Consider the following 48,356-nt stretch of genomic DNA (forward strand, 5'->3'; position numbering starts at 1 on the left):
AGGACAAACTCCCTAATAGCATGAGCCACACCGTGCTCATCGTTCTCAAGTGTAGTGAAATGACAGATTTCCTTAATTTCAGACAGTGCGTTACCCATGGCAATTGCCGTACCCGATACTTTCATCATTGGCCAATCGTTCATATTGTCACCGATGGCAACTGTGTTCTCGGGTTGAACGCCGAAATGTTCAGCCATACCCATTATACCGTTGCCTTTGTTGGCTTTTTCATCGTTGATTTCAAGGTTATGTCCGGCAGAACTCGTAACTGACAATCCTTCAAACTGTTCAGCAAAAAGGGAAACCTCTTCCAGCTTTTTCTCAGAGTAGGAAAACGGAAGGATCTTATTCACGATAAGGTCTTCCGTCCATATGGACTGGTACGAATCAATGGAAATCTGGCCGAATTGCTTTAAATATCCTTGAGCCGCATCCCACAGTTCTCCCGCATTTAACTCCGGATTTGCTGACTTCGCCATATCAATCTCCACCTGAATCCCTTCCTGACCAAATTCAGGGGTATGGATCCCTTTATTAGTGTGAAGATGGTAAAAAACCTGAAGCTCCTCAAGCTTTGATAAAATCGAGGCGGCAGATTCCTTTTCTAGCGGGTGGTGATTCACAACCTCTCCATCGGCATAAAGGACAGCTCCGTTTGCGCCAATGACCGGGCACTCGACACCGGCTTCCTGAAGAAGATTCAGCACATCTTCCACTGCACGGCCCGTACAAATAGAAACGACATGCCCCAAATCCTGCGCTTCCTTAATAGCCTCTGCATTTTCCCTGCTGATTGAGCCCTTTTTATTCAACAATGTTCCATCCAAATCAATTGCAATTAACTTCATAACTTCCTCCTTTTAAAGTGCGATGGTTTCGATTTCATACTGATCGAGCTGCTTTTTAAGTTTTGGCTCGATTTCCTGATCGGTTACAAGGATATCAATTTTGTTCAACCCGCATACTTTTTGAAAATAGGTTCGGTTGAACTTTGAGTAATCTGCAAGCAATATAACCTGATCGGAGCGGTTGATCATTTCCTTCAGCAAAAATCCTTCCTCTTCAAAAGGAATAGTCAGGCCATCGGAAGAAATGCCGCAGGCTCCAAGAAACAATTTATTCACTTTAAAATCTGCTAAATGCTGTATGGTTCTCGATCCATAAATGGAGCGATGACTGTTATTGAGCAGCCCTCCAAGCAAATGAATGAATGTATCTTCTTTTTTGGATAAAATCCCTGCTATATCTATTGAATTCGTGACAACCACGTTGTCTTTTGTATGAATATATTCCGCCAAAAACTGAACGGTGGTAGAAGCATCCAATAATAGATGATCACCATCCTGGATCAGTCCTGCTGCATATTTCCCTATGCGCTTCTTTTCCTCCGAAGCTTTCTGCAAGCGCTGATCATAATCGGACACATCATGGAAAAGGGTCGGTGACTTTGCGCCGCCCCGCAAGCGGACAATCTTCCCGTCTTCCTCCAGTTTCACCAGATCACGCCGTGCTGTATCCCGTGAGACTTGGTTCATCTTGCAGATGGTTTCCATGTCCACTCTGTCATGCTCTTTTAAATAGTGCAGAATCGCTTCCATGCGCTCATCCTGATACATGCCTCTTTCACTCCCTTACTTAAGTGATTATAAGTAATATTAAGCAGTCATGCAATGAAATATGCAATTCTTTACAAAAAATAAGCAAAAGTAAGGATAGTCCTCACTTTTGCTTATTTAAAAACTTTTCGTTCCACTGTCTGGCTTCGGCAAGTGCTCTTTCATCTTTTAAGATGTCGCTGGGTGCATTCGCTGTTCCGATAATGTATCCGGCAAAGGAAACTCCCATAAAATCAAATATATATTGAAATTGCAGAATTAAAGGCAATGCCTTTATCCTCGGCTGATCCCCTCCACAAGTAATGACATAGGCCGTCTTTTGGCTCATTTCTTTTTTAAATTCAAAACGGTCATCCCGTAAGCTCTGGGACCACCGATCCACAAAATTTTTCATCAGTCCCGACATTCCGTACCAGTATACAGGTGTGGCAAAAATCAGTATATCATGCTCGAGCACAGTATCAATTACTGTCTCATAATCATCTGATACCGGGTGAAAGCCTCCTGCTGCATGCCTTAAGTCATCAATGGGTACGACCTGTTTTTCTTTTAAGATGATGGGTGTATAATCTATTCCTTTAAGCGCCAGCTCGGTTAACTGCTGTGTGTTTCCGTCCGCTCTTGAACTTCCGATAATTGCTGCGATCTTCATCATTTACCCCCTGTTATCTTTCTAAATGATCATAGCGCATTCTCTTTCTTTTTCCCACCAGCCTGTCTTTCGGCTAGCGAAAATGTTCCTTTTTTCTAAGCTTTTCTTTAAAGGCATGCCACGAATTTTTTGATCCGGAGTAGCTTCCAATCGCCGCATATCCGTAAAAAAAGCCCATAAACACCCCTGCAATAAAATGATGGCGGTGGCTGTACAAGATGGAAAGAAGAAGGCCGAGCAAAAGTGCAACCGAAGGTATTAATGCCTTTGGCACCGGCGCTGCCCATTTGATGAGCTGCGTCAGCACGAGAACCAGCGGTACAGCAAGCACTCCATCCCAAAAATTTGTATGTATAACTGGAAAAACTTCCATATGTATTCCTCTCTTTTAGCTGAGTTACTCACAGTATCGCCAAACCCGTGAACTTTTATAGATAAAAAAGAGGCAAAAACCCGCTGTTCCTTTTCGGAAACACATGGTTTTTGCCTCAATTCATTAAACGTTGAGCAAGCTGTCCACTTTTTGGATTAAATCCTTTAATTCTTCCTGAAAGGATTTCATCTTCTCCATCTTTTGCTGCAGCATCTTCTCCTGCTCTTTCAAACCAACCGCGATCTCTTCCAATTCCGACTGCTGAATGGTTGTGTCCTTTGTTGACTCGTATTGATCTTTATGTTCGAGCACCCGCTCTTTAATGCTTAAAAAATGCTGCAGCTCCTGAAGTGAAAAACCGAGCACTTCCTTTGCATCGACGACTCGTTTTAATTGTTTAACATCTTCATCTGTATACAGGCGAACTTGCCCGTCACTTCTCTCCGGAGGATGGATCAGCCCAATCTCCTCGTAATACCGGATGGCACGCTTTGTAATCCCTGTAATTTTTGCTGCTTCGTCAATTTTAATCCAATTCACCCCACTCACTCCCTTATAAAAATTATACCTTTACTATGACGCGAACGTCAAAGGTCCCGGTTAAAGAAGTGACACTCATGAAAAAACACAAAAAACCGCCACAGAAGCGGCGGCCGTTCACGTTTTAATGATTTCGTTTGGTCCATTGGCTGTCTGTCACTTGTTTTGCAATACCTTTACCTGCGGCATCCTTTGCTTTCACATCTTTTACATACCAGCCCCGGCCGTTAACACTGGCATCCGTTGTATACAAAAAGCGGACAAACTTTGTGCCGGCTGGCAAGGCTGTGGTTTCCTTCTTCCAGCCGCTGCTTTTTCCCGTAAAGGAAGAAGCTGTTTTCTGCCAGGTGACGCCGTCTGCTGATGCTTCTACCGTCCCATTGTCGCTTCCCTTTTCAATTTCAAACCATGTTTCAAAGCTTACAGTGGCGGCCGGTTTCTTCAATTCATAAACGAGCAGCCGGGAGAGTTTATCGCCATAGCCCGCGAACCAGGCTTTTTCATGATTAGGCAGAGAAACAGGGATCGCATCTGCCGCAGCACGCGCCACATCTCTTCGAACCGGATTAATCGATGGCATCGTTCGTGTTGGGTGTACACGGTTGGTCAATGTTAAGACAATGGTCTGGTTTTTAGGACTGATGACCATCGTTGTTCCTGTAAACCCGGTATGGCCAAGTGTGGTTGCGTCAGACAGCGCATCCATGTACCATCCCTGGTCCAATTCCCAGCCAAGCCCGTGAGAATCCGAAGGGAATTGAGGAAGCTGATTCTCTTCCAGTAATCTGACGGTTGAAGGCTTCAGAATCCTTGTGGAGCCATACTTTCCGTTTTGCAGGAACATGTGGGCAAAGGTGGCCAGATCATGTGCCGAGGAAAAGACGCCTGCATGCCCGGCCACTCCATCAAGTGACCATGCATTTTCATCGTGGACTTCTCCCCACACCATGCCCCTGTTGATATAAGGTTCATATTCTGTGGCAGCAATTCTTGGCTTTAAAAAAGCGGGTGGGTTATACATCGTGTCCTTCATCTTCAAAGGACCCGTTATCACTTCTTTCACATATTCATCAAGACGTTTGCCCGAAAGCCGTTCGACCAGCACCCCAAGGGTAATCATGTTCAAATCGCTGTATGTATAAGTGGTGCCTGGCGCGTTTTTCAGCGGGTAAGTCAGGATGATATGCAAGCGGTCTTCCCTGTTTGTCCCCATCTTATAGACCGGAATAAACGGCTCAAAACCCGAGGTATGTGTAAGGAGCTGGCGGATCGTCACCTTTTCTTTTCCGTTTTCATTAAATTCTGGGATATACTTGCCGACAGGATCATCGAGCTGAAATTCCCCTTGCTCGTACAGCTTCATAGCAGCCGTGGTGGTAAAAATCTTGCTGATGGATGCCAAATCGAATATCGTATCTTTTCTCATAGGAACCGGATGTTCCAGCTCTGTATACTTATCGTCCGTATACCGGGAAGCATAGCCATATGCATCCCATTTGGCGATGGATCCTTTTCTTGCGACCAAAACCACCCCGCCGGGGAACATCTTCGTCGCCATGGCATTATTCATAGTCGTGTCAATTGTGTTCAGTGCTTCAGGATAAAGACCCGCACTTCTTGGTGTTCCATTGTGGATTACAGGTGATGAGGAGCCAGGATAATTCCAGTCACCCGGCTTAAAATAGTTGACCGGGCTGCTTTGCACTTGTTTTCCCTGAGCGAAAGCCGGTGCACCTGCTGATAAAATCATACTCAGACCGACGATTGCCGCTGCCGGCTGTTTCCATTTTTTCATCATTTTCCCTCCATTTTCAGAAAATTCAATCCCTTAGTAAAGAGTAGCAACGATATACTGAAAAAGCCATGGAACCAATGTCCCATTCTTGTGCCGGCCCTTTCCTATCTTTTGGAAACTTCTTGTCAAAAAATCTAGTAAACTGTAATCATTACCAAACTTTTTTCCCCCTCATAAATTACCAAAGCATGACTATTGACCCTGTTTTTTTTTAGCTTTCCATACTATAATCTGAGAGTTATTATTTTCTGAATATAGTATAGGAGAAATGGAGGGTAGCTATGATCAGCTGGCTTAAACGAAGAAAAATGAATATCAAGACCCATTCATCACCTGACCTTGCTTCCCGCTCTTCAGTTGCAGCTCATCTGCAATCTGCATCCATTTCACCTGATAAGGAAATTGAACATTACAAAAGCAGACTTTTGCAATTTGGCATCAAAATTTGCGAGATGCCAAAGTTAACCCCCCATTCGAAGAAAACCAGACTCGATGCCTACGCCATTGCCTCTTACATAGCAAACAATACAGAACTTAAATCTCTTTTTCTTACAAAAAAAGGTCTGCCTGCATCCCAGCTATCAGAAGAATTTCCTGACAAGAGCTTTAAACGTTACACACCTTACATTATTGCTATCGCTCTCATTATTGTTGAAGACTATCATTATCTTAAAGGCTATTTGCCGGAATAGGAGGCCCTTACGATGACAAAAGGAATTGTGGTAGAAGTTAAACGGCACCACATCATCGTTCTATCTGAGGGCGGTGTTTTTCGCAAGGTAAAAAACAATGGACAGCCTTATGCGGTAGGAAGTGATATCCTCCTGCCCAATGAACCACAATCAAGGCCTTTGTTCAGTCTTCCGGTGTTCAACTGGAAATCAGCTACCGTGTTTACCTTTGCCATCCTCTTATTATTTTTTCAGCTCGCCCCCAACACTGGACAAGGGGTATATGCCTATGTGGGCATGGAGATGAATCCAAGCATCGAATTATCCATTGATGATGACATGCTCGTGCAACACATTACTGCCTATAATTCAGACGGTAAAAAACTGGTTGCTCTTCTTGAAGATTATCATGGACAGCCGCTTGAAAAAGTGACCGGGAAAATTTTCAAAATCTGCAGGGCCAAAGGGTTCATTAAGCCAGATCAGGAAGTTATTGTTACTACCACTCTGACGAAGGACGTCAGTAAAGAAACACAGCAAAAAATTGAGCAGAAAATCAATTCTCTGATGGAACAAAAAGCGTTGGAAAACAAAATTGACATGACTTCATTGATTATTTCCAACAAAGAAAGAAAACGGGCAAAGAAAAGCGGTCTTACCCCTGCTAAATATGCGATTTTCATGGCGGCAAAAGAAGCAGGAATCCCTATTACACAAACCGATATCAAGAAAAAAAGCATTCAGGAGCTGTCAGATACGGTTGGGCCGATCAGCGACCTGCTATCGACTACCCCTCTAGGAGAATATAAACATGTCTCTGTTTTTGTTCATAACGAACCTTCTCGGGATGGCATCGCGGAAACCTCACACCCGGTTTATGAGGATGATCCTGTCCTCATTCTGAGAGAGAATTCGGGCATAAAAAGCGACAAACCAACGGAAATGGCAGTTGACCAATCCGCGGCAAAGAAGGATGCAGAATGCAGCATGAGTAAACCAATTCCTGCTGCACCCGCTGCTCCAGCACAGCCCGGTCCCCCGGTACCTGCGAATAAAAGCAGCAATGAACGAAATTCAAAAAATCAGCCGGTCACCCTTCCCGTAATTGATGCAGTAAAAGCACCTGCTGCTGAGCCAGCAAAAACAAGTGCTCCTGCTGCTGAGCCGGTAAAGCAAAGTGCTCCTGTCGCGACGCCAGCACCGGTCCAAGAAAAGAAAACGGACAAACCAGCAGCACCTGCCAGTCAAGAATCAAAAGGATCTGGTACTGCAGTTATCTCAATTCCCAGGGAAACGGATAAAGAAGTAAAGACTTCTCTTCCACCTGTTTCAGTTCCAAAAGAAGAAAAGGCAAGCACCCCTTCTTCTTCCGTTTCAAAAGAAGAAACAAAACCCGCAAGCGCACCAGAACGTGAGGAAAGTAAGAATACAGATAGACCTAAAGCTCCGTCCGTGGAGATTGAAATAAAATTACCAGAAAAAGTTGAAGCTTCCGTACCGTCCCAAAACTCAAAAGAAACAGCTGTTGAGATGAATGAACCGCAGAAAGAAAGGACAGTTCCAGTCAGTGAAAAGCAAAAAGACACCTCTCTTTCAGAGGCATCTGAACCGGACTGTGGCGGTGTTAATCAAAATCAACAAGAAGCAGCGGAGGCTGAACCCGCTCCTGTACAGGAAGATACCCGTTCAGCCGTGGGACAGATAAATGAAGAACTTACTGCATCTTCAGCAAGCATTGACGATGCAGCATAAAAAAATCCTGTCTGAACACCTGTTCAGCAGGATTTTTTATTGAAGGCGGTGCAGCCGTTTCTTTAGATATTTATTTCTTTTCTTGATGAATGTATAAATGTATTCCGGCTCCTGATCGAATTTTGAAAGAGAGTAGTGCTTATAAGGATCCTTAACGATATGCGGTCTTATTGAAGAATAAAGCCGTTCAATTTTCCCCTCCATGGCTTCCAATGTGAAAGCTTCCTCGAGCAGCTGCTCCATGACCCGTTTGTACTGTTTCCGATAATTACTATGAAGCAGCAGGCGTGCCGTCAGCGTATTGTACCCATCAATGGGAACATACTTGTTCTCCATCACATCTCCATGAATATCCCTGCCCCATGTGGCATCGTAATCCCAGGGCATGATTTCAAACTGTCCGGTCTCCCCATGCTTGTAAAGAGAATAGTTATGGATAAAACCATCAAAATTCTGCGTGCAGACCGCTCCGCCAAGCCATCGAAAATAAGTTTCCAGATTCAGCAATGGTTCAATTTTTGCAGGAAACTCCTTATCCGAAGATGTTAGCACGCAATTCAGCAGCTTTCTCAAGTGCTGAAATGAATGATTGGGATCATACTTAATTTCATATCCTGAGGTAACGGACCGCTTCTGTTTGCCGGTTGTAGGATTGTACTTTGAGAAATTGGCATTTTCTGAAACAGCATAGTAGATACTGCCGTCAGGAAGCCCTCTTTTTTTAAAAAACAGCTGGTCGACCGACTCCAATTGGAGATAAACACCTTGATATAAGCTGTTGATGTACAATGTGACATGGCTTGCTTCCGGGGACAGTACTCCAATATCGCGAAAGAAATCAAGGGACAGCTTATTCCTCATTAGAGAAGGATCATTGTATTCAGCATTCATATGAATCCTTTTGGCCCCGGTAAACAGCCGCGAGGATGGAAAAACAAAATCATAGGACTTTTTTGGGAATTTGCGAATATGCGCCCCTCTGTATTTCACGGTTGTTTCATAGGACCCGTTTTCGGTTTTTAATCTCCCTTTAACCGGCTGGTTGGCCCATCTTCCCTTTTCTATTGACTTGGCCCCTTTAATTGGAACAGAGAGACGATACTCCGGCAATATACCTTTAGACATGATTCTTCAATCTCTCCTTAGGTTGATACTTATCTCTATGTTGAGAAGAAGGTAAGCGCCACAAATCAATGCTAAAAAGGGCCTCCTTTCTGTGACGTCTGTCCAAGCAGAAAGTGAAAACTCACGTACATTATATTTGAAAAGAAAGTATACTCCGTTCTTTTCATATTTTAGAGTATTGGAGGTCTACTCATGAGCGTATGGCATAATGATCCATCTGAAGAAAGCTCAAGCTCAAGTTCAAGTTCAAGCTCAAGTTCAAGTTCCAGCTCGAGCTCAAGTTCTAGCTCAAGTTCGAGAAGAAGCAGACGTTCCGGCAAAAGATCAGGAAAGCGTTCTGGAAAACGTTCTGGCCGTTCTGGCCGTTCTGGTCGTTCCGGCCGTTCTGGAAGAAGATCAAGACGATCAAGAAGAACCAGAAGATCCAGCAGTTCAAGCTCGAGCAGTTCAAGAAGAAGCGCTAAGCGTTCCGGTCGTTCCGGTCGTTCTGGTCGTTCTGGTCGTTCTGGTCGACGAAGAACAAGAAGAACACGCCGCACTCGAAGATCCAGCTAAGCAGGTAACCGAGTATTTTTTACAGATAGAGCCCAGGCTCTATCTGTTTTCATTTCATTTAGGCAAGCGTTGCTTTTCATGGAAAAAGGCGCTTGTACCAGCGCCGAATGATGGTTGTCTACATATATTTTTACTATGCAACAACAAAATCGAATCTACGGTTCTGAAAGGAGAACATGAATGTCTGATTTTAACATCAACTCAATGATTGGCAGAAGGATCAATGTCAATAAAGGAGGTCCCGAAGCCAAAGCTGGCCAATTGCTTCATTCAGGCTATAACTACATGGTTGTCGGAACAAACGAGGGAGTCGTCTATTATGCGGCGCGGCATTTAAGAAGTGTCGGAGAAGCTCTGCAAAACGACAACGGAGAGGCCAGTGAAACAGAGGGAGTATTCTGGGATTACCATACACCTAGCTGCTTTTCTGCCATTATGGACAACTTGATTGGACAAAATGTACAAATTAACCGCGGTGGCCCTGAATCCAGACAGGGAACCCTTATGTTAAGCACATATGATTATGTTGCACTTGATACCGAAAAGGAAGGCATTGTTTACTTCAATACCGACCATATAAAAAGTGTAAGCGTGGTTCAGGAGCAGGAAGAGGCAGCGGGTGATGAGGGAGATGCTGGTGGAAGCCGAACCGGCCGCGGTACTGGAAGAGGTACCGGGCGTGGTACAGGCAAAGGTGAAAGCCCTGTTACCGGACGCGGCACTGGAAGAGGTACCGGGCGTGGCACTGGCCGCGGTACGGGCAGAGGTGAAAGTCCTGTTACCGGACGCGGCACTGGAAGAGGTACCGGGCGTGGCACTGGCCGCGGTACGGGCAGAGGTGAAAGCCCTGTTACTACCGGACGCGGAACTGGAAGAGGTACTGGTCGCGGTACGGGGAGAGGCACCGGGCGTGCGACAGGTGGCACTGGAGGTTTCACAACTGGAAGACGCCAGGCTGGCGCTGCAATGGAACTGCCGCTGTACAGGGAATATGGGTTTAACCACCTGTTTGACCGCCTGACAAACAGAAGAGTGAAAATCAACCGCGGAGGTCCGGACGCCATTGAGGGTGTTTTAACCCAATATGCAGATGGCCATATTGTTGTCCTTGCCGACAATGTGCTTCACCGCATTATGCCAGATCACATTAAAAGCATTAGTGCTATGTAGTTTTACAGTTTACAAAAAAAGAAGCCGCTCTTGCCAGAGCAGCTTCTTTTGTTTGTTTTACTTCGTAAAATACCGGGCATAATGGTAATAAATTACCCAAGGATGTGCCTTATGAAATTTGAGGAGTTTATTTTTTCATATCTTCGTCTGCCGATGCTCATTCGGCTTTTCAGCATCATCGGATCCCTAATGATCTTGTTTGGCATCCTTATTCATTACATCGAGCCAGGCAGTTTCCCCACAGTATTTGAAGGAATTTACTGGGCGGTAATGACTGGTGCGACCGTTGGTTTTGGAGATTTTGTTCCCAAGACTTTTTACGGCCGTTTTGTGGCCATTATTCTGGTCTTTATTGGTGGTTCTTTTATCGCCTTTTTCACCGTTAATGCAGCCTCGGCTGTAATCAATGTTCAGAATAAGTTCAGAGAGGGAAAATTGATGTTTAAAGGAAGCGGACACCTCATTATTGTAGGTTGGAACGAACGTGCCAAACAAACCATTCTCACGCTGCAAAAGGAACAGAACGGCCAAAAAATTGTGCTTGTAGATGCTTCTCTTAATAAGAACCCCTTAAATGATGAGGGTGTGCTTTTCATAAAAGGCGATCCTTCTGCAGATGACACCTGGAAAAAAGCCCATCTTGCCAAAGCAAAAACCGTCCTCTTGACAGCAGACCAAAACTTGAAAGAATCTGAAGCGGACATGCATACCATTTTGTCCATCATTACAATAAAGGGAATAGATCCATCCATTCCGGTCATCGCTGAAATTTTAACTTCCGAACAGCTTAATAACAGTTTACGGGCAGGAGCAGATGAACTGATCAAAACCACTTCTCTGGCAGGAGAAACAATGGCCCAACTCTGTCACCGTTCATTAAAAAAAGAGTAAAGGCTTCCCTCTACTCCTGCAGTAACCTGCCTTCTACTTTTTCCACAAGTGTTTTTCCGATGTCAATCCATTTATCATCAATAGAAGCATCTGGATCCTGCGGTTCGGCAAACTGATTGAAACTCCCTCCTACAGCTCCTACATTGGCATGATCGTCGAGCCCGATCTGGTATTTATGCCCAAGCAAAAAAGGCTCTCCAAGCGTCACTAACGAACCTTGCTGATCAATCTCCTTTTCGTAGGCTGTAAAAGGAACTCTGACAAACGTATATCCCACCTCATCATCCAGCTTATAATCGAAATACCCATGATCATAATCCCAGTTACCACCGATCGTAAAGCCCATTTCTTTCAGCTTATCCTCGAGCTCATTGAAGGCAAATACTTCATTTTCCAGCTTGCTTTTCAATGGAATCATGGTTTCACTCCTTTTCTTTCAGTTCAGTTTATGTTTATCATCCCCAAAAGAAAGAAAATAAGCCCTGACAGAAATGAAAAAAGATGACCCCACTAGAGGTCATCTCATCATATTATAAGCGTTTTTCAAGTTCTTCTTTTTCTTTCTCAAAGCCAGGCTTGCCAAGCAGCGCAAACATATTCTTCTTGTATGCTTCCACTCCAGGCTGGTCGAAAGGATTTACTCCAAGAAGATATCCGCTGACCGCGCAGGCCTTTTCAAAGAAATACACCAGATAGCCAAAATGATATGGTGTTAATTCTGGAATAGTAACCACCAGGTTAGGCACGCCGCCATCGGTATGGGCAAGAAGCGTTCCCTGGAAGGCTTTATTATTTACAAAATCCATGGTTTCTCCTGCCAGGAAATTCAGCTTGTCGAGATTTTGATCGTCCTCTTCAATGGTAATTTCCTCACGTGGTGTCTCTACATTCAGCACAGTTTCGAAAAGATCGCGCCGTCCTTCCTGAACGTATTGGCCCATGGAGTGAAGATCAGTTGAAAAGTCAACGGACGCAGGATAAATACCTTTATTGTCCTTGCCTTCACTTTCGCCGTACAACTGTTTCCACCACTCAGATACATAGTGAAGACTTGGTTCGTAGTTCACCATAAGCTCAATGGTTTTCCCTTTGTTGTACAAAGCATTTCGGGCTGCTGCATATTGATACGCTTCATTTTCAGCAAGTTCAGGAGAAGAGTATGCCTTGCTGGCATCGGCAGCACCACTCATCATTTCTTCAATATTCACGCCGCTGACCGCAATTGGCAGAAGTCCAACAGCTGTCAGTACGGAATAACGTCCTCCAACATCGTCAGGAATCACAAAGCTTTCATAGCCTTCTTCGTCCGCCAATGTTTTCAAAGCGCCTTTTGCACGGTCTGTCGTTGCATAAATGCGTTTACGTGCTTCTTCTTTTCCATATTTCTCTTCTAACAATTTGCGGAAAATACGGAACGCAATCGCCGGTTCCGTTGTTGTTCCGGATTTTGAAATGACGTTTACGGATACATCCTTGCCTTCAATCAATTGAAGCAAGTCCTTCATATAAGTAGAAGAAATATTTTGTCCCGCAAAAATAACCTGTGGTGTTTTGCGATCTTCTTTTGAAAGCATGTTGTAGAATGAATGGTTCAGCATTTCAATCGCTGCCCTTGCTCCCAGGTACGAACCGCCAATTCCTATCACGATCAATACATCGGAATCATTTTTAATTTTCTCTGCGCTTTTTTGGATACGGGCAAATTCTTCTTTATCATACTCATTTGGAAGATCCACCCATCCTAAAAAGTCACTGCCTGCGCCTGTTTTATTATGGATTTGTTCGTGTGCCGCTTTAACCAATGCTGACAAATTCGTTACTTCATGGTCACCTAAAAAAGGTAAAGCTTTGCTGTAATCAAAACGTAGTTTGCTGGCCAATGTACACGCCTCCGTTTTTTTGTATTAGTCTTCTCTACTTTACAGAACTAAAAAGGACAAATCAAGAAAACCGTTAGAAAACGGCTCTCCTGATTTGCGTTTAAACGTAAAGAAGTTCAACTGTTACTTTCCCTATCCTTTACAGGGACATGCGTAAAATTTCAAGCACATCCTCTTTATTTAACTTTTTAAAGTTGCCAAACTCGCCATTTGCCATTGCTTTGTCAGCGATCAGGTCGAGCTTTGAGTCATCAATGTCATAATCCGCAAGACGGTTTGGGGCACCGATAGAAGTCCAGAACGAAGACAGCTTATCAATTCCTTCAAGGGCAACGTCACGGTCTGATTTTCCTTCAGCATCCACATTGAACACGCGGACAGCCAGTTGCTTCAAGCGGGCAGGATTTTCCTCCAAAACATGGCGAAGCAGATTCGGGAACAGGATAGCCAATCCGCCGGCATGAGGAATATCATAAACAGCAGATACTGCATGTTCCAGGTTATGGGTAGCCCAGTCACCTCGGACGCCCATTGCAATTGTTCCGTTCAGTGCCATTGTTCCGTTATAAAGAATGGTTTCGCGAAGATCATAGTTCTCAAGATCCTCCACCATTTTAGGAGCTGTTTCAATTACCGTTCTAAGAATGGATTCTGCAAACCGGTCCTGAAGAAGCGCGTTCTCTGTATGGTTGAGATACGTTTCAAGCACATGGGACATCATATCCACCATTCCATAAATGGTATGATCTTTCGGAACGGTGAATGTGTTTACAGGATCCAGGATTGAAAATTTAGGGAACACGAGTGGGCTTCCCCAGCCATATTTTTCATTGGTTTCCCAATTCGTAATAACTGATCCGGAGTTCATTTCAGAACCTGTTGCTGCAAGGGTAAGCACGGTGCCAAACGGAACTGCTTCCTTCGGCGTGCTTTTTTTTGTAACAAAATCCCAAACATCGCCATCATATTTTGCACCTGCAGCAATCGCTTTGGTGCAATCAATTACACTGCCGCCGCCTACTGCAAGAATGAAATCAACATTATTTTCTTTACAGATTTCTACACCTTTTTTCACAGTCGTTAATCGCGGGTTAGGCTCGACTCCTGAAAGTTCATGAACCTCAGCGCCCATTTTTTCCAGTTCGCTTGTTACCTGCTCATAAAGGCCGCTGCGCTTAATGCTTCCACCGCCATACACAAGCAAAACGTTCTTGCCATAAGGTTCCATTTCAGTGGAAAGCTGGCTGAGCTGTCCTTTTCCAAACACTAATCGTGTGGGGTTATAGTACGTAAATGAATTCATTTTTTTACCTCCCAGTATCCAATACTTCGTTAGTATTATCCATCATCGCGATTTTAAAAGTAAAGAAATCGGCTTGCGGGATAAATAATGTGAACAAACATTGAACAAGCTATTTAACAAAAGTTGCATAAAATACAAAAAAAGGTTTAGGGTTCTTGTTCAAGTGGAAATGTATAAATGTAACAGAAAGAAGTCATCCTATTTACTGCAATCTATTTCATTCCTAAGGAGGTAATACCATGAATGGATTACAACGTACAGCATTAGCGCTGGTCATCATTGGTGCAATCAACTGGGGTCTCGTCGGCTTCTTCCAATTCGATCTCGTGGCAGCCATTTTCGGCGGCCAGGATGCAGCTCTTGCCCGAATCGTTTATGGATTGGTTGGATTATCCGGTTTATATTGCCTGACTCTTCTTTTCAAACCATCTCATGAAGTTGAACGTGAAGACCGCGTTGAAACAAACCGCGTATAATTTGGAGCAATAAAAAAAGCTCTTCCCCTGAGGGAAGAGCTTTTTTTATTTATTTCTTAAGGCGTTTGTTAAGCTGAGCTTGACGGTCTGTAGACTCTTTCAACCATTCTTTAAGCTTTGCTTCTAGTGTGTTAAAGCCTTTGGAAGAATCTTGAGCCGCTTGCTTCTTTGGTGCCGGACGACGCTCTTTTTTAGGAGCTTGAGCTGGAGCTTCCTGAGTTTGACGGATGGAAAGAGAAATCTTTTTTGAATCCGCGTCAACAGAAAGAACTTTTACCTGTACGATATCCCCCACTTTTAATACGTCGTTAATGTCTTTAACAAAGCTATGAGAAACCTCAGAGATATGAACCAATCCCTGAACTTCGTCGTTTAAAGCGACGAAAGCACCAAACGGTTTAATTCCAGTTACTTTACCTTCAACGATGCTACCTACTTCAAAATTCATGAAAACACTCCTAACTATTTTTTAACCTATTAAGTATAACACACACGGGTAATAAAAGAAAACGAATGTAACAGGATAAAACCTACTGCCCATGCCCTAATTCAAGCAAATAGGGCATAAGTTTGAGTTTCACCTCATTCTCATACCCATATTTGGCGTTATTGGAAACTTTTTTCTTTATTAAACCAACCGTTCCGGATTCAGCAATGTTTCGGCCTCTTCTTTTGTAACATATCCTTTTTCAACGGCAATTTCCTTGACCGTCTTACCTGAGCTGAAGCTTTCCTTCGCCACTTCAGCAGCTTTTTCATAGCCTGTCTTCGGATTCAATGCGGTTGCAATGGCGAGACTCTGCTCCATCAATTCTTTAATCCGGTCTTCATTGGCTTCCAGGCCGCTTAAGCAGCGTTCAGTGAAGGTCCGCATCCCTGAAGAAAGAATCGTAATGGAATGAAGGAGGTTGAGTCCGATCACCGGCATCATAACGTTGATTTCCAGCTGGCTCCCGATTCCCGCAGTTGTCACACACGTATCATTGCCAATCACTTGGGCACAAATCATATATAAATTTTCCAGGATGACCGGATTTACCTTCCCTGGCATGATCGACGAACCCGGCTGGACAGCTGGCAGCTGGATTTCCGCAATACCGGTTCTCGGCCCCGAACTCAGCAATCGCAAGTCCGAAGAGATTTTGATGAGATGGATGGCCAATTCCTTTAAATGACTGCTGATCTGAATCGCTGCGCCGTTGTTCTGCATGAAACGGAAGCGGTCAGTTGGCTGGGCAAATGGAAGGCCCGTACGCTTCGCCACCTCGTTTATTGCCTTATCACTATATTCAGGATGCGCGTTTATTCCTGTACCGACGGCATTTCCTCCAAGGCCGATTTCAAACAGGAAGGGTTCGCTTTGCTTAAGCGCATCATGGACTTTTTGAAGACTTTCCGCATACCCTCCAAACGACTGGCCAAGCCTCATGGGCACAGCATCCTGCAGATGAGTACGGCCGGACCGGATGATGTTATGAAATTCTTCCTGTTTTTTTCTAAGAGCTGTGATGGTTTCTTCAAGGGCCGGATACAGTTTCACATAAAGTTCCTGTGCGGTGCTGATATTGATGGCTACATGAATCGTATCATTTGTGGATTGAGCCATGTTGACGTGGTCATTGGGATGGACTTTGCTCCAATCCCCTTTTTCGCCGCCTAGAAGCTCTGATGCACGGCTGGCGATGACCTCATTCGCATTCATGTTCTGTGAGGTACCCGCTCCCGCCTGATAAGCATCAACCACAAACTGATCGGTAAGCTTCCCGTCCATCACTTCCTCCGCTGCCTGAATAATGGCGTTTGCTTTTATTTTATCCAATTCCCCGCAGTCACGGTTTGCCGCTGCAGCACTCGCCTTAATAACTGCTTGTGCCTTTACAAAAGCAAAAGGAAGCCGCTGCCCGCTGATCGGGAAGTTTTCCACTGCCCGCTGGGTTTGAGCCCCATAATATGCCTCTTTTGGTACCTGAACTTCACCAAGAGTATCTTTCGCTGTTCTGTATTCCGTCATAATGCATCTCCTTTCTCACTTTACGGTTAAACCGCTTATCCTCATTTTCCTTTATTCCCTCTTTTTTCACATTTTATGGTTTATCTTTTTAACAGCTGTCCATACTGATAAGGCAGCATTCTATATCCCCTTTTTCTTTGCAGGCATGCCACCACATGCCTGCTTTTTTTTGTAAAAAACCTGGCTCGTCTGCTTCTTGTTGAAAAAAAAGAAGCCTCTATACATAGAGACTGCTTTCTAGCTTGATTCAATGGGTGCCAGCTTATCGCTTTCCTTATGTAAAGCGATGACCACAGCAGGTGATTTTTTTATTTTCCGGTGTTCTGTCCGGTATCCGGCCTTTTTCTGTTTCATGAAGGTCGCTTTTGAAATGGGACGGGGGCGGGACCACGAAATAGACTCCGGCTTTCGCCAGGAATCATGGGTAATCAGCTCGGTTTTGTAATAATAACAATTGCCGCTTAAGTATTCTTCACATATATATAATACGGTATGTTTGCTATGCATTCGCCGATCGCTCCATTTTTTTGATACATTATCCCCTTTTTCGCCAGCTTTATTCATGGAAAGAGCCTGAAGCTTGAGACTTCAAGCCCTTCACATTCCTTATCTGAAGAACCACCATAAACCTCCAAAGATAAGGAGAAGTATAAATATGATGATTAACACAGCCCAAACCCAGCCATAACCAAATCCATATCCGCCACCGCCGGCTACGCCATAGCCATAGCCGTAGCCATAGGCCGGAAAACCAGCACCATAAGGATATGCCATATTACAAACCTCCTTCATCTGTTACGTCTTCACACTAATAAAATATGTCAGACCAGGGTAAAGAGGAAGGGAGGCAAGTGCGGATTTTGTGCATGTTCGAGGAAATTATTTCTTTGGTAAAGAATTAAGGATGGGGTAAAGTAAATATGACGAATAGATGATGGAGGAATGCAATGGAAACGAAAAAAACACCGCTGCTTACTCCGGCATTTCGGAAAAAGCTAGGCGATGTCACCATACATTATGAAGATTTTCCCCCGCCGAATGCTGATGCGAAAATTTTAATCCTGATTCATGGATTTTTGTCTTCCACAATCAGCTTTCGCCAGTTGATTCCCTATTTGACCGATGAATACCACGTGGTGGCCATCGACCTGCCGGGATTTGGAAAAAGCGAAAAATCCAAGCACTATACGTATTCACTGGCCAATTACGGAAAGCTGGTATTATCGTTCATCAAGGAAATGGGCTGGTCCAAAGTAATGCTCGTCGGCCACTCGATGGGCGGACAGGTTGCTCTGCATGCCTCTCGCCAGGACGGAACACTCATCGACAAGCTGGTCCTTCTTGGCTGCTCCGGGTATATTAAACGGGCGGGAACACCCATCATATGCTGTTCCTATCTGCCTTTCTTTTCCTGGGGGTTAAAGCGGTGGGTATTAAAAAAGGATATAAGAAATGATCTGAGCGGCGTCCTTCATAATATGAACCTGGTCACTGATGAATTGATCAGAGATTACAGGGAGCAGTTTTTGGAAGAAGGGTTCTTCGACAGTTTGATCCGGCTGCTCAGGCACCGTGAAGGGGATTTAAAGCCGTTTGAACTCAATTCCATTCAACATCCTATACTGCTTATTCATGGTGATGATGACCGGGTGATTCCGCTCTCGACAGGGAAACGGCTAAACAGTGATTTGAAAAATTCCAGGCTGATCGTTTACAAAGATACGGGACACTTGATCATGGAAGAGAAACCGAAAGAGCTGGCACGGGATATAAAAAACTTCATTGCACAGCCACAAAAAAAAGAAGCGATCCAGACTCCGGTCTAGGATCGCTTCTTTGATCATTTATTGATTTTCTCTGCTTCTCATCATCTGCTGCCACACAGAACCGGCCGCTTCTTCTCCGCTTTGAATTCGCTCGAGCGCGATTTTTGCCTGGAGCCGAACCTCAAATTCGGGATCGTCCTCCGCTGATTTTAAAGCGGGAACTGCGGTTTCATCTCCTGCTTCAAAAAGGAAGCGGGCCGCCCGCCAGCGAACGAGTTTATTTTTATCCTCCAAAGCTTCACACATGGCAGGAATCGCTTTTGGGTTGCCCAAATCTGACAGACAGTCTCCTGCTGTTCGTCTTACCGCAACGTTCTTGTCCTTTAACCCGGCATATAACAGGGGAAGAACCGCTTCGTCTTCAATCATGCCAAGATATACGACTGCCAATCTTCGTATGGAAGGCTTTGGATCCTTCAGCGCCTGTTTCAGCACCATAATATCATCCACGGTAGGATTCATGCGTTCAAGAGCAGCATACCGTGTCTGCCAGTCTTCATCCCGCATCTTTTCAGCTACCTCAGTGGAAGTAACGGTTTCCTCTGCAGCTTTTTTTCCTTCTTCACTGTGAAACGCCTGCTCTACAAGCTTTTGTACACGCTCTTCGTCATAAGCAGCCGATATTTCATCCACTACTTCCTGGCCGATTTGCTCAAAGGTACCGTATCGCACCCCTTGTTCTTCCCACTTTCGCTCCATAACAAGGTTATCTGACGCTTTCTGAGCTTCAAGTGCAGCCTTCATAAATCGCTCAGGCAAGCCGGCACGGCGTTCTTCCTTCTCTGTTTTCAGTTTCACCTGCATCGGCAATCCCCGGAACATTTGAATCAGCACAGTAATTTCGAGATACTCTTCGTCCTTTTTCTCACCCGTATTATCCTGTTCAGTGGTGGCTTCAGAATCTCCAAATACTTCGCGCACGCCTGCAAGTACGTCCTCCCAATCCGCGCGCGGATGGCGGTCGAGCGCGATAAAGTCTGCCACATGATATACGCTTTTGACCCCTTCCACACCGAAGATTTCTTTAATGTAATCCGGTGCGCCCTCCAGGTTATCCTTTGTATAGTTGTACCTTTCGTTTCCCGGCAGGCTTTCATCCATATTTATTTTCATGGAGTTCGGACTCGGCGTTGGTTCTATGCCTTTGATTTTCATGCTTTCACTCCTTCAGATCAATTTCTGTTGTGTAATAAAATTCAGCATTTTCTTTTTTTCGTTATCTGTGAACTTATAGTCACTGTCTACCCCTTCATCATGCACAATAAAATCCTGTACCTCGCCGTCCAGATCAAACACAACCAGGGCGCTCGGGTCGATCAGATCAGCCGGCAGAATAGTGTCTTTTGAGAATTCGAAGTTAAGATACACATTGATCCAGTGTCCGCTTGTCATGACTTCGGGATAAAATGCGGTAAAATCCGCTTCGAAGTAATTTTGAAATCCATACTTGTACATAACGTTCCCCCGTATGACATATTGCTCCCTACTATTATAAACAAACCCTGTACAGGAAACAAAGGTGGCGGGTTCCATTGGAGTGGTTGTTTTCTAATATCCATTTAAAGAGAAAAAGACACCAGCGCATAATGCACGAGTGTCCGGAAAGGGTCTACCGACTTAATACCGCACGCACGGGACTGCCATCAGCTTCTTTTAAAGGAAGAGGCAGTGCCATAAGATGGTATTTTCCCGGTTCGATATCGTCGAGCACAAGCCCTTCGAGAATATGAATTCCTTTGCTGTGCAGCGCATGGTGAGCTGACAGCTCTTTGCTGTCAAGGGGATCCACTGAAGGAACATCTACTCCAATCAATCGGACTCCATTTTCGAATAAATAAGCAGCAAGAGACTCATGAAGACAAGTGATGATTGACGGAAACACACTCCGATCCTTCCATGAACCGGTTTTAAGCAGCACCCTCTGGATTCCCTCAAGACTTACATCTTTCAGATCATCCGGTCTTATACATTCTCTCCCGCTGACATCGACAACAAGCGCCGTTCCGGCATACAAATCAAGGTCTAACTCCAATACTCTCTCCCCATTACTGTCAAAATGGAAAGGGGCATCTATGTGAGTGCCTGTATGGGTGCTCATGGTAACTTGACCAACATTTACAGAGCCTGATTCTTCTTTCGTCCATGTCAGTTCATATGCAAATAATGTATCACCGGGCCATATGGGAATGGTTGAACTTAGTGGCATGGAAACATCAATCAGCTTTCCCATTATGCAATCACCTCCCGGACATTTGGGTATTTCTCATATTGCTTTTCACCCATGATTTTCTTCAAACGAGCGACAGTGTCATGCACATCCTGGAATGAAACGTAAAGAGGAACGGGAGCCAGCCGGATGACGTTCGGCGCCCGGAAATCCGGTACAACTTGATTTTCTTTTAATGCTTTGCAAATTCTTGCTGCTTCAGGATGTTCAAGGCATACATGTCCCCCGCGGCGATTATCTTCCCTCGGATTGCCTATGTGAAAACCAAAGGAAGACAGCTCCGATTCAATCAATTCCATCAAATAACGGGTAAGCTGAAGCGACTTTTCCCTCAACCGCGCCATTCCTGCTTCCGCAAAAAGGTCAAGTGACCCAATCAATGGGGCTGTGCTCAATACATGGGGCGTTCCCATCTGGTAAGCGCCCGATGTATCCGCGGGCACAAATTCATGGGACATATCAAACTGCTTTTCTTTGTTTGAACCAAACCATCCGGTAAGACCCGGAACGGTTTTGAAATGCTTACGGTTCACATAGAGTCCGGCAACACTGCCCGGACCTCCGTTTAAATACTTGTAGTTGCACCAAAAAGCGAAGTCCACCTCCCAATCCGAAAGTTGATGGGGCACGGCACCGATGGAATGACATAAATCAAACCCGATCAAAATCCCTCTCTTGTGCGCCTCTGCCGTCAGCCGCTGCATATCCAGCAGTTGTCCGCTCCGGTAAAGTACAGAAGGAAGCACAATGAGAGCTACCTCCTCTGTCATGGCGGAGATAACGTCCTCTTCTTCTATCAGTCTGCCATCCCGGCTTTTTACAGATAATAAATGGGCAGCAGGATTTAAGCCTTTTAACTGGAGCTGGCTTTTCAACGCATATATGTCCGATGGAAATGTCAATTCATCCGCCAAGATTTTCGTTTTGGTGCCAGCGGGTTTAAAAAAGGTAGAGACGAGCTGATGAAGATTTCCTGTTGTCGAGCCAGTAACGATCACTTCATCTGAATGAGCACCAATTAACGGTGCCATCTTCCCTCCGAGTTGCTCACTTAGCGTAAACCAGGGATGCTGCCCTGCCGTCCAGCCATCAATACCGAAATTTTTCCAATCATTTAATACTTCCGTTAGTGTTTTCTCTGCATTTTTTGACAAAATTCCTAAAGAGTTACCGTCCATATACAGGAGATCTTTTTTCACATAAAAATTCTCTTTAAAGTGCTTAAGTTCGTCTTTTCCATCCATTTCAGACCAATATTCTTGTGTCATTGGTTATACGCCCCCTTTTTCTTTTCTTCTTCTATCTTAAACAATTAACTTCCTCTACTCAATGCAACCGCTTTCTTTTCAAATATTACAATTTCGTGACAGTCAAATTACGACATAATTCCTAAGATACACGAATTATAATAGTTACTATGAAAAACGAACTACTTTTTGGAGAATATTGTAGAAAAAGTAAAGCTTGTTGACCAATTAAAATAACCTTCTTTTAACTACCTGATTAACAGCGATTTATGAAAAAAATCCAGTATGGGAGGAATTGATGATGAATAGGAAAGAACACTTGGACCAAGAGTGGGTTAATTTAATTCTGCAAGCTAAAAAAATGGGAATAAGTATTGAAGAAGTCCGTACATACCTGCATAAGGGCTATGCCATGCCTCCTATAAATCCCCGAATAAAAGCGACATCCTTGTGATGCCGCTTTCGTTCTATTTACATGATACAGACCTTAATTGTATAATATAATCAAATTAGTAGTAAAAAAGAGGGATAATAGTGATTGGTGAACTTGTAAAAAAGTATCGAAAAGAAAAAGGCCTCTCTTTATCGGCGTTAGCGGAACGAGCAGGTATCGCCAAGTCCTATCTCAGCTCTCTGGAACGAAACATCCAAACCAACCCATCTGTGCAATTGTTGGAAAAATTATCAGCTGTACTTGATATTCCAGTAGAGAAGCTTTTGAATGAAAAATCAGAAGTCAATGAGAGTGAACTTGATCATGAATGGGCGGATCTTGTAAAGGAAGCCATGGATTCAGGAGTCAGCAAGGATCAGTTTAAAGAATTCCTTGAATTTAATAAATGGAGAAATACGCAAAATTAAGCCGACATTGGTACATGTCGGCTTGTTTATATAGCTTTATTTATTTTCATAGTGTTTATAATAAGCGGCTGCCAGCCGTCTTTTATTCTGAAGTTAATAGAGTTTCCGCCTGGTAAATTCGAAAGGGGCATATCATTATAGCAATTTTCCCTTATGGATACAGTTTCACTCCGGTACATTCCTTTTATAACGAATCATCGTTCATACCCTTGTTCTTGATTTTCCAGCTTTCATAGGCTAAAAATTCTCTTATTTCCTCACGCTCAATGCCGATTTCCTTCGCTTGTACGATCAATTCCACCCAACCGTGATCCAGGGTATATTCATTGTTATTCACTAATTTTTCCACCGGTACCTCCAAGGCTCTGGCAACTTTCATAATCATTTGCGCAGATGGATTTGTTTTATGGTTTTCAATACTGCTGACATACCCTTTGGATACGCCTGAGCGTTCAGCCAATTTAGTGATGCTCCATCCTTTTTTTTGCCGCATTTGTTTGATTTGTTTTCCGATGAAATTTTCCAAGTCTTTGTCTTCCTTTGCTGAAACTAAAAAGCTTCTAGCCTTTTTCTCTGGTTGTAAAAAAGGAAAGGTGAGAATAAGATTCCCACCTTTGCCTTAATCCTTACTTCGCTTCTCCAGCACCTTGTTGTGCGTTGAATGTCCATTTCAAGGATAAAGAATCTCCCTGGAATTTGTTTTGGTCCTGGCCATTATCTACAAATGTAAACATAACAAGCATTTCATCGCTATCTCCTGCTTTAAGGCCTTTTTTCTCGCCCATCCATCCTTTGGCAACCGCATCAGGATTTTTCATATCTTTAAGATCAGCAAGCGTTGTGCTGTAAATTACATCATTGTCTTTGTCAGAGTTGTAGAGGAAATCAACCTGGATATGCTTCCCGAAATCTTCGCCAGCATTATCGCCTTTAGCATCGGTTACTGTGTAGTCTGTATCCAAAAGAATTTTCTTAACATCAAGAGTTCCGTCATTCTTCAAGTCGAATGAACGAAGGACATAATCTCCTGGCTTAAGATTCGAAACGTCAACAATGGTTGATGGATCTGTATTGATATCCAGTGTTCCTGCAGCAAATGTGCTGGAAGCTTCTGCAGAGTCACTGAAATACGCGTATGTACCTCCACCGATTAAAGACAGCCCCAAAGCTGCTGATGCCACACCTAGTCCTAATTTCTTTTTCAAACTCATTTCTATTCCTCCCTCTCCCATGTAAATGGGAATATGATCATTTTTTATATTGAACCTGCAAAGATAATCAGTGCAGTGAACAATCTTACGCTAGAGAGTACTTTCTTTCTTTGAAATTTCGACTTCCCGGATGGCTTTCCAGATCGTGATGACTGAGTAAATGAGCAAGAGAATTCCAGGGACAATCATAAGTAACATGGTTCCTTTTTTGGATTGGGCAAATTCCATACCATAACCGATATACGGGATGGTAAAGCCGTTATACTGGGCGACAACATTGGCTGCCAGAACCGGCTCGGGATCCGGTGCGTTGTTATTGTCCCCTTTGGTAACATATCTGACATTGTCACCCTTGCCCTCCACCTTATAAATGCGGTGGGTAATCAATTTATGTTCAGAAGCCTTAAAGGTGATCACATCCCCTTTTTGAAAACGGGTCAAGTCTCCACCAGGCTTTACTGCTATGATTGAACCGGTTTGAATATCAGGCTCCATGGATCCGGATAAGACCGTTTTCAGCTGATACCCGTTGAAAGCGGGTTCTCCGCCGGAAGCTTTCGTTGAAATAACAACGAACAACATAAATAGCAAGGTAACAAAAAGGACACCTGTAATTAAATTACTGATCCACTTTCCCAAAGTTGCCATAAGCTGTACCACTCCTTATTAAAGGAATAAAGTCGGGATGATTACTGTTCTTCCGACGCTTTACTCCCTGTTGATGGGTCTTGCTTCACTTCTTCCTGCTTTTGCTCTTTAGCCTGGGCAGATTGGCTGGAATCGTCTTGATTAGTGGTTTCATCTGTTTTCTTATCAGGTTGATCATCTGTTGCTTTCTCTGGCGTTGATTCAGGCTTTTCGGCAGGTGGCCTTGTTTCCGGATCCGGTTTGGCAGGCGGTTTTGTTTCGGTTTTGGTTTCAGGCTGCTTCTGTGCTGGGACTGCCGGTTTAACGGGTTGCTTTTTGTCAGCCTGAGCCTGTTCCTTATCTTCTTTTGGTTTTGCAGGCTCAATCTTTTCATCCTGCTTTTTGTCTTTACTGTCCTCTTTCTTGTCAGCAGGTTTATCGCCATCCTCACAGGAGGCTTCTTTGCCGCTTGGAGAAGAAGACTTGATACATTCTGTTGATGGATCTGTCACTTTTGCTGTGATTGTCCCGGTAACGACTTCCTTATCACTGTAGGAAGCGTTTGTAGGCGAATATAGATTTATAAATGCAAAAAAGATAATATAACAAATAATTGACAGTTTTATAGTCAACCGCATGAACCAACTGCGGTATGGAGAACGTTTGATGTTCATCTTCCTCCTTACAAACAAATTGTATAATCTACCGTTCTCTACTAAGAACAACTTTCTTACTTAGTATGTCATGTTTTATTAGGAGAAGAAAACACTATTTTTCGGGGTAATTGTTCTTTTTAGCAGACAAAATTTCCATTTTTCTCTATTTATCGTGATTTATCGCAATTTTTCGTAAAATTCGCCATAATTAGCGTTCATTTTATAGAACAATTGATAAATTAATCTTGATATTTATACTGAATCGCCTACTATGTAGGTAGGAGGAGAACGTATAATGAAAAAAACAGCGATTTTTGCAGGAATTGCCGTGCTCATTTTGGTGGCTATTTTTTTGCCGTTTTACTCAAATAAAACAATAGCGCCTTCAAAAGAAGAGAACGTAAAAACAAGTGACCATAATACCAACGGCAACACTAAGAAAGCGCCCGGGCAGCCAGAAAAGCCAAGAACCATCACTCATGAGGCAACCCTTGGAGCAGTCGGCGATATTCTGATTCATGACCGTGTCTACAATAAAGCAAAAACAAAGAACGGTTCTTATGATTTCAATCCAATGCTAAAAGAGGTTAAACCTTATCTGGGAAAACCCGATATAACCGTGGCGAATCAGGAAACGATGATTGGCGGGGAAAAAATAGGGTTATCTTCTTATCCTTCCTTTAATTCACCAAAGGAAGTAGGAGACGCGTTGAAGGAAAATGGTGTCGACCTGGTCACTTTGGCCAATAACCACACCCTGGACCGTGGGGAGAAGGCAATCCTCAGTGCTATTGAGCATTGGAACAAAATCGACATGCCCTACACCGGATCCTTTAAATCCGCTGAGGATCAAAAAACCATCCGGACCTTAAAACAAAATGATATTACGTTTTCATTCTTGAGCTTCACGTTCGGCACGAACGGAATTCCTGTTCCCAAGGATAAGCCCTATCTTGTCAATTTGATTGATGAAGCCAAAATAAAAGAAGGAATCCAACAGGCAGAAAAGATATCAGATGTTGTGGTCCTTAGTTTACACTTCGGCAATGAATATGAACGGATGCCCAATGAGGAACAAAAGAAGTTAACCCGTATGGCCGCCAATGCAGGAGCGGATATTATTATCGGCCATCATCCTCATGTCCTGCAGCCTGTGACCTGGATCAAGAAAAGGAACGGGGAACGTACCTTTGTTGCTTATTCACTTGGCAACTTCTTTTCAGGACAAACCGGTCCCTATAAAAATATTGGAGGCATAATGGAGATTTCTGTGAAGAAAACGGTAACAGGCAACAACGAGAAGATTACATTGGAGAAGCCTTCCTTTTTACCGACCTGGGTTGATCCTTCCTGGCATGTACATCCAATGGAGCAGGTTCCTTCCCAGCAAAAGAAATACGAAGAAATCAAAAAACACATGAACCAATATGTACCCGAACTGCAATTTTCACTTTAATACAGATTATAAAAAAGAGGTCCCGGCATGTGCCGGGGCCTCTTTTTTATGCTTCACCTTTTGATTTAGGGCTTTGGGTATCACGTGTTGGCAGTTCATCCACAAACTTGTCATCAGAAAATTCGATATCGGTCATACTTTCTGTCGGAGTGTGATTATTTTTTGCTGCTGCGTCCTTAGACTGTTTTCGTTTAGCCATGATTCATTCCTCCTCAATCATTTTATCTATAGTCTGTGAAAAAAGTGGACATCTGATTCCAAAAGAAAAAGCATTCCGGTTTGGAATGCTAATCACCTATGGCTCTACTGACACAATGGTCGCAAATGGATATTTCTTTTTCTTCCCAGCTCAAAAGCTCGTTGTTGCAAACCATGCAGCATTCCGACTGGGCATTAAGATGTTCGGCCGTCTGATTTTGTTCATTATTTACGAAATCCATGGCACCTGCCTCCTTCTCTCGTAGTATATTCAAAAAAGAAGACTGCTATTTCTTTAATATTGTTAGATATTTCTGACAAAATTCCTTCTTCCTTTTTATTTAAATTTTCATTTCATTATCACTTTATGAAAGCGTTTTCTTTAAATGAATTATAAAAGATTTATTCCTCATTAAACAAGTAGGAAGATTTTAGGTTTTTGTTTACTATTTTTAGGAAGCAAAAAGAAGCAGCCATAAATGTTGCTGCTCCTTCTACTATTAGCAATACAGTGCTGTATGTTTTTATAAAAGTATACAGTCAGTCCCAGCTAAAGCGCTCTTCTTTCCATGGGTCTCCATACATATGGTACCCATTTTTCTCCCAGAAACCCGGTGTTTCCATAGGCAGAAACTCAATGCCGCGGAGCCATTTGGCACTTTTCCAAAAATACAGATGCGGAACAACTGCCCTTAGCGGATAGCCATGTTCCGGTGTCAGGGATTCGCCATTATGTGTATGAGCGAGGAGACTGGTTTCCTTTAAGAAGTCCTCTAGCGGAAGATTTGTCGTCCATCCTTCTTCAGCATGCAATAGAACGTATTTAGCAGATGGGTGAATTCCCACCTCTTTTACGACATCTTTAACCGCTACACCTTCCCAAACATTATCAAACTTTGACCAGCCGGTCACACAATGAATATCATTCTTTGACGAGGCTCGCGGCAAGGCAAGAAGATCCTCATACGTGAATGTCGCAGGGTTCTCTACCATTCCATATATTTTTAAATCCCATTCTGACAGATCTTTATAATTGGGAACATTCCCCACGTGAAGCACCGGCCATTTTGTGGTGACATTCTGATTGGGCGGCACCCGGTCATTATCTTTCTTTACTTTCGGTTTTCCAAAAAACATGTTCATTCCTCCATCAGAATTCATTTGTTAACCTTATATAAAATTTAAGTTGACAATAAGCACCACCCTGAATTACCATCAGGATAGATTAATAATTAACTTTTGGGGTGAACATTATGAAATTTAAAGCGAGCGATTTAACCCTTGCAGCCATGTTTGCAGCATTAATGGCCGTTGGGGCAAACATTACATCCTGGATACCTGCATTGGCTTTTGGGTCCGTGCCGATCACTCTTCAAACCTTCTTTTGTATCCTGGCAGGACTTCTTCTTGGGAGCCGTCTGGGTGCCGTATCAATGATTGTCTACATGCTGGTCGGACTTGCGGGTGCTCCTGTGTTTGCCAAGTTTTCAGGCGGTCCGTCCACCATCTTCAGTCCGTCATTCGGCTTTATTTTATCATATATTATTGCGGCTTATGCGGCAGGAATTGTACTAGAGAAAGCAAAAAAGCCAAGCTTTCCTGTTTTCCTTACTGCCTCATTTATCGGCTTGATTGTTAACTATGCTGTTGGAACAACCCTGCTTTATTTGGCGCTAACCAACTGGGCAGCCATCGATGGGGTAACCTACCTTGGCACATGGAAAGGGATGCTGATCTTCCTTCCAAAGGATATCTTATTGACGGCGGTCACCGCTGTAATTTCTCCGAGAATCTATAAAGCTGTCTCGAAAAATCGAAAAAACCGTTACAGCCATAACGCGGCTTAACAAAAAAGAGGTAAGCTCTACTAAGTAGAGTTTACCTCTTTTTCTACGCTATAACACCATTGCTGCGATAAATCCAAAAGCAATTAACGGAATATTGTAGTGCAGGAAAGTTGGGATACACGTATCCCAAATATGATTATGCTGCCCGTCCACATTCAAACCGGACGTCGGTCCCAGTGTGCTGTCAGAAGCGGGTGATCCTGCATCTCCAAGAGCAGCGGCTGTACCGATAAGAGCCGTTGTCGCCGCCACACTGAAGCCCAGCTCCATACATAAAGGGACAAAAATGGTTGTGATGATGGGAATGGTAGAAAAGGATGAACCGATTCCCATGGTTACCAAAAGGCCGATAACGAGCATCAGGATTGCGCCCAGCGCCTGGTTATTGCCAATGAACGCAGCACTTTCTTTCACCAGTGTTTCCACGTCTCCTGTTTTTCTCATGACTTCGGCAAATCCTGCAGCAGAAAGCATCACAAAACCGATAAATGACATCATCTTCATGCCTTCTGTTAACAGAAGATCTGAGCTTTTCACCTTAAAGCTGCCGCTGAAATAAAGTACGATAATCCCGCTGAGCGCTCCAAAAATCATTGAGTCTGTCAACAATTGAACCGCAAGTGTTGCGACAATCGAAAGACCTGCAACCATTAGGGAACGGGTCGTATACGGATGATCCTCCGTCACGACCGCGCCATCTGTTACCACGTAATCACGCGGTTTTCTGTACGTTATAAAAATAGCCGTTAGAAGTCCAACGATCATTCCGAGAGAAGGGATGGACATGACTTGCGGGATCAGATCCAGTTTCACATTCAATCCGCTGTCTTTCATGTTCGTCTGCAGCACCTCATGGAAAATGCTGCCGAATCCAACCGGAAACCACATATACGGTGTGATCAATCCAAAGGTAATGACCGTTGCCACCAATCTCCGGTCTACCTTCAGCTCATTTAAAATTTTAATAAGCGGCGGGATAAAAATAGGTATGATCGCAATATGAACCGGTATTACGTTTTGCGAAAAACAGGACAGCATCAAAATAATAATGATGATAAGAGCCTTGGAGAGAGATGCTCTCCGGTTTTCCCCTTTTTTTGTTACCAGTTTCAAAGCGGTTTTTACCATAACGTCCGGCAGACCGGTTTTTGAGAGCCCAACCGCAAAACTTCCCAGCATCGCATAGCTCAAAGCAACAACGGCATTTGATCCTAACCCATCGCTGAAAACACTAATGGTCTTCTCCAGCCCAAGACCGCCGATCAGTCCCCCGGCCAATGATCCAATAATCAAAGATAATACCACATGAATGCGAAATATGCTTAACAGCAGCATGATCGCTACTGCAATAACTACAGAATTCACTCTACTTCCCCCTGATGTTCAACAAAGCTGCACTTTATCTCACTAAATTACTAATGTATTAAACCTATAACAAATTAACATGAACCACAAGTGCTGTCAATGTAAAAGGTAGGAAAATTGTCGAACGATACCTTTTGACAAAAATATAAGAAGAAACATATATTATAACCAGTGGTTAGTAACCATTGGTTAGGAGAATGCGTATTGAGTTCTAAACATACACGGTCGGAAGAAACCAAGAAAAACATATTAAAGGCAGCAGGAAAGCTTTTTATGACACATGGGTATGAAAGTGTTACGATACGGCAAATTGCCAAAGAAGCGGGATGCTCACACACGGCCATCTACCTTTATTACAAAGATAAAGAATCGCTGCTGCATCAATTGGCCATGCCGCTGTTACAACAGCTTTCGGAGAAAATGAACAGTATAACTCATTCAAATGAAGTGGATGATTGGGCTAAATTAAAGGGAATGTGTTCCTCCTTTATTACATTCTGTCTTCAGCATAAGAGCATGTATTCCACTTTCATGACAGCAAATGCAACGAGAGTGGATGAGAAAGACCCAAAACTTCAGATCCATAATGTCAGAATCGAGCTTTTTCAGCTCCTCAGGCAAATGCTGCAGAATGCTCTTCGGCTTTCAGATGAAAAAAAATCGCTGAGTTTTGCACGAGCTCTTTTTTATAACTTGCACGGAATAATCAGTACCTATATTGAAAATAAGGAACCACTGGAAGATTTGACAGCACGCCTTTCATCTACATTTGATTTGAGTGTGGAGGCAATGCTTTTGGGGTTTCGGGAAATCATGAAACAAGGAGTGGAAAACGATGAAGGTTAACCAAATTTCTGAGCATATTTGGAGTTTAAAAACATGGATGCTTTTTCCTGTTCAGATTTGGATCGTAAAGGATGAATCGGGGCTTACTCTGGTAGATGCAGGAATTCCGCTAATGTCGAAGGGGATTTTAAAAACGGTCCAGGATCTGAATGCCGGACCCTTCAGCGTATTGTTCTTACCCACGGCCATTCAGACCATACAGGGTCCATCAATAAAGTTAGACAAATGCATTCGGTTCCCGTGTATGCCCATCCGGTTGAGTTACCTTACCTTGAAGGAGAGCTTCCGTATCCACGCCGCAAAAAAGCTGCGGAAACCGTTTCATCCGGCCTGACAGAGCCATTACCATCGAACAATGCCAGTGAATTATCCTCAATCGGCGGACTGAAACCGTATTTTACACCTGGACACTCTCCGGGCCATGTGGTTTTTTATCATGAAGTAGATCAGGTTTTACTTGCAGGAGATTTGTTCACATCGAAAAAAGGAAGGCTGAAAAAGCCCGTGCCGATGTTTACGGCTAACATGGAAGAAGCAGTGCAAAGCGCCGAAATTGTCAGCAGGCTCCGTCCGAAACGCTTGGAAGTATGCCACGGGAATAGTGTGTTCAATCCCGGAGAACAAATGGAAGCCTATCGAAAAAATAATTCATGATGGAGAATGAAGATGATCATTTTTAAACCGGTTTTGCTCGGTATGATGTTTCTTTCTGAACTAATTGTGCTTTATGCTTTTGGTTTATGGGGTTATCACCAAACAAATGGGTTTACAAAATATGTATTATGTTTCACAGTCCCTCTTATTATTGCAATGATTTGGGGACTTTTTCTTTCTCCTAAAGCCGCATACTTGCTACCTCCCTTTTGGAGGACAGTACTCCAGCTTCTGATATTCGCGGTCGGTGCAAGGGCACTTTATGTCACAGGCCTTTGCCTAAGCGCATGGATTTTTATCATTATTTCAAGCATAGGTCTGTTGCTCATCCGATTTTTTGAATTTTAGAAAAAAACCAGCCAAATAAGGCTGGTTATCTCTTTTTATTAATAAAAGCAAGCGCTCTTCCCCAAATTAGGGGGTGGGCAAAGCCATATTTTTTCATGGGTAGGCTGTTTACAAGCCCGTTTGAAGAATTTGCTGGCCAGTTTAAAACATTTACTGGCGAGAATTGAAGATTTACTGGCCGAAATCAAAATTTTACTGGCCTGCTTTCAATGATGTTACCTAAAGATATACCGAAAAATAGCGACGATTGAAAACACGATAATCAAAATCGGTATAAGAAGGATGATACCCCAAGTAATTTGCGCTAAGACGGATTTTTTTTCGTTCATAATAAACCCCTTTACGGTGAAAACTTCTTGACCTTATTGTAAATGGAATTGTTCCTGTTGTCTAATAAGGCTCTTTTCTCCCTTCGATTCCTCCGTGCCAATAAGCCTATGAATTGTATAAAGCTAACTAATTAACTTGGTATAAATTTCCTATCCTTTCGACAAACGAGGGTTAAAACAGGTATACAGCAACCAAATATGGTATTTATTGAATAATCAAATAAATCAAAGAAAGAGGTTACTGTGCCTATGGTGAGAAAAAAGTCCTTTGTTTTACCCCTCTCTTTTTTTCTGCTGATGTCCGTTTCTGCTCCGGCGTATGCGGACCAGCCAGGTTTGAAAACCTTTCCCCAGCCTGTGGACAAGGAGTCTTGGAAGCTTCCCCGTGACATGACCTGGGGTGATTACCGGCCTGTGCCAGGGATTGACTGGCGAAATTCGGATGTTAAACCGGAAAGAGTGTTGAAAGGAGCTTTAATCATCGTTGATTTTCCGGATCGTGAATTTATGCTGAGCCAGCCTGAAGGCTCCGAAATTGCAGGAAACCCTATCAAAACAGGAAACATACCCCGCGATAAAATGGGACAGTTTTGGCTCGATTTTCTGAACAAACCCCAGGCGCTGAATAACTACAGAACGATCAATGAGTATTGGAGAGAAAACTCCTTCGGTAAATGGGCTGTTGATCTTGATGCTTTTGGTACATACCGCATGGATTCCAATGAATTTCAATATGGGCTGAATGAATTTAATCAGATGCAAAACATGCCTCCAGGTTTTTCAGGGAAAAACCTCCGCTCGGAAGCAATCCAGAAAGCACAGGCAGATATCGATGCATCCGGCGAAAAATATGATTTTAAATTCGTAGTGCACGCGGGCTATGATGAATCCGGAGTCTGGCAGGAGCTTGGTGAAATGATGTTCCAAAATCCTGAGAGTGTGACAGATGAATTCGGACCGCCTAATCCTGATATGCCTAATTCAGCTGTTACCCGCTATGTACCATGGACGTCCTGGTATGCGGCAAAAGGCATTTGGTCCAGTGCCGGAGGAGGAACGTCCATACAAGGGGAAAATGACGGTATGGGAACGTTCGCCCATGAATTCGGGCACATTATGTCCCTTGGCGATAACTACAACAATCCTTACGGGAAACCGGTATCCCGCTCGTATTCCGGCCCTTGGGAGCTGATGAGCCGGGGAAGCTTCAACGGCCCGGGTGGCCCGCACACCCGCTGGATGGTTCCGGGAACGCTTGGTGCATCGGCTCCATCCCACCATATGCTCAGAAACAAAATCAAACAAGGATTTCTGGCCGACGATCAGTATTTAAATGTGGACCGCGACGAGCTGGCGCAGACGGGACCCGTTTATGCCAACATATTAGCCCGCGAAGTGCCAAGTGGCAAGGAATTCAGGAGACAGGGCTTGTATGGCATCAACATTAAAATGGAAGATTTAACGCCGCCTAACTCGCTTGAAGATGACTGGCGCGCGGATATGCAGCGGGGAGCCAAATGGTACAACAACTATACACTTGAAGTTGTTGACCGTGTCGGCTATGACTCCTTTGTACCAGACTCCGGCGTATTGCTTGCCAAAACAAAAAATACAGAAGCTGCCCCAAATATCTGGGTGGTTGATTCCCACAAAGAGGACATAAATCAAACCGACTTTAAACGGCCGGACGGATCGACGGCGATGCTGTCCAAGGGAGATTTCCAGCAGCTTGCCGACTCCCTGTTCAAAGCAGGTACAGGTGACGGAGTGGTCAGTGAGTATGAGGATTCGTATAACCGACTGCATTTTTATATCCTGAAAAAGAAAACCGATGATCAGGGTGCCCTCACCTATCGTGTGGCTGTCAGAAACCTGGATGGTTCCGGACCGTACGAACGGGGAGTGAAAGCCCAAAGAGGAGCCTATCAGTTTGCTGCTCCAGGGCGCGTTGCCGTATATAATCACGTGGTGACCAACACGGGCGAAGCAAAAGATTTGATCCGCCTTCATGCCAAAACAGAAGCAGGCTGGGAGGTTCAGCTGCAAAACAACGTCATAGAATTAGCACCGGGGAAAAGCGTTCAGGTTCCCGTTTATGTTAAAATTCCAGATGGAAAAGACAACCCCAAGCCGACCAGACTTACGTTTACAAGTACATCCGAAACCGATCAAAGCCAAAGCTCCACCGTGGTCCAGACGGTTGCCCCGGGAAATAATAAATAGTAAAAAAAGAGCCCTTCATGAAAGCGAAGGGCCCTTTTTTACGTTTTTTGTGCTAAAAACTGCTTACCGTATTCTCCATGATGATGAATGGTCGCATGTTCAATCTGTACAGTGGTATGCTTCAATTTATACTTTTCTTTCAGCATTTCGTTAATGGCCAGAATGACACAAAACGGCTGTATATGCTCATTGATAAAAACGTGGGCTGTAAGTGAATGATGATCGGTTGTAACGGTCCAGAGGTGCAGCTCGTGGACATCCTCGACCCCTTCCACTTTCGCAATGTCAGCACGGATTTCTTCTAAGTCCAGTCCTTCAGGAACAGATTCCATCAAGATCATATACGACTCTTTTAAAATTTTAAAGCCGCCAGTAAAAATAATGGCCCCTACAATCAAACTGATCAGCGGATCAAAAAAGTAAAAATTGGTGAGTTTAATCAAAACTGCAGCCAGGATAACTCCGATGGAGCTGAGAAGGTCCCCGATAAAATGCCAGAGCGCGCTTTTTACGTTTAGATTCTCTTCTTCCTTCATGCTGCGGCTCAACACAATAGTGAGCACAATATTGACAACCAAACCAATGAACGCAATGATGAGCATTAATTGAAAGTTAATCGTTTCCGGATGGATAAAACGCTTAATGCCCTCGATAAAAATCCCTATAGCGATAACAGCAAGAGCCAGACCATTCAAGAAGGAAGCAATGATTTCAAAACGCAGAAAACCGAACGAAAATTTGGCGTTTGGCTGCCTGGTCGCAAGGTAAATGGCAAGCATGCTTAAACTTAACGCAAGCACGTCGGAAACCATGTGAGCTGAATCGGATAAAAGCGCCAGAGAGTTGGAGACCAAACCGCCGATTACTTCAACAATGGTGAAAAACAGGGTTAACAGCAAAGTGACCCACAGCGTCTTCTTTGACCGGCTTTGCACTTTTACGTGAGGGAGGTGGTGATAATCGTAATCAGCCATTAATGAGTCCCCTTTCTCTACTATTTTAAAATAATTACAAAATGATAATAATTATATTATAGTATAGCCTTTTCTGTACCGCAATCTTTTTCTTGCCCTTATTTTATGTAAAAAAGCATGACACGTGCCATGCTTTTTAATGGTAACTTCTATTCCATTGCCTGAAAATTCATCGCTAAGCCCGCCAATGTTCTTACCATAACGCCGGTAGCGCCTTTGGGACCGAGCGCCGAGGGTTTGGAGGAGTACGCCGTTCCTGCGATATCCAGGTGAACCCACGGGGTTTTCCCTGCGAATTCTCCCACAAAAAGACCCCCTGTGATGGCATGGCCCAGCCGTCCTGTGGAATTATTTAAATCTGCCACATCACTTGAGCGCAGCATTTCTCTAAAATGAGGATGGCTTGGCAGCTGCCATAGATATTCTCCCTCATGATCCGCTGAATTCCTCACCTGCTCAAAAAAATCTTCGTTATTGGTCACTGCACCCGTCGTAGTATCACCCAGAGCGACCACAACGCCTCCTGTCAGTGTCGCCACATCAACCAGATAATTGGCTCCCATTTCTTTAGCATACGTTATGGCATCTGCGAGGATCAGCCTTCCCTCGGCATCCGTATTTCTTACTTCAATCGTTTTACCGCTGAGCGAGGTAAAAACGTCTCCGGGTTTCATGGCTTTTCCATTTATCAGGTTTTCGCTTGAGGGAATAACAAAGAGGATATTGGTTTGCGGCTTCAGTTGTCCGACAATCTCCATGGCTCCCAGGACTGCGGCGCTGCCTCCCATATCGCTTTTCATTTCATGCATATTGGATGCCGGTTTGATTGAATACCCGCCAGAATCGAACGTAAGCCCTTTTCCAACCAGGGCCAGCACATGATCCCATGTGTCCCTCCCCTTATATTTAACCGTAATCAGCTTTGGCGGTTCATCCGATCCCTTTGAAACCGCCAGAAGTGCCCCCATACCGAGCCTTTCCATATCTTCCCGCTCAAGGATCTCATAATCCATTCTGTATTTCCTTGCAATTCCCAGGGCAGCTTGAGCCAAATCAGTGGGGGTCATCAGATTGCCTGGTGTATTGATAAGGTTTCTGGCCGTATTGATTCCTGTTCCAAAAGCATAACCGCTCGTAAGTCCTTTCTCCGTACCGCTGTCAGAACTATACACACTGATCTCTGTCAGCTTTTTGTCGCGCTCATTGGTCCGCTCTTTGTAGTTTTCAAACGCGTAGCTTGCCGCCGTGACGGCCTCAGCCAGTGCGTGTGCAAGTCGTTCAGGAGAAATCTTCTCATTTCCAAAGGTTTCCATAACCACAGCAGCTTTTTCCCGCTTTTCCCGGGTCAGCTGTCCCACCGCTCTTCCAAAAGCCTCTCTTATTGTTTCGTACTTGGCGTCATTACGGCGCCCAAGCCCGATAAAATAGATCCGCTTGGCCCCGATGATGCCAAAGGTATGAACCTTGGTTACAGCCTTTGCCTGTGTCAGTATATCTCCTTCACGCAGCAGCTGGGTAATATGGCCGTTAAACGCCTCATCAAGTTCGGCAGGAATGCCTTCCAATTTTTTATGATCTGCCCATAGGCCGACAAGCAGCGCTTCCTCTGTATCTGCTTTCCTCCAGTTTTCTTTTACCTTATACATGCAAATCCTCCTTTTTCGAGGTGTGTTAAAGTCAGTTTATTCTTCTTCCTTCTCTTTTAGTAGCAGGATCAGCTCTGGCAGGACCGGCAGCTTTTTCACTTCTTCAAAAGGAACCCTGTCAATCTGCTTTGGCATTCTCCTCAAACACTCTTCAACAAAATGATGAACCTGCTCCACATTCATTCCCCAATAAAAGGGTCGATAGTCGTTCAAATAATCATGGGCAGCCCTCATCATGGCTCTTGCTCCCTTTACATTTCCATATTCATAATGATAAACAGCCACTGACATCTGCAGCAGCCCCTTCAGGAAATAATTGCTCTTATCCGTCATCCACATTTCCTCGAGGAGATCATGGCAGGTATAATAATCTCCTTCGTTGAATGAAATAAAAAACTGATAGTATTCCATAGGATAGTTCATTTCCCCACCTGCTTTCATTTCTATCATACCAAATTGCTTCGGCATCACTTTATTTTTTCCCTTAAGAACAACAAGATTGCAGACAGGAAAAAAAGGGTAATATGAAATCATTAGAACAAACTTATCTCTATACATTGTAGAAAAAGGCTGCGAGGAGACGATCTATGGACCTGTTTTTTAATTTTCCTTTACTTGCTTCCTTATTAGGAATACTAATGGCTCAATTTTTGAAAATACCTATTACGTACCTGGAGACAAAACAAGTGAGATGGGATTTGTTTATCAGTACGGGGGGGATGCCAAGTTCACACTCTGCCGCAGTTACCGGGCTTGCAACTGGAGTTGCTCTTAGAGAAGGATTGGGCAGCTCAATATTCGCCGTAGCTTGCATGTTTGCCATCATTGTCATGTATGACGCCAAAGGTATACGGTGGCATGCAGGAGAACAAGCGGCCGTATTGAATAAGTTAGTAACTGATTTCCGAGAGCATGTGGAAATCAGCGAAGCACTGAAAAAAAACGACGTCAAAGAAAAGCACAAGCAATTAAAGGAGCTTCTTGGACATCAGCCTGACGAAGTGTTTTACGGCGCCTTGCTTGGAATTGTCCAAACACTGATTGTCTATTGGCTTTTCTTCGTTCTTTAAGGGGTGAAGATTATGAGATTAGTGTCTATTTGTCCGAGTAATACTGAGCTTGTTGATTATCTGGGATTAACGGAGCAGCTGGTGGCGGTTGATGACTTCTCCGACTGGCCGGAACGGGTTCGCACCCTGCCAAAATTGGGGCCGGATCTATCGATCAATATGGAGATGGTGGAAGAATTAAAGCCAGATCTTGTGATCGCTTCCCTAAGTGTTCCGGGAATGGAAAAAAACATTGCTGAGCTGGAGCGGCGCAACATTCCGCATGTCGTGTATAACCCAAACACGCTTGAAGATATTGCAGAGGACCTGAAAGACCTCGGCCGACGAACCGGTGTCGAAAAGCGTGCGGATTATCTTGTTTCTCAATATAAAGATTTGATAAATGAATATAAGACGTTCGCATCAAGTGTAAAAGAAAAGAAAAAGCTTTATTGGGAATGGTGGCCAAAGCCCGTATTCACACCCGGAAAGCAAAATTGGCTCACCCAGATCTCCCACCTGGCTGGGGCTGTTAATGTATTTGAAGATATAGAGCAGCCAAGTATCCAGACCACCTGGGAAGACGTGGTAAAACGCGATCCTGACGAGATTTGCATTGCGTGGGTCGGTGTAAGAAAACAAAAAGTTAAACCCGAAGTACTGGAAAAGCGTCCAGGCTGGTCAGACCTGCGGGCGGTTAAGGCAAATAAGGTACATATTCTGGAGGAGCACCTTTTTTGCCGGCCATCTCCCCGACTGCTCGACGGGCTGCAAAAGCTTCATCAAGTTTTATGGAAGCAAAAGCAGCCGACTCAAACGGCCAATTAACTAAAAAAAGCTTCAAGCCATCGAGCTTGAAGCTTTTCTAATACAATTGTTTACGGAAGCGCTGCATGGATTTTTGCTCGTTCCATATTTTCAGTTCCTTTTCGGTTACTCTCCCGGAACCTTTCTGTACGACATAAACACTTAAGGTCTTCTTGCCCCACTTTTGGTAAACGTCCTGTATGGTTTCAAAATACAAATCTATCTTTTTGCCTTTTATCGCTGAGCCCGTATCGGCAACCACCCCAAAACCATAACCGGGTATAAACAGAATCGTGCCGATCGGAAAGATGTCCGGATCCGCTGCGATTGTGGAATAAAGATCCCTCTTGACCCGCAGTCCTGATTTGGTGATACCGTAGGCAGGATGCGCCTTGCTTTTGCCGGTGGACTCCACGCCTGCGGTATAGCCTGTGGCCGTGACTTTGACCGATGGATAAGCTGAAACATCAAATTGATCCAATGCCGTGGTTTTCGGGGGAAATGTTTCGGCATTCACCTTAAACTCATGTCCCCATATGCCGGCAGTCTTCTCCATGGCTTGTGATAAAACGAGAATCGCTTTTGCCCCTGCACGCTCGAAGATATTTTTTTGCGGTTCCTGCAAGCTTGCAGTTGCATAGTGAGACACATCACCCGGCTTTACTCCTGATATGGAAGACAGGGTAGCAAGCATTGCCCACACCAGCAGCATTGTCATCATGAGCCTTTTGGCACTCTTTATGAAATAACGCAAACCCTCACTCCTCTCTTCACGTAGTATTTTCCAAGAGAAGTAAATTTTATACCGCAGGAAGACGCATAAAAAAAGAACCTTCCTGTACAAACAGAAGATTCTAAAACATTTGATATCCTCTTACCCGCAGCATACGGATGGCCATTCCGGACAGAAGAGCGCCAATCATTCCGCATGCCAGGATTGCAATATCAACGGCTTGTAAATGAATGAAATCCTGCCCCAGCTCGGAAAAGCTTTTCGCCGGGCTTGAGAAATATGTAAAGAATTTAACGTGATCTACAATCATTACAACGACAACGGGATAAATTACAGCCATTACCCAAGTCGCGCGCAATAGCATGTTTAAAAGGAAACCGATTCCAAAGAATAATACAATAAACAAAAGCATGGAAATAAACAACTGCGGTAAATACATTTCTTCACCCCCGTATTCAAAGCTAGTTTACTGAAACAAAGGGTTAAAGTCAATATAAGGATAATAAAAGAGGAGCATCAGGTAATCGCCTGATGCCCCTTCTTCTCTATTATGCGTCTCTTTTTTTTCCGCTGCCACAGCACTCTTCACAAGTCTCAGAGCCACCTAATAATAGTTGGAAATAGCCTTTTCCCTCACAATATTGGCACTTCTCTTGTGTTTTTGTACGTGTTGATGTTGTCATTAGACGGCACTCCCCTTGTTTGAATTTTCTGATAATATAACAGGAAACAAAAAACTTGAAAAGGGGTCATTTTCGTCCATATCGCCTATGTAAGCGTAAACATCAATAAATATCTGAATCTTTGTACGATTTTCTTACAATATTAACGATTATCAAATATTTTATAAGAAGTGTACCCGAAGACATCACCCGGGTTGATATCCTCCAGCAGGGATGCTTCTTTTTCCTTTAAAAAATGATGAACCATGACTGAAGTTGCAGGGTCCTCCCTCAGTTCCTCAGGATGCAAAAACTTTACCTCTTCGATTTCCCTATCCTGTGGAATAAGCGAACCTCCTGTGGGTTTAAGGAGGAAAATAACCATGTTATCACTGATTTCATGATTGATCACACCTGTCCTTACTCCCAGGATGCCAACGGGTTTGCTTGTGATTCCGGTTTCTTCTTTCACCTCACGGGCCGCTGCTTCATCCACTGTCTCCCCGGCATTGACAAAACCCGCCGGGATCGACCACTTGCCTTTAAGTCCGCCATAATTCTTTTTGACCATCAGCCATTTGCCATCTTGAATGACGAGTCCCGCTGCCGCGAGCCATACGCTGCCTCTGTCTTTCTTTTTGCTCATGTTCCTTCGCCTCCTACACGATGCCTTCCTTCACTATTATATATAAAAAAAACAGAGCTCCGAAAGGAACTCTGTTCGATATGCTGCTTATACTAATTAAAATAATTTAAGCTTACCTTTTTTAACGACCATTGGTACGCCGCCAAGCAAGAAGAGGTAGCGGTTATCAATGACTTTTTTCATTGCTGAAGCAGTGGATCCGAACAATTTCTTGTTTCCGACTACTCCAATCGCTTCGCCTTTACCTAGAGAAGCAACTGTACCTTTATTGTCGAACGTGAATTCTTCCATCTTTCCGCCGCCGTTAATCAGCGTTTTCAGGTTGCGTCCGAGCGTATATGCCTGCTGAATCGCAATCTGTGCAGTTGGAGGATAAGGACGGTTGATTTCTTCATTGATAATCAGCGCACAGTCACCCACTACGAAGATGTAGTCATAACCAGGCATACGAAGGTCTTTGTCCACTTTTACACGTCCGCGCATGGTTTCAAATCCAGCTTCTTCAACTAGATGGTTACCACGCACTCCACCCGTCCAAACAACGGTTGCAGCCTTGATTTCTTCACCTGATGCAAGAAGTACTCCGTCTTCATTACACTCTTTAATTGGAGTGTTTACAAGGAATTCCACACCACGGCGTTCAAGGTTGTTGATTGCGTATTCCACTAGCTCTTCGTCAAAACCAGGGAGAACGTTTGGTGCTGCTTCAATATTGATGATGCGTACTTTTTCGCGAGGAATATCATATTCCTTGCAAAGCTCAGGAACACGGTCTGCCAATTCACCGACAAACTCGATTCCAGTGAAGCCCGCTCCGCCGACTACAATATTGATAAGCTCCTGCTTTTGCCCTTCGTTGTTGTAACGAGCAAAATTATAATCGATATGCTCACGGATTTCGCGGACAGAGTTGATGCTGCGGATGCTCATTGCATTTTCTTTAAGTCCCTGGATACCGAAAGTTTCAGGATCAGATCCAAGAGCAATAATAAGGTAATCGTATGTTAATTCACCATTTTGGAGAACGACGCGCTTTTCGTCTTTTTTGATTTCAACCACTGTATCTTGTACAAAGTTGATTTTATTTGTATCAATGATGTCATCGATCATGATACGAGTACGGTCATGGTGCAGCGTACCGGCTGCATTTTCGTGCAACCAAGTTGTTTGGTAGTGATAGTTGTGCTTGTTAACAAGCGTAATCTCGGCATTGTTCAATCCAAGCTCTTTCTCCAGGCGTACAGCGGACATCATACCGCCATATCCTCCACCAATGATTAAAATTTTTGGCTTACTCATATGATCACTTCCACTTCAGATTTTTTTTAGTTTGACCTAACATGGATTGAAATATGAAAGGCCAAAAAAGTTTGTGACGTATTTCACGTAGTAGGATAGATAAAGACGAAAAATGTCACAATTTCACCATAATTTCCTCTCTAATCTTATTCCTTTTCTGGCCAAGTTTCAACCATTTTTAAGAAAATTTTAAGAAACGGCGCGCATATTTTTAAAATATGAAAGATAAAAGCCCTTTCAAGTCCCATAAGGGTTTTGACGGAATGCCGAATATGGTATTATCCTTTCTTTTCATACTCTTTCTAACTATAATGAAGAGAGAGTAAATTTACCCCGGGGGTGGAAATATGACGGAAGAAAATCTGTATGATATCACGATAATCGGCGGCGGTCCCACCGGTATGTTTGCGGCATTCTATGGAGGAATGCGGCAAATGAAGGTCAAAATTATTGAAAGCATGCCGCAGCTTGGCGGACAGCTTTCCGCATTGTACCCTGAAAAATACATCTATGACGTTGCCGGTTTTCCAAAGGTACTGGCTCAGGATCTTGTTAATAACCTTAAAGTCCAGGCTGAACAATTTAATCCTGAAGTGGTGCTTGAAGAATCCGTTCAGACTGTGGAGAAAAAAGAAGAACATTTCGAACTGACCACAGATAAAGGCAAGCATTATTCAAAAGCAGTTATTATTACTGCAGGCGTTGGGGCATTCCAGCCAAGGCGCCTTGAGCTGGAGAACACAAAGCAGTTTGAAGGAAAATCGCTTCTCTATTTTGTCAATGATCTTCAAGCCTTCGCCGGTAAAAAGGTTCTCGTGGCCGGCGGCGGTGATTCCGCACTCGATTGGTCTCTTATGCTTGAGCCGATTGCCGAAGAGGTTACCCTGACCCACAGACGTGCGAAATTCCGTGCTCATGAGCACAGTGTGGAACAACTCTTCAATTCATCTGTGAAAGTGAAAACACCTTATCAGATTAAAGAATTAATCCACGATGATGAAAAGATCACCCATGTCCTTCTGGAAAACGGGGATGTGGAGGAAAAAATTGAGGTTGACGCGGTGATTGTCAACTATGGCTTTGTTTCCTCACTTGGCCCGATCAAAAACTGGGGCCTTAATATTGAGCGCAATTCCATCATTGTCAATTCCAAAATGGAAACCAATATTCCCGGTATTTATGCAGCCGGAGATATTTGTACGTATGACGGCAAGGTCAAACTGATCGCTGCCGGATTTGGAGAAGCCCCTACTGCTGTGAACAATGCAAAAACATATATTGATCCAAAAGCAAAAACACAGCCGCAGCACAGCACAAGCTTGTTTTAATTGATTACTTAGAGCCGGTTTATGCCGGCTCTTTAATTTTGGTTATTTCTTAAATTCGAATCCAACAACGACTGGGATTATGAAAGGAGGACTAAAGACAAATATGAACCGTCAATGGACCGAAGAGGAAATTGAGGTAGCTGAGCTGCTGCAGGAGCTGCAGCGGAAGACGGCAACCCTTCACATTACGGATGAATCCTTTCTGGAAAACGTGAAGGAGGCTATGCCCAAGCTGAAACAATTGCTTCAGGAAATCGAACGTTCACTGGGATGATTTTACAGTTGGTATCGTAAAGCGGGTGTGCTATACTATCCGTAGCAGACAAGTGCTGCTCATAAACCCATAACAATAACCCGGTGTCGGCACACCGGGTTTTTTTTAGCGAAAAAGGAGTTTGTCACTATGAACATCTTCATTATTATCGGTATTGTGTGCTTTATCCTGGGGACCGGTCTTATGATGGCCAGCAGCCGACATGTGGGCCGAAAAAAGTGGCTTTATGTGGGAGGCTCCATTTTGTCTGACCTCATTGGCCTTATGTTTCTGTTATTTTTAGCGAATTAATGGTTCATGCTGGTTTCGTATAGGTCGTGAGCAATAAGCTGAAAATGGTTTTTCCCTTTTCATCCCGTTTGCGGACAAGGATTTCCTTTTGATAGCTCTCATCACTGTATGTGACGGTTTCATAATCTACTTGATCTTCCTGACCTTTTACATAATCATCATAAACAGACTGAATGTAGGATTCCGCTTCTTCCCGTGTTGGAAACTCGATTTCAACCGTAAGGCCCGGCCTGTTTTTAGATTGTCTTCTTATTTCAATAACGAATTTTGTCATCCCGCTGCGCTTCCCCCTTTATTGATACAGAGGTATTCACAGTTGGATAAAAATGTTCACACAAAAAACCCCTGACTCATCAGGGGTTTTTCGTATTTGAAGCGTATTAGCACTCTTCCGGACTTCCGGCATTAACTGCTGTACGGAAGGAAGATCCGCATCCGCAGGACGCGATGGCGTTCGGATTGTTGATGGTGAATCCGCCGCCCATCATGTTTTGCTTGAAGTCAACAGTCGTTCCATTGAGAATTTTTGCACTTTCTGCATCAACGACAACTTTAAGGCCGTTGGTTTCTTCCTTATGGTCAGTGCTTTGTGTTTCTTTATCAAATCCCATGCCATACGAAAGGCCGCTGCATCCGCCGCCTTTTACACCGACACGGAGAAATAGTCCTGTTTCTTCTTCTGCAGCCATCATTTCTTTAATTCGGCTGACAGCAGCATCAGTAAAGTTTACGATCATTTTTATCCACTCTCCTTCATTGAAGGTTTTATACTTATAGTATACAAGTGCTTAAGAAAACTCTCAAGGCATCTGCCTTTATTAATACAGTTCTTCTTGTTCCATTTTTAAGATCATATTATGCGTCTCATCTATTTTCCGGCTGTAGTTCAGTACTTGCGGGTGATTAAGACCCAAGCTGTTTGCCGTGTCAATCATTTGCTGGCGCAGGTGTTCGAGCTGTTCATTATATTTATCAAGTCGTTCGCCATCCATTAAGTTCGTCATGTGCAACACTCCCTGGTTCGTTCCATACCTGGCTGTTCCATAATTTTACTCTAAATTCAATATATTGACAATCATGCCGGCCCCTTTGTATTTTGCAATATTTTTTTGCGTTTGTGGTTGTTCTTTCCAAAACGTAAACAATACGTAACCTTTGTTACATTCATGTGACAAAAGGGGGAAATGGTTCCTTTCTTGTCCTTCCAATTAAATGAGCGTATAATAGATTCCGTATTCGCCCGACCCTAATGGGCTACGGAATACTTCACATGTTTGAGTCAGCAGGTTCAGATCCTGCACAATAGAACATATATACATACCAATAAGAAACGGGGGAAAAGTAATGGCCATCATTACACAGGATACAAGAATCCATGACATTGCTGAGAAAATCCGTCACGGTGAACGTCTTTCAATTGAAGACGGTTTATTTTTATACGAAACGAACGATATTTTAAGTGTCGCTCAATTAGCAAACGAGGCTAACCTGAGGAAAAACGGCGATCGTGTTTATTTCATTGAAAATATGTATATCAACCCGACCAATGTTTGCGAAGCTTCATGCAGCTTCTGCGGCTTTAAGCGCAAGCCTGGCGAAGAAGGCGCCTATACCATGAATGAGGAACAGCTTCTGGAATATGTAGAAAAACGCTGGAATGATAACATCCGCGAATTCCATATTGTCGGCGGCCATAACAATGAAGTTCCGTTTGATTATTATTTGGATACGATTCGCGTGCTCAAGAAACATTACCCAAATGCTGCTGTAAAAGCTTATACAGGAGCTGAAATCGAATTCTTCTCCCGAATTTCCGGCCTTTCCATGAAAGAAGTCCTCGAAGAGCTTGTTAAAGCCGGACTGGACACCCTGCCTGGAGGCGGAGCTGAAATCCTTACAGAGCGCTACCGTGAGAAAATGAGCCCGGACAAAGCCTCCACTGATCAATGGCTGGAAGCTCATGAGCTTGCCCATGGCCTTGGCCTACGCACCCATGCGACCATGCTATACGGTTCCATCGAATCCAAAGAAGAGCGTTTGATCCATATGGACCGTGTGCGCCAGCTGCAGGACAAAACAAATGGATTTATGGTATTTATTCCGCTTGCCATGCAGCCGCGGACAGCGAACATGGGAATCACTCGCCGCACATCGGCATATGATGACATGCGCACCATTGCCATCAGCCGTTTAATGCTGGATAACTTTGATCACATTAAAGCTTACTGGATCAACATTGGCGTACAGTTGACGCAAATGGCATTGACCTTTGGTGCTGATGACATTCACGGAACACTGATCGAGGAGCGAATCTCCCACTCAGTTGGTGCCTTAACTTCAGCGGGAATTACTCGTAAAGAACTGGTTCACCTCATTAAAACCGCTAATAAAAAACCAGTCGAACGCGACACATTCTACAATGTAATCAAAGAATATTAAAAAGCAAACTGCCGGCTATTCTATCCGGCAGTTTTTTTTATGACCTTAGCTTTTCCTCTGTCCAAAAATAATCCTCATCCGCATTCAGAATCGTCAGCTTGCTGTGGCAGCAGGGCATCACAAGCAGCTGCTTGATCCCCTCTTTTGCATTGTTCAGCTTTTCCTCCGAAAACGTCGTCAGCACGTTTGACGTATGGCAGTAGGGGCATTCATTTATATAAATATCATCCATCATCTTTTCATAGGGCCAAGAGTGTTCAAAATTTAACATAACTGCTGGCTTTCTTTGCAATGAAGCCAGGTTTTCCCTCCTTTTATTCTCTAGTGTTCTTCTATTGTATACTACAGGCTGACAATACTGTGTGATTTCTTTACCCAAGACGTACATAAATGTAACCTGCTGAATGAAAAATCCCATACTAAACTTTTGTAAGTCTAAATGGTTCCCAAAATCTTTTTTCTGCAGTATAATAAGCACAGATTTAAAAAAAATAGCGATCCATCTTCGGGGCAGGGTGAAATTCCCGACCGGCGGTATTTGAAGATTCCCTCTTCATCAGCCCGTGAGCTGTAAGAAAAATTTTGTTTTTCTTACTTGCTGATCTGGTGTAATTCCAGAGCCGACAGTACAGTCTGGATGGGAGAAGATGACGGTGCACGGTTCGATTCTTTTGCAATAAAGTGATCCATTGCAAAATAACTGAACCCTCGCTCAGTACGTTTTAAGGACAGACTACACCTTGAAATGTTTATTTGACGATGCCTGACTACTCTCCCTTAGCGATATTAACGCTAGGGGTTTTCTATTGTAGCCGGAGTGCACTGCATTTGAAATCAGAGATGGCGCAACAAAAGGAGAGATTTCAACATGCACAAGGGAAAAGTGTATAAGATGGTGGCTGTTTCCATGCTAAGCAGCATTGCGTACGTACTTCAATTATTGGATTTTCCGTTTCCGGGACTGCCCGCTTTTTTGCAGATTGACTTCAGTGAAGTTCCTGCACTGCTTGCGGCCATCGTATTCGGCCCTCTTGCAGGTGTGGCAGTAGAGGCGATCAAAAACGTTCTTCATTATGGAATCGTCGGCAACCTTACCGGGGTACCCGTTGGTGAAGCTGCGAACTTTATCGCAGGAACCCTTTTCATTGTTCCTGTATCCTACTTCTACCGCAAGCACCGGTCAACCAAAAGTCTTTCTGCCGGGTTGATTGCCGGTACCGTCCTGATGACGTTTATGATGGCATTATTGAATTATGTTCTGATTCTGCCAGCCTACACATGGTTCCTCAACTCCCCGCAAATGTCCGGTGATGCGATGCTGAACCTCATACTTGTAGGGATTGCGCCGTTTAATGTAATTAAAGGCCTGGTGGTCGCCATATTATTTGTCATTTTATATTCAAGGCTCCAGCCTTGGCTCAACAAACAATATCAACATTCTTAAAATAAAACAAAAGCTGGCTCATCTGAGCCAGCT

The 48,356-nt window shown here is 43.8% G+C and carries 60 protein-coding genes and 1 riboswitch (1 of these 61 only partly in view); of the genes, 22 read left to right on the forward strand and 38 right to left on the reverse strand.

The window, feature by feature from the left end:
* The 6 genes from QYB97_RS19960 to QYB97_RS19985 all read right to left on the reverse strand — a co-directional run.
* On the reverse strand, nt 1–848 hold the 5' portion of the coding sequence (locus QYB97_RS19960; protein ID WP_301167783.1) for a Cof-type HAD-IIB family hydrolase. It extends 19 nt beyond the left edge of the window; only the first 848 of its 867 coding nucleotides appear in the window; it begins with the start codon at nt 846–848; the stop codon falls past the left edge of the window.
* Nucleotides 849–860: 12 nt separating this feature from the next.
* The gene (locus QYB97_RS19965; protein WP_301167784.1) at nt 861–1,616 is read right to left on the reverse strand and encodes a DeoR/GlpR family DNA-binding transcription regulator; all 756 of its coding nucleotides are present in this window, start codon (nt 1,614–1,616) and stop codon (nt 861–863) included.
* Between the two features lie 103 nt (nt 1,617–1,719).
* Entirely contained in the window at nt 1,720–2,268 is a 549-nt protein-coding gene (locus QYB97_RS19970) for a flavodoxin family protein (RefSeq protein ID WP_301167785.1), read from the reverse strand.
* A gap of 73 nt (nt 2,269–2,341) precedes the next feature.
* Entirely contained in the window at nt 2,342–2,641 is a 300-nt protein-coding gene (locus QYB97_RS19975; protein ID WP_301167786.1) for a hypothetical protein, read from the reverse strand.
* A 123-nt stretch (nt 2,642–2,764) separates the two neighbouring features.
* Nucleotides 2,765–3,181: a MerR family transcriptional regulator gene (locus QYB97_RS19980; protein ID WP_301167787.1), complete on the reverse strand. Its 417-nt coding sequence runs from the start codon at nt 3,179–3,181 to the stop codon at nt 2,765–2,767.
* Nucleotides 3,182–3,305: 124 nt separating this feature from the next.
* Nucleotides 3,306–4,979, reverse strand: coding sequence for a serine hydrolase domain-containing protein (locus QYB97_RS19985; protein WP_425589830.1), 1,674 nt, complete (start codon nt 4,977–4,979; stop codon nt 3,306–3,308).
* Between the two features lie 278 nt (nt 4,980–5,257).
* On the opposite strand from QYB97_RS19985, the gene QYB97_RS19990 reads away from it, so the two are divergent.
* Both QYB97_RS19990 and QYB97_RS19995 read left to right on the forward strand, forming a co-directional pair.
* Complete coding sequence (locus tag QYB97_RS19990; protein ID WP_301167788.1) at nt 5,258–5,668, forward strand: hypothetical protein; 411 nt, start codon at nt 5,258–5,260, stop codon at nt 5,666–5,668.
* Nucleotides 5,669–5,680: 12 nt separating this feature from the next.
* Entirely contained in the window at nt 5,681–7,399 is a 1,719-nt protein-coding gene (locus QYB97_RS19995; protein WP_301167789.1) for an anti-sigma-I factor RsgI family protein, read from the forward strand.
* Nucleotides 7,400–7,435: 36 nt separating this feature from the next.
* Here QYB97_RS19995 and QYB97_RS20000 read toward each other — a convergent pair whose 3' ends face one another.
* Nucleotides 7,436–8,524 carry a CotH kinase family protein gene (locus tag QYB97_RS20000; RefSeq protein WP_301167790.1) on the reverse strand — a complete coding sequence of 363 codons (1,089 nt, stop codon included), beginning with the start codon at nt 8,522–8,524 and terminating at the stop codon, nt 7,436–7,438.
* Nucleotides 8,525–8,732: 208 nt separating this feature from the next.
* Here QYB97_RS20000 and QYB97_RS20005 point away from each other — a divergent pair, with 208 nt between their 5' ends.
* The 3 genes from QYB97_RS20005 to QYB97_RS20015 all read left to right on the forward strand — a co-directional run bounded on the left by QYB97_RS20005 (nt 8,733) and on the right by QYB97_RS20015 (nt 11,140).
* Complete coding sequence (locus tag QYB97_RS20005; protein WP_301167791.1) at nt 8,733–9,287, forward strand: hypothetical protein; 555 nt, start codon at nt 8,733–8,735, stop codon at nt 9,285–9,287.
* A complete protein-coding gene (locus tag QYB97_RS20010) occupies nt 9,260–10,249 on the forward strand; it encodes a hypothetical protein (RefSeq protein WP_301167792.1) in 990 nt (329 codons plus the stop codon). Before QYB97_RS20005 ends, QYB97_RS20010 begins: the two co-directional genes overlap by 28 nt.
* A 111-nt stretch (nt 10,250–10,360) precedes the next feature.
* On the forward strand, nt 10,361–11,140 hold the full coding sequence (locus tag QYB97_RS20015; RefSeq protein ID WP_301167793.1) for a potassium channel family protein: 780 nt from the start codon (nt 10,361–10,363) through the stop codon (nt 11,138–11,140).
* A 10-nt stretch (nt 11,141–11,150) separates the two neighbouring features.
* Here the strand turns inward: QYB97_RS20015 and QYB97_RS20020 are convergent, their stop codons facing one another.
* The 3 genes from QYB97_RS20020 to QYB97_RS20030 form a co-directional block, all read right to left on the reverse strand.
* A complete protein-coding gene (locus QYB97_RS20020; protein ID WP_301167794.1) occupies nt 11,151–11,558 on the reverse strand; it encodes a YugN-like family protein in 408 nt (135 codons plus the stop codon).
* 112 nt (nt 11,559–11,670) lie between these two features.
* Nucleotides 11,671–13,020, reverse strand: coding sequence for a glucose-6-phosphate isomerase (locus tag QYB97_RS20025; protein WP_301167795.1), 1,350 nt, complete (start codon nt 13,018–13,020; stop codon nt 11,671–11,673).
* Between the two features lie 139 nt (nt 13,021–13,159).
* Nucleotides 13,160–14,323: an iron-containing alcohol dehydrogenase gene (locus tag QYB97_RS20030; RefSeq protein WP_301167796.1), complete on the reverse strand. Its 1,164-nt coding sequence runs from the start codon at nt 14,321–14,323 to the stop codon at nt 13,160–13,162.
* Nucleotides 14,324–14,562: 239 nt separating this feature from the next.
* Between QYB97_RS20030 and QYB97_RS20035 the strand changes: the two genes are divergently transcribed.
* Complete coding sequence (locus QYB97_RS20035; RefSeq protein WP_301167797.1) at nt 14,563–14,799, forward strand: DUF378 domain-containing protein; 237 nt, start codon at nt 14,563–14,565, stop codon at nt 14,797–14,799.
* 49 nt (nt 14,800–14,848) lie between these two features.
* On the opposite strand, the gene yugI is transcribed toward QYB97_RS20035, so the two are convergent.
* The 4 genes from yugI to QYB97_RS20055 all read right to left on the reverse strand — a co-directional run bounded on the left by yugI (nt 14,849) and on the right by QYB97_RS20055 (nt 17,584).
* Complete coding sequence (gene yugI, locus QYB97_RS20040; RefSeq protein ID WP_301167798.1) at nt 14,849–15,247, reverse strand: S1 domain-containing post-transcriptional regulator GSP13; 399 nt, start codon at nt 15,245–15,247, stop codon at nt 14,849–14,851.
* 180 nt (nt 15,248–15,427) lie between these two features.
* Entirely contained in the window at nt 15,428–16,810 is a 1,383-nt protein-coding gene (locus QYB97_RS20045; protein WP_301167799.1) for a class II fumarate hydratase, read from the reverse strand.
* 237 nt (nt 16,811–17,047) lie between these two features.
* Nucleotides 17,048–17,317: a hypothetical protein gene (locus QYB97_RS20050; RefSeq protein WP_301167800.1), complete on the reverse strand. Its 270-nt coding sequence runs from the start codon at nt 17,315–17,317 to the stop codon at nt 17,048–17,050.
* 99 nt (nt 17,318–17,416) lie between these two features.
* Nucleotides 17,417–17,584, reverse strand: a complete 168-nt coding sequence (locus tag QYB97_RS20055; protein ID WP_301167801.1) for a sporulation protein YjcZ — start codon at nt 17,582–17,584, stop codon at nt 17,417–17,419.
* 173 nt (nt 17,585–17,757) lie between these two features.
* Between QYB97_RS20055 and QYB97_RS20060 the strand changes: the two genes are divergently transcribed.
* Nucleotides 17,758–18,636, forward strand: coding sequence for an alpha/beta fold hydrolase (locus QYB97_RS20060; RefSeq protein ID WP_301167802.1), 879 nt, complete (start codon nt 17,758–17,760; stop codon nt 18,634–18,636).
* Between the two features lie 18 nt (nt 18,637–18,654).
* Here the strand turns inward: QYB97_RS20060 and QYB97_RS20065 are convergent, their stop codons facing one another.
* The 4 genes from QYB97_RS20065 to kynU form a co-directional block, all read right to left on the reverse strand.
* Nucleotides 18,655–19,791 carry a conserved virulence factor C family protein gene (locus tag QYB97_RS20065; RefSeq protein ID WP_301167803.1) on the reverse strand — a complete coding sequence of 379 codons (1,137 nt, stop codon included), beginning with the start codon at nt 19,789–19,791 and terminating at the stop codon, nt 18,655–18,657.
* A gap of 12 nt (nt 19,792–19,803) precedes the next feature.
* Nucleotides 19,804–20,091 (reverse strand): hypothetical protein, encoded by a 288-nt coding sequence (locus QYB97_RS20070; protein ID WP_301167804.1) that lies wholly within the window; start codon nt 20,089–20,091, stop codon nt 19,804–19,806.
* Between the two features lie 154 nt (nt 20,092–20,245).
* Nucleotides 20,246–20,866 carry an arylformamidase gene (kynB, locus tag QYB97_RS20075; protein ID WP_301167805.1) on the reverse strand — a complete coding sequence of 207 codons (621 nt, stop codon included), beginning with the start codon at nt 20,864–20,866 and terminating at the stop codon, nt 20,246–20,248.
* The gene (gene kynU / locus QYB97_RS20080) at nt 20,866–22,131 is read right to left on the reverse strand and encodes a kynureninase (protein ID WP_301167806.1); all 1,266 of its coding nucleotides are present in this window, start codon (nt 22,129–22,131) and stop codon (nt 20,866–20,868) included. Before kynU ends, kynB begins: the two co-directional genes overlap by 1 nt.
* A 280-nt stretch (nt 22,132–22,411) precedes the next feature.
* Here kynU and QYB97_RS20085 point away from each other — a divergent pair, with 280 nt between their 5' ends.
* Together QYB97_RS20085 and QYB97_RS20090 are read left to right on the forward strand one after the other, a co-directional pair.
* Nucleotides 22,412–22,564 (forward strand): anti-repressor SinI family protein, encoded by a 153-nt coding sequence (locus QYB97_RS20085; protein WP_301167844.1) that lies wholly within the window; start codon nt 22,412–22,414, stop codon nt 22,562–22,564.
* An 80-nt stretch (nt 22,565–22,644) separates the two neighbouring features.
* Entirely contained in the window at nt 22,645–22,971 is a 327-nt protein-coding gene (locus QYB97_RS20090; RefSeq protein WP_301167807.1) for a helix-turn-helix domain-containing protein, read from the forward strand.
* 184 nt (nt 22,972–23,155) lie between these two features.
* Here QYB97_RS20090 and QYB97_RS20095 read toward each other — a convergent pair whose 3' ends face one another.
* The 4 genes from QYB97_RS20095 to QYB97_RS20110 all read right to left on the reverse strand — a co-directional run bounded on the left by QYB97_RS20095 (nt 23,156) and on the right by QYB97_RS20110 (nt 25,483).
* Complete coding sequence (locus QYB97_RS20095) at nt 23,156–23,497, reverse strand: helix-turn-helix domain-containing protein (RefSeq protein WP_301167808.1); 342 nt, start codon at nt 23,495–23,497, stop codon at nt 23,156–23,158.
* Between the two features lie 100 nt (nt 23,498–23,597).
* The gene (locus QYB97_RS20100; protein WP_301167809.1) at nt 23,598–24,182 is read right to left on the reverse strand and encodes a CalY family protein; all 585 of its coding nucleotides are present in this window, start codon (nt 24,180–24,182) and stop codon (nt 23,598–23,600) included.
* A 90-nt stretch (nt 24,183–24,272) separates the two neighbouring features.
* Entirely contained in the window at nt 24,273–24,830 is a 558-nt protein-coding gene (sipW, locus tag QYB97_RS20105) for a signal peptidase I SipW (RefSeq protein WP_301167810.1), read from the reverse strand.
* A gap of 41 nt (nt 24,831–24,871) precedes the next feature.
* Nucleotides 24,872–25,483 carry a hypothetical protein gene (locus QYB97_RS20110; RefSeq protein ID WP_301167811.1) on the reverse strand — a complete coding sequence of 204 codons (612 nt, stop codon included), beginning with the start codon at nt 25,481–25,483 and terminating at the stop codon, nt 24,872–24,874.
* A gap of 277 nt (nt 25,484–25,760) precedes the next feature.
* Between QYB97_RS20110 and QYB97_RS20115 the strand changes: the two genes are divergently transcribed.
* Nucleotides 25,761–26,921, forward strand: a complete 1,161-nt coding sequence (locus QYB97_RS20115; protein WP_301167812.1) for a CapA family protein — start codon at nt 25,761–25,763, stop codon at nt 26,919–26,921.
* A 46-nt stretch (nt 26,922–26,967) separates the two neighbouring features.
* Here QYB97_RS20115 and QYB97_RS20120 read toward each other — a convergent pair whose 3' ends face one another.
* The 3 genes from QYB97_RS20120 to QYB97_RS20130 all read right to left on the reverse strand — a co-directional run bounded on the left by QYB97_RS20120 (nt 26,968) and on the right by QYB97_RS20130 (nt 28,256).
* Nucleotides 26,968–27,120, reverse strand: a complete 153-nt coding sequence (locus tag QYB97_RS20120) for a hypothetical protein (RefSeq protein ID WP_283889727.1) — start codon at nt 27,118–27,120, stop codon at nt 26,968–26,970.
* An 88-nt stretch (nt 27,121–27,208) separates the two neighbouring features.
* Nucleotides 27,209–27,361, reverse strand: a complete 153-nt coding sequence (locus QYB97_RS20125; protein WP_301167813.1) for a hypothetical protein — start codon at nt 27,359–27,361, stop codon at nt 27,209–27,211.
* A 298-nt stretch (nt 27,362–27,659) separates the two neighbouring features.
* Nucleotides 27,660–28,256 carry a sulfite oxidase-like oxidoreductase gene (locus tag QYB97_RS20130; protein WP_301167814.1) on the reverse strand — a complete coding sequence of 199 codons (597 nt, stop codon included), beginning with the start codon at nt 28,254–28,256 and terminating at the stop codon, nt 27,660–27,662.
* Between the two features lie 116 nt (nt 28,257–28,372).
* On the opposite strand from QYB97_RS20130, the gene QYB97_RS20135 reads away from it, so the two are divergent.
* The gene (locus tag QYB97_RS20135) at nt 28,373–28,966 is read left to right on the forward strand and encodes a biotin transporter BioY (RefSeq protein WP_301167815.1); all 594 of its coding nucleotides are present in this window, start codon (nt 28,373–28,375) and stop codon (nt 28,964–28,966) included.
* Between the two features lie 48 nt (nt 28,967–29,014).
* Here QYB97_RS20135 and QYB97_RS20140 read toward each other — a convergent pair whose 3' ends face one another.
* The gene (locus tag QYB97_RS20140) at nt 29,015–30,331 is read right to left on the reverse strand and encodes a Na+/H+ antiporter family protein (protein ID WP_301167816.1); all 1,317 of its coding nucleotides are present in this window, start codon (nt 30,329–30,331) and stop codon (nt 29,015–29,017) included.
* A 204-nt stretch (nt 30,332–30,535) separates the two neighbouring features.
* Between QYB97_RS20140 and QYB97_RS20145 the strand changes: the two genes are divergently transcribed.
* The 4 genes from QYB97_RS20145 to QYB97_RS20160 all read left to right on the forward strand — a co-directional run bounded on the left by QYB97_RS20145 (nt 30,536) and on the right by QYB97_RS20160 (nt 34,731).
* On the forward strand, nt 30,536–31,177 hold the full coding sequence (locus tag QYB97_RS20145) for a TetR/AcrR family transcriptional regulator (protein ID WP_301167817.1): 642 nt from the start codon (nt 30,536–30,538) through the stop codon (nt 31,175–31,177).
* 168 nt (nt 31,178–31,345) lie between these two features.
* The gene (locus QYB97_RS20150) at nt 31,346–31,831 is read left to right on the forward strand and encodes an MBL fold metallo-hydrolase (RefSeq protein WP_356948200.1); all 486 of its coding nucleotides are present in this window, start codon (nt 31,346–31,348) and stop codon (nt 31,829–31,831) included.
* Between the two features lie 12 nt (nt 31,832–31,843).
* Nucleotides 31,844–32,179 carry a YrdB family protein gene (locus QYB97_RS20155; protein WP_301167818.1) on the forward strand — a complete coding sequence of 112 codons (336 nt, stop codon included), beginning with the start codon at nt 31,844–31,846 and terminating at the stop codon, nt 32,177–32,179.
* 578 nt (nt 32,180–32,757) lie between these two features.
* On the forward strand, nt 32,758–34,731 hold the full coding sequence (locus tag QYB97_RS20160) for a M6 family metalloprotease domain-containing protein (RefSeq protein WP_301167819.1): 1,974 nt from the start codon (nt 32,758–32,760) through the stop codon (nt 34,729–34,731).
* Nucleotides 34,732–34,769: 38 nt separating this feature from the next.
* Here QYB97_RS20160 and QYB97_RS20165 read toward each other — a convergent pair whose 3' ends face one another.
* The 3 genes from QYB97_RS20165 to QYB97_RS20175 all read right to left on the reverse strand — a co-directional run bounded on the left by QYB97_RS20165 (nt 34,770) and on the right by QYB97_RS20175 (nt 37,774).
* The gene (locus tag QYB97_RS20165; protein WP_301167820.1) at nt 34,770–35,705 is read right to left on the reverse strand and encodes a cation diffusion facilitator family transporter; all 936 of its coding nucleotides are present in this window, start codon (nt 35,703–35,705) and stop codon (nt 34,770–34,772) included.
* Between the two features lie 149 nt (nt 35,706–35,854).
* Nucleotides 35,855–37,351 carry a leucyl aminopeptidase gene (locus tag QYB97_RS20170; protein ID WP_301167821.1) on the reverse strand — a complete coding sequence of 499 codons (1,497 nt, stop codon included), beginning with the start codon at nt 37,349–37,351 and terminating at the stop codon, nt 35,855–35,857.
* A 36-nt stretch (nt 37,352–37,387) separates the two neighbouring features.
* On the reverse strand, nt 37,388–37,774 hold the full coding sequence (locus QYB97_RS20175; RefSeq protein WP_301167822.1) for a DUF309 domain-containing protein: 387 nt from the start codon (nt 37,772–37,774) through the stop codon (nt 37,388–37,390).
* 164 nt (nt 37,775–37,938) lie between these two features.
* Between QYB97_RS20175 and QYB97_RS20180 the strand changes: the two genes are divergently transcribed.
* Both QYB97_RS20180 and QYB97_RS20185 read left to right on the forward strand, forming a co-directional pair.
* Nucleotides 37,939–38,421, forward strand: coding sequence for a divergent PAP2 family protein (locus tag QYB97_RS20180; protein WP_301167823.1), 483 nt, complete (start codon nt 37,939–37,941; stop codon nt 38,419–38,421).
* Nucleotides 38,422–38,433: 12 nt separating this feature from the next.
* Nucleotides 38,434–39,228: a cobalamin-binding protein gene (locus QYB97_RS20185; RefSeq protein WP_301167824.1), complete on the forward strand. Its 795-nt coding sequence runs from the start codon at nt 38,434–38,436 to the stop codon at nt 39,226–39,228.
* Between the two features lie 37 nt (nt 39,229–39,265).
* Here the strand turns inward: QYB97_RS20185 and QYB97_RS20190 are convergent, their stop codons facing one another.
* The 5 genes from QYB97_RS20190 to QYB97_RS20210 all read right to left on the reverse strand — a co-directional run bounded on the left by QYB97_RS20190 (nt 39,266) and on the right by QYB97_RS20210 (nt 42,547).
* Nucleotides 39,266–39,928 (reverse strand): 3D domain-containing protein, encoded by a 663-nt coding sequence (locus tag QYB97_RS20190; RefSeq protein ID WP_301167845.1) that lies wholly within the window; start codon nt 39,926–39,928, stop codon nt 39,266–39,268.
* A 133-nt stretch (nt 39,929–40,061) separates the two neighbouring features.
* Complete coding sequence (locus QYB97_RS20195; protein WP_301167825.1) at nt 40,062–40,379, reverse strand: YuiB family protein; 318 nt, start codon at nt 40,377–40,379, stop codon at nt 40,062–40,064.
* A gap of 109 nt (nt 40,380–40,488) precedes the next feature.
* A complete protein-coding gene (locus QYB97_RS20200; RefSeq protein ID WP_301167826.1) occupies nt 40,489–40,623 on the reverse strand; it encodes a YuiA family protein in 135 nt (44 codons plus the stop codon).
* Between the two features lie 142 nt (nt 40,624–40,765).
* Nucleotides 40,766–41,248, reverse strand: a complete 483-nt coding sequence (locus QYB97_RS20205; protein WP_301167827.1) for an NUDIX hydrolase — start codon at nt 41,246–41,248, stop codon at nt 40,766–40,768.
* A 96-nt stretch (nt 41,249–41,344) separates the two neighbouring features.
* Nucleotides 41,345–42,547, reverse strand: a complete 1,203-nt coding sequence (locus QYB97_RS20210; protein ID WP_301167828.1) for an NAD(P)/FAD-dependent oxidoreductase — start codon at nt 42,545–42,547, stop codon at nt 41,345–41,347.
* 347 nt (nt 42,548–42,894) lie between these two features.
* Between QYB97_RS20210 and QYB97_RS20215 the strand changes: the two genes are divergently transcribed.
* The 3 genes from QYB97_RS20215 (at nt 42,895) to QYB97_RS20225 (ending at nt 44,440) form a co-directional block, all read left to right on the forward strand.
* Nucleotides 42,895–43,875, forward strand: a complete 981-nt coding sequence (locus QYB97_RS20215) for an NAD(P)/FAD-dependent oxidoreductase (protein WP_301167829.1) — start codon at nt 42,895–42,897, stop codon at nt 43,873–43,875.
* Between the two features lie 103 nt (nt 43,876–43,978).
* The gene (locus tag QYB97_RS20220) at nt 43,979–44,149 is read left to right on the forward strand and encodes a hypothetical protein (protein ID WP_301167830.1); all 171 of its coding nucleotides are present in this window, start codon (nt 43,979–43,981) and stop codon (nt 44,147–44,149) included.
* 129 nt (nt 44,150–44,278) lie between these two features.
* Nucleotides 44,279–44,440 (forward strand): hypothetical protein, encoded by a 162-nt coding sequence (locus tag QYB97_RS20225; RefSeq protein WP_301167831.1) that lies wholly within the window; start codon nt 44,279–44,281, stop codon nt 44,438–44,440.
* Nucleotides 44,441–44,444: 4 nt separating this feature from the next.
* Here QYB97_RS20225 and QYB97_RS20230 read toward each other — a convergent pair whose 3' ends face one another.
* From QYB97_RS20230 to QYB97_RS20240, 3 genes are all read right to left on the reverse strand, one after another.
* Nucleotides 44,445–44,714: a hypothetical protein gene (locus QYB97_RS20230; RefSeq protein ID WP_301167832.1), complete on the reverse strand. Its 270-nt coding sequence runs from the start codon at nt 44,712–44,714 to the stop codon at nt 44,445–44,447.
* Between the two features lie 106 nt (nt 44,715–44,820).
* Nucleotides 44,821–45,177 (reverse strand): HesB/IscA family protein, encoded by a 357-nt coding sequence (locus tag QYB97_RS20235; protein WP_301167833.1) that lies wholly within the window; start codon nt 45,175–45,177, stop codon nt 44,821–44,823.
* An 81-nt stretch (nt 45,178–45,258) separates the two neighbouring features.
* A complete protein-coding gene (locus tag QYB97_RS20240) occupies nt 45,259–45,444 on the reverse strand; it encodes an aspartyl-phosphate phosphatase Spo0E family protein (protein WP_301167834.1) in 186 nt (61 codons plus the stop codon).
* A gap of 340 nt (nt 45,445–45,784) precedes the next feature.
* On the opposite strand from QYB97_RS20240, the gene mqnE reads away from it, so the two are divergent.
* Nucleotides 45,785–46,879 (forward strand): aminofutalosine synthase MqnE, encoded by a 1,095-nt coding sequence (gene mqnE, locus QYB97_RS20245; RefSeq protein WP_301167835.1) that lies wholly within the window; start codon nt 45,785–45,787, stop codon nt 46,877–46,879.
* Nucleotides 46,880–46,916: 37 nt separating this feature from the next.
* Here mqnE and QYB97_RS20250 read toward each other — a convergent pair whose 3' ends face one another.
* Entirely contained in the window at nt 46,917–47,267 is a 351-nt protein-coding gene (locus QYB97_RS20250) for a hypothetical protein (protein WP_356948199.1), read from the reverse strand.
* A 109-nt stretch (nt 47,268–47,376) separates the two neighbouring features.
* A riboswitch (FMN riboswitch) is annotated at nt 47,377–47,532 on the forward strand.
* 215 nt (nt 47,533–47,747) lie between these two features.
* On the opposite strand from QYB97_RS20250, the gene QYB97_RS20255 reads away from it, so the two are divergent.
* Nucleotides 47,748–48,323, forward strand: coding sequence for an ECF transporter S component (locus QYB97_RS20255; RefSeq protein WP_301167836.1), 576 nt, complete (start codon nt 47,748–47,750; stop codon nt 48,321–48,323).
* Nucleotides 48,324–48,356: the final 33 nt, after the last annotated feature.

The sequence above is a fragment of the Fictibacillus fluitans genome, assembly GCF_030418125.1.
GTDB lineage: Bacteria > Bacillota > Bacilli > Bacillales > Fictibacillaceae > Fictibacillus_C > Fictibacillus_C fluitans.

Bases quoted from the DNA above. Each gene is read 5' to 3' on its own strand.
- QYB97_RS20195 (WP_301167825.1), bottom strand. From the start codon at position 40,379: ATGTATTTACCGCAGTTGTTTATTTCCATGCTTTTGTTTATTGTATTA.
- QYB97_RS20065 (WP_301167803.1), bottom strand. From the start codon at position 19,791: ATGAAAATCAAAGGCATAGAACCAACGCCGAGTCCGAACTCCATGAAA.
- QYB97_RS20110 (WP_301167811.1), bottom strand. From the start codon at position 25,483: ATGAACATCAAACGTTCTCCATACCGCAGTTGGTTCATGCGGTTGACT.
- QYB97_RS20125 (WP_301167813.1), bottom strand. From the start codon at position 27,361: ATGGATTTCGTAAATAATGAACAAAATCAGACGGCCGAACATCTTAAT.
- QYB97_RS20005 (WP_301167791.1), top strand. From the start codon at position 8,733: ATGATCCATCTGAAGAAAGCTCAAGCTCAAGTTCAAGTTCAAGCTCAA.
- QYB97_RS20085 (WP_301167844.1), top strand. From the start codon at position 22,412: ATGAATAGGAAAGAACACTTGGACCAAGAGTGGGTTAATTTAATTCTG.
- QYB97_RS20135 (WP_301167815.1), top strand. From the start codon at position 28,373: ATGAAATTTAAAGCGAGCGATTTAACCCTTGCAGCCATGTTTGCAGCA.
- QYB97_RS20100 (WP_301167809.1), bottom strand. From the start codon at position 24,182: ATGAGTTTGAAAAAGAAATTAGGACTAGGTGTGGCATCAGCAGCTTTG.
- kynB (WP_301167805.1), bottom strand. From the start codon at position 20,866: ATGGGAAAGCTGATTGATGTTTCCATGCCACTAAGTTCAACCATTCCC.
- QYB97_RS20035 (WP_301167797.1), top strand. From the start codon at position 14,563: ATGAATGGATTACAACGTACAGCATTAGCGCTGGTCATCATTGGTGCA.
- QYB97_RS20050 (WP_301167800.1), bottom strand. From the start codon at position 17,317: ATGCATAGCAAACATACCGTATTATATATATGTGAAGAATACTTAAGC.
- QYB97_RS20180 (WP_301167823.1), top strand. From the start codon at position 37,939: ATGGACCTGTTTTTTAATTTTCCTTTACTTGCTTCCTTATTAGGAATA.
- QYB97_RS19970 (WP_301167785.1), bottom strand. From the start codon at position 2,268: ATGAAGATCGCAGCAATTATCGGAAGTTCAAGAGCGGACGGAAACACA.
- QYB97_RS20160 (WP_301167819.1), top strand. From the start codon at position 32,758: ATGGTGAGAAAAAAGTCCTTTGTTTTACCCCTCTCTTTTTTTCTGCTG.
- QYB97_RS20030 (WP_301167796.1), bottom strand. From the start codon at position 14,323: ATGAATTCATTTACGTACTATAACCCCACACGATTAGTGTTTGGAAAA.
- yugI (WP_301167798.1), bottom strand. From the start codon at position 15,247: ATGAATTTTGAAGTAGGTAGCATCGTTGAAGGTAAAGTAACTGGAATT.
- QYB97_RS20250 (WP_356948199.1), bottom strand. From the start codon at position 47,267: ATGTACGTCTTGGGTAAAGAAATCACACAGTATTGTCAGCCTGTAGTA.
- sipW (WP_301167810.1), bottom strand. From the start codon at position 24,830: ATGGCAACTTTGGGAAAGTGGATCAGTAATTTAATTACAGGTGTCCTT.
- QYB97_RS20000 (WP_301167790.1), bottom strand. From the start codon at position 8,524: ATGTCTAAAGGTATATTGCCGGAGTATCGTCTCTCTGTTCCAATTAAA.
- QYB97_RS20200 (WP_301167826.1), bottom strand. From the start codon at position 40,623: ATGACAACATCAACACGTACAAAAACACAAGAGAAGTGCCAATATTGT.
- QYB97_RS19990 (WP_301167788.1), top strand. From the start codon at position 5,258: ATGATCAGCTGGCTTAAACGAAGAAAAATGAATATCAAGACCCATTCA.
- QYB97_RS20220 (WP_301167830.1), top strand. From the start codon at position 43,979: ATGAACCGTCAATGGACCGAAGAGGAAATTGAGGTAGCTGAGCTGCTG.
- QYB97_RS20190 (WP_301167845.1), bottom strand. From the start codon at position 39,928: ATGATGACAATGCTGCTGGTGTGGGCAATGCTTGCTACCCTGTCTTCC.
- QYB97_RS20225 (WP_301167831.1), top strand. From the start codon at position 44,279: ATGAACATCTTCATTATTATCGGTATTGTGTGCTTTATCCTGGGGACC.
- QYB97_RS19965 (WP_301167784.1), bottom strand. From the start codon at position 1,616: ATGTATCAGGATGAGCGCATGGAAGCGATTCTGCACTATTTAAAAGAG.
- QYB97_RS20045 (WP_301167799.1), bottom strand. From the start codon at position 16,810: ATGACGGAATACAGAACAGCGAAAGATACTCTTGGTGAAGTTCAGGTA.
- QYB97_RS20155 (WP_301167818.1), top strand. From the start codon at position 31,844: ATGATCATTTTTAAACCGGTTTTGCTCGGTATGATGTTTCTTTCTGAA.
- QYB97_RS20210 (WP_301167828.1), bottom strand. From the start codon at position 42,547: ATGAGTAAGCCAAAAATTTTAATCATTGGTGGAGGATATGGCGGTATG.
- QYB97_RS20235 (WP_301167833.1), bottom strand. From the start codon at position 45,177: ATGATCGTAAACTTTACTGATGCTGCTGTCAGCCGAATTAAAGAAATG.
- QYB97_RS20170 (WP_301167821.1), bottom strand. From the start codon at position 37,351: ATGTATAAGGTAAAAGAAAACTGGAGGAAAGCAGATACAGAGGAAGCG.
- QYB97_RS20130 (WP_301167814.1), bottom strand. From the start codon at position 28,256: ATGTTTTTTGGAAAACCGAAAGTAAAGAAAGATAATGACCGGGTGCCG.
- QYB97_RS20060 (WP_301167802.1), top strand. From the start codon at position 17,758: ATGGAAACGAAAAAAACACCGCTGCTTACTCCGGCATTTCGGAAAAAG.
- QYB97_RS20215 (WP_301167829.1), top strand. From the start codon at position 42,895: ATGACGGAAGAAAATCTGTATGATATCACGATAATCGGCGGCGGTCCC.
- QYB97_RS20205 (WP_301167827.1), bottom strand. From the start codon at position 41,248: ATGAGCAAAAAGAAAGACAGAGGCAGCGTATGGCTCGCGGCAGCGGGA.
- QYB97_RS20165 (WP_301167820.1), bottom strand. From the start codon at position 35,705: ATGGCTGATTACGATTATCACCACCTCCCTCACGTAAAAGTGCAAAGC.
- QYB97_RS19985 (WP_425589830.1), bottom strand. From the start codon at position 4,979: ATGATGAAAAAATGGAAACAGCCGGCAGCGGCAATCGTCGGTCTGAGT.
- QYB97_RS20015 (WP_301167793.1), top strand. From the start codon at position 10,361: ATGAAATTTGAGGAGTTTATTTTTTCATATCTTCGTCTGCCGATGCTC.
- QYB97_RS19975 (WP_301167786.1), bottom strand. From the start codon at position 2,641: ATGGAAGTTTTTCCAGTTATACATACAAATTTTTGGGATGGAGTGCTT.
- QYB97_RS19995 (WP_301167789.1), top strand. From the start codon at position 5,681: ATGACAAAAGGAATTGTGGTAGAAGTTAAACGGCACCACATCATCGTT.
- QYB97_RS20070 (WP_301167804.1), bottom strand. From the start codon at position 20,091: ATGTACAAGTATGGATTTCAAAATTACTTCGAAGCGGATTTTACCGCA.
- QYB97_RS20255 (WP_301167836.1), top strand. From the start codon at position 47,748: ATGCACAAGGGAAAAGTGTATAAGATGGTGGCTGTTTCCATGCTAAGC.
- mqnE (WP_301167835.1), top strand. From the start codon at position 45,785: ATGGCCATCATTACACAGGATACAAGAATCCATGACATTGCTGAGAAA.
- QYB97_RS20240 (WP_301167834.1), bottom strand. From the start codon at position 45,444: ATGACGAACTTAATGGATGGCGAACGACTTGATAAATATAATGAACAG.
- QYB97_RS20010 (WP_301167792.1), top strand. From the start codon at position 9,260: ATGTCTGATTTTAACATCAACTCAATGATTGGCAGAAGGATCAATGTC.
- QYB97_RS20020 (WP_301167794.1), bottom strand. From the start codon at position 11,558: ATGATTCCATTGAAAAGCAAGCTGGAAAATGAAGTATTTGCCTTCAAT.
- QYB97_RS20115 (WP_301167812.1), top strand. From the start codon at position 25,761: ATGAAAAAAACAGCGATTTTTGCAGGAATTGCCGTGCTCATTTTGGTG.
- kynU (WP_301167806.1), bottom strand. From the start codon at position 22,131: ATGACACAAGAATATTGGTCTGAAATGGATGGAAAAGACGAACTTAAG.
- QYB97_RS20175 (WP_301167822.1), bottom strand. From the start codon at position 37,774: ATGAACTATCCTATGGAATACTATCAGTTTTTTATTTCATTCAACGAA.
- QYB97_RS20230 (WP_301167832.1), bottom strand. From the start codon at position 44,714: ATGACAAAATTCGTTATTGAAATAAGAAGACAATCTAAAAACAGGCCG.
- QYB97_RS20185 (WP_301167824.1), top strand. From the start codon at position 38,434: ATGAGATTAGTGTCTATTTGTCCGAGTAATACTGAGCTTGTTGATTAT.
- QYB97_RS20120 (WP_283889727.1), bottom strand. From the start codon at position 27,120: ATGGCTAAACGAAAACAGTCTAAGGACGCAGCAGCAAAAAATAATCAC.
- QYB97_RS20055 (WP_301167801.1), bottom strand. From the start codon at position 17,584: ATGGCATATCCTTATGGTGCTGGTTTTCCGGCCTATGGCTACGGCTAT.